Consider the following 57,671-nt stretch of genomic DNA (forward strand, 5'->3'; position numbering starts at 1 on the left):
ATGTCTTCAAAGAATGACATTTGTTCCATATGATACGCTTCCCCTCCATTCAAACTAACTTTCTAATACAATAACTTTTGTTATCTTTTAAGTGCCCTCCCTCCAAAATTGCTGTAAAATCTATTATTGGAAGGAGGTGGAATATATGGTAATTATAAATATGCTTGATGGTGAAAAAATTGAAATTCATGAAGATACTATCTTAGTTGGAATCAACAATGCTTCAAGAACTGATAAACTAAACGAACAAATATTTTATCTTCAGCAAATGTACATAGGTAATGTGCAAGGTGATTTTGAAAAAGAAGGTTCTGCATTAGCTACTCTAGATGAAAGATTAGGAATTGGCGGATTCCTGCTTTCACATGATATGTTTTCAATTGGTGACGACAGTGATGCAACTTTATATCTTACATCAGCTGTTAAATCTATCAGCGTAGTCTAATATTGTGCCAGCGTGCTAGCTTATGAGCTAGTACGCTATGCTCTTTTTCTAACTCCCTTAACCAATCAATACATTTATTAGTGAATTCTTGTCTTACCTTTACCTCATCCTCTGGTACAAGTATAGACACATATCCTTCAGAATCACTTTTATATTGAACATTAGAATATAAATTTCTATAATAATCGTTCATTTGCGGAATTTGTCCATCTAATGATTTAGCCCGAAATATTTCAATCATTTTCGTTTTTTCCATTTCTTATCACCCTTTATTTAAATCTAAATTTTGTTACTTCAAGATTCCAGACTTCACAAAAATATTTCTCCATGCCTTTGCAACTTGATAGTTATCTACTGATCTCGCACGTCGGCGGATGGCTTTCTGTATTTTTCGCTTCTTTAAGTTGGCCATAATCTGTGCCCCTCCTTCCTACTCAAATAGCGTTTTTGTATTAAAGCTCGAACATTTACCGAATCCGTTAATTTATAAATTACTGCTAATAACGAACATTCAACGGATCCATTATCAATTCTCATTCCCCTTTGCTACAAAATGAAATTTTTATTCTAATCTTCCTTACTAAATTGAATGTGCATAAAAAAATTCCAAATTTCCTAAAATAATCAAACAAAGAGACACTTAGGAGAAAAATAAATGAAAACAACACTTAAAGTACTTAAATATATATTTTTTACTATCGGTATTATTTTGTTATTGTTAGAAATAATAAATGTTATTTTCCCTGGTTTAATCAAATAGCGTTTTTATTCAAAAACATAAGATTTAAGCTTATCTATTTCTTGTTCAATAAACATAATTACTGTTCCTATTTCTAGTGAAACTGTCTTGTTAACATCTGTATCCAAGGAAAAACCCTCCAGGAATGTTTCCAAATGCGAAATCCGTTTTTCGTTTTCTTTTATTGCTTGTTGACGTAACAGTTCTTTTTCTTCTTTCGTCATAATATCTTCTCCTTTTCTCTCAAATTAACGATTTTGTATTAATCACACTTCTGCATTGTCGTAATCTAAATCAGAGCAATATACAGTAATTTTTTCTCCTTCTAAATCAGGATCATCAGCAGGCTTCCATTCTTCATCATTAAATACAATATCGGTTACAGACGGTTCAAGAACTGGTACACGATAACTTCTTGTTTCTGTGACATATTTTTCAGCTTGTTCTAAGAAGTCTTTTTCATCTTTGAAATTCCTAATATCACTCAGAACCATTTCTCCGTCCCCATCTTCAAAAAAACCTTTAATAACTGTGTCTGTCATTTTATGTTCCCCTTTCTTAACAAAATTCAAATTTGATTATCCACTCAACCCCTGCCGTCTCCCAAAATCAGCCGCTTTTTTGTTGATACTCTTTAATATCCGGCTAACATGTGGTTGACTCACTCCTGTCTGCTTACTAATTTCTTGCTGTGGTCTATTTTTCGAAAGCATATCCCAAACAAAAAATTCTTTGTGTTCTAATGTTTTCATGAAAGAATCCAACACCATTCTGTCTTCAATATCTTCTTCCATACGCTCTGTTTGCTTATCGACAAGTGTTTTCTCTAACGTGATATCCTTATCTTCACCTGAATCATTCATCACTTTATTTAACGACAATGCTCCAGGCTGATACTGTAACGCCACTCCTACATCTTCAACAGATGCCTCTAACTGCGAACTAATTTCTTCCGGACTTTTTTCATGTAAACCATTTATCATAATTTTCCCTTTTAAATTGTAAATCGTTCTCGGTACTTTTACCTTTTGAGACTCCCGTATCCCTCTACCGATTTCACCATGTATTTTATAGCCCGCATAAGTAGAAAATTGATATCCAAGCTTATGGTCAAAAGTCTGTCTTGCTTTAATCAAACCAATCATTCCGAATTGTATTAAATCTTCCAGATCCAAACCTGTATCATTTTTTATAGAACTCATTCTCTTACCGAATTTCTTCCAAACAAAATGATGAACAAGCTTTTCGTATTTCTCCATAAACTCACCATCTGACATGGCTTGTACATCTTCAATGACATCAACCGTTTCTTTTTTCATCGTTCGCCCTCCTGTTCCACGTTTTTGTAGTTCCTTTCCATAATCCTTCCTTCTGCCATTGCTGTTTTAATTTCGAGACATATGAACCGCTACGATCAAACATAATACTGATATCCTTATCCGGAATGCCTTGCTCATTCATTTGACGAACCTTTTCAGGCGTTAGTCCTGCTGGTATATCCTTCTTTGGGCCGCGGTGATCACGCTGACCTGAATCAAAATACCTACCCAACTGGCGTAATTTTTCACCAGTCGGGCAAGCAGAACAAACGCTAATACTAAAACATTCATCAGCTGAACGATTGTAATAACACCGTCTGCATTTCTGTTCAATAATGTCACCAATTTCATATGTGAGTTTTGTGCGTTCTTCTTTTGTCAGTTTCATCGTGGTCACCTATAAGACAGCTTTGAGGGCCATCCCTAACGCTTGTGACTTACCCTGTAGTTCAAGACGATGTGAACGTTCTTTTTCAAGTTCGGTATGTGATATTTGAAGTTGTTCGTGCAGCTTTTTAATCTCAGCACGTTGTTCGAATCCTTTTTCAGTAATGGCGTTAAATTCATTTTTAAGAGTAGAATAATCTTCTTCCATTTCACGGTACTGTTTTTGATAAAACTCCGTGTAATTTTCCAACTTCAGCCGCAATTTCGTCTCAGCAAGTACTTCTTTTTCTAACCGATTCTTTTCTTCCACAAGCTCCTTGATTTGTACTTTCAAAGTTTCTAAGATATCCTCTTGCGCTAATTCTGTTACTTCAATCGCTTGACTTTTCTTTTCTACGACGTTTTCAATCTGCACTAATGGTTTTGTATTCGATTGCTGTTTTGGAGTACCTACACGCTTTACAGGCGGTTGATTTTCATCTCTTCTTTTTGCGATGTGGTAATACAATGAGCTTTCCGTTACTCCTAAATGGTCTGCAATTTTTGCCCAAGACAAATTTTCTTCACGAAGCTTTTCAGCCTTTGCACATAATTTATCCCAATTTCTCTCTTCACCCATATGTTCCGTTCTCCCCTCGTCTAAGCTTTCACCTAAAGTTTTTAGTGATTTACCGATAGGACAATTGGCATAGCACCATGCAATCCGTTCATCTTGACTCACGAGCTTATTATTCTTTTTCTTCGGTACTGACTCGCACCCTTTGCAATACTCATCTTGTGTATCCAATATCTGCAGCCGTATCTTCCGTTTCTCCGCTCTATTCACCCCATCACCTCATGTATGAGATTGAAGATTGGTAGTATGGCACACTGACCACACTACCAACCTGTTTTATTAATCTTCTAATTCTTCATCAAAAGGCTTGTCCTCATCTGTTACCTCAATTTCTTGTTGTTCCGGATCCTGTGATAGTTCTTCTGTTTCTTTTGGCTCATCCGTTTCCTCAACTAGCTTCTCCTCTGCCTTTGGCTGTTCTGATGGCGCTGGTTGGTTCTCTTTCCATTCGTGCCACTTAATTGCTAACGGAGCTACACGTTTACGATATTCATCAATTACCTCAATGATTTGTCCAGAAGACATATTCAATTCATTTGCAAGCTTCAAATAAGATTCACCTTCAAGACGACGTTTCACGATGTCCGGTAGTTTATTTGGCATTCCATCAAAACCTGGTGCTAAACCACTAATGATGAACTCATCAACTATCTCACGATCAGCCTGTTCTTTTTCTTCACGTGTCTGTATTTTTTCTTCTGGAATATCAAAGTCTGCTTCCATTTGCTCATAAGCTGGTTTTACTTCTTCCACAATCCCTTTATCATTTACCTCATATTTCGTAATCGGCTCATTCGTTTTTGTATTAATAGTGACGTTAAAATTAACTTGCATTGATTCAAGAGAAATAAACACTTTCGCATCGATCATTTCAGATAAAGCATCCAACTTGCCTTTTAACGATTGGTCTGTAACTTCCAAAACAATCTCTTTCTTACCGTCCGGTTTAAGATTTACTTTCTTTAAAGTTGGTTTGAATTCGATATATGACATATGATCCGCTCCCTTTAATTTGCTTGTTTTTGTTTTTTTTCTTCACGTTTTATTTTGTTATACTCATCTAGTCCGATGAATCCACCGTACTTTTGTACATGTTTTAGAAGAGTTAAATGTAAATGTGGATATTTGTACTCAAACAATTTCATTTTCACCTTAAAAGTTTCTGTAGCTAGACCTTTTATATCAATGACCTCAACCTCACCGCCAGGAAGGTATACCATGAAGTCCGCCTTGTATGTAATCTTTTTGAATGCCTTCCCGTTCTTTTTAAAAGCTGGCTGCAGCTCGAAAACAGGTTGTAATTCGAATCCTTGTATTTCACCTGCAGCTTGCCGAATTTTCAATCCTTCGTAGTAATCCCTCTCAGCTTTACTATCGAAAACATGGCCATCAAGTTCAACTTTTTTATTCCTGTATTTACTCATTGTTCTTTTTTCGCTTCACTGATTAGTAAAGTGATTTCATAAACGCCATTTTGAAATTCTTTCATACGCGTTTCCCCTTCTTAAAATTTATTTTCGGTATCTCCGTGCCGCCAAGTCGTTTACAATCCATTCCGAGACGACAGGAGCACCGTTTATATAAAGAGCATTTCAACATGCACACCATAACCTGATCTTCTTTCTTCATCCAATCCGGCCGACTGTCAACGATTGTGACGTTCAATCGGATAACACGATTCCTGTGTTTTTCATTACGCTCCTCCTCAATTTGCAACTAATTTATCGAACAAAGCTTTATCTCTCTTATCTAGTGCGTAATCGATGAGCTGGGATTTGCTGAGGCCTTCCAATTCATATATGACTCTTTCGATTTCTTCATGATCTTCATGAGGCAAATCGGTTTCTAAAGATGGTTCAAAATCTTCCAACACTTCCATATACAGTGGATTACTGTATTTACCCTTAAAATTCAGTTGGATGTAGATTGGAGTGTCAAGATTATTAAAATGTTCAAAAGCTGTTCCTACGTCATCCAATTCATCTTTAATTGCATTAGGTTTATAAAACGCAAACGGATCGCCTTCTGAACATACTGCCGATATTTCTATCCCATACGGATACTTCTTCGCATTTTCCACAAAATGCACTCTTTCAGTAAATCTTGTGTATTTTTTAAAAGTGTAAATCAGCGCGAATCCCCTCTGTACTTTATGTGACAAGTGACTTAATACCCATCCCATAAACTCCCGCTTCTTCTCAACCGACACGTTGCTCACGTTGTAGCCCCCTCTCCCATGATTCAAATCGTTTTAACCACGCATTCCAACGTTCTTGATAGGAGGCTTGCTGCTGTTTTGCTACTTCACAAGTGCAACCATCCGTTGTGATTACACCTGAATAAGTTTCTTTTCGGACAATGCCTGTGTTGTTGCATTTTGGACACATACTATTACCCCTTTTCTCGATAATCTTCGCCTTCTACAGCGATTAAGTAATCTTTACTCATACCGAACAAACGGCTCTTTGCTGCATACCCAATTTTTTCAGGTAACGTTTCATCATCTTCATTGGAGCTGTATAAAATCGGTAAGTTATGGCGATATCTATAATCAATGATTTGGTAATACAAATTTTCTTTTGCTTCTGACCATTTGGATTTTCCAAGGTCATCCCAAATGAGAACATCAACTTGCTTTGCATGGTCCAGCAGACGATTGAACTCTTTCTTATCGTCATTCATCATCTTCGCTGCAATGAGATCATCCATGAACGTGCCATCTGAAATGAGAAGCACGCTATATCCCTGTTTCATGAGATACTTTGCAGCCGCTACTTGAAGATGTGTTTTACCGAGACCGAAGCTGTTATGTTCTCTTTTGGCTTGCGCTCGTTTATCTGGTTCCAGCTGCTTGATCCGAAGTTCTCCGAATGTCGCGATGAAGCCTAAACTATTTTGTTTTGACTTTCTGATACTTTCGAAGTTCTTCAAATACTGCACCATCGTATTGTAGAGAAGCTTTTGCTCTTGAGTGTCACGTATATAAGAATCAAACCTTGCATCTACAAACTCTTCTGGAATCATGGCATTTTTTAAGCGTCGTTCTAATACGCGTTGTGTTTTGCAATCGCAATCTTTTTGCATCGATACTCGCATACCAAATTCATTAACTTCTTCATAGAAAACAACTTCTGCATCATGACATTTCAAGCACTTATACTCGCTTGATGAAGCTTGGCATGTTTCTTCCTCTGCTTTCATTTTCTTCTGCATAGCTTCTGCTCGCTGCATTAGCACGACCATAACGTCGCCTATTTGTTGCATTCCCACCACCGCCTTTACGGTTTTTGAAATCCTCATCAAGCTTTACTACATCTGCCATTGTTCTTACGTTGTTCTTTTGCCAATCGATTAGGATCTTACGAATGTACGACCAACGTTTTGCATTTTCATCGATGGCTTTATCAACAGCTGTATTTACAATCTCACTACCAAATACTTCGCAAAATTCTCCAAGTTCTTGCTCGCCTATTGCACTTAAAGAAATTCCGTACTGCAACAAATGGTTATAGCTTGTCTTGAAATTTTCATCTATTAAGAGGGAACCCTTATCATCATCATTATCTATATGTGTAGTAATCTCTGTAGTAATCTCTGTATTTGTCTTTACTTCTAAGTAACCAGGGTCCTTACTTTGAAGTAAAGAGGGTGCTGACTTAGAAGTAAGGAGGGTATTTACTTCTAAGTAACCAGGGTCTTTTTGTTCGCTTTGATACATACTAGAGATTTTTTTTATTTCCGAAGCTATTGGTTCAATAAACATCACATTATTGAGTATTTTTCCTTCAACTTGTATAGTTCGAAATTCGATATTAACGAGCATCATGTCTGTCAAGTGATCACACGCTCTTTTTACTTGCAATTTTGTGAAACCAAAAGTATCTGCTAATTGTTGATAATTCTTTTGTAATTTATCTGCTTTAAATTTTTTCTTGTAAGTAATCTTACCGTTTATTTCATCACGAATTACTGTCGGCCTGTACCAATAAACAACCTCACTTAAAACCATAATCGCTACTATGTGAGGCTTTCCGTTACTAAAAGTGATATAGTTAAACCATTCATGATCTACTACATTCCCTTTTAAATTTAATTCTCCAATTTCAGATACAGCACTACTCATGTCGTCTACCCCCTTGTGCAAATCGCGATGTATGATTCTCCACTCTTAATGACTTTTTCTATCTTGTAATTCGGATAACCGATTTTCATATACCGTGCAATTGACTGTTTCAACTCATCTTTTGACTGTGCTCTCTCCCACAATTTGCGTGAGAGGAGCACATTTGATTTCTTCACTCTTCTATCACGAATTCTTTCTGCCCATCGCCTTCAGATGCTTCTGCCACTTCGATAGAATCCATCTCAATAAATTCTGGTTCTTCTGTAATGTCTTTTCGAACCACTTCATCATGCTGTGCTTGTGACTGCACCTCGATACTAATTGGCAAGTACTTGAACATGTAGCGAACAACTGTCTTTTTTGCCATCTCTTCATAGTCGCTTTTCCAAGGGCTATAACTTGAATTTCCGGAAGCTGAACGACTACGACGTTTTTCAATTTCACTTTTTGGCATGAACTCCATTTGATGGCCACCATCTTTGAAATGAGCAACCGCGTATGCCCCGATGAATTCACCCCGTTCTCCAAAAGATGGTTTGTGAGTTAATTTAGGATGAAGACCTAATTCATAGTCGAACTCATCATTTTCATATACTGCGTGAGCATAGATGCTTTGAATATGGCCAGAACGTCGAGCCAGATCAATCATTCCTTTATAGCCAATAATAAAAGTTGCTTCACTTTTGTACGGTAAGATATAGCAATGACCAAGTAATCCTGGTTCAAGTCCTAGCTGTACTGCTTGCATAACTGCACCCATTAATGAAGGTACGCTGCATTCCAAAAGCTTAGGGTTTGTACGAATTGTTGTAAGAGCAATTCGGCTCATACGATCCATGCTCATATGCTTTGGTAGCACCTCTGCAAATCGTGGTGCCATTGCAGTCATATATGCTTCAACTTTTTGTTCCGGAGTAGCTGGTTTATTTTCCTTACGGTTTGCTAATTGGTTTTTCACATCTTTATTAGTTGCCATTATTTATTTCCTCCCTTATTTCACCGCAAATTTTCGTGATTTGGATATTCTCGCATACTTCTCAAATATTTCAGGCTTTTCTGTTTTCAGCTGTTTGCTATCTAACCGCGTTGAAGAATATGACTTCCAAGTAATCATGTACTTTTCAGTACCACCTACTTCGTTATTTCCGAGCATTGCTTTCAACTTGTTTTCATACTCCGCTTTCTGTTCTTGCATAACTTTGATTTCTCTATCAAGCTGATCTCGTGCTTCGATAAGTAGTTCTGCATCTTTCCCTAAGCTGACAAAACTATCTGCAATAGAATCCGGATAAAGTTGTTTTAATAATTCTGTTGACGCTTCGCTTCCATCGAACATTGGCGGCTCATTCTTCTCAACATGATTGATCCAGAAGTCTTTTTCGATATCGATTAAGTATTGAATAAGCTCTTCATCGCGGTCGATTTTTTTGTAAACAAACTTGTTTCCGCCAATGAGAACCGCAATCCACCATGCTTCATAGCCTGTAACCGCCATATAGTGCTGACATTGAAGTAAGTAAGCTGCTGGGATTTCTTCGCCTTCCCACTCTTTTTTCAAATATTCCGACGCAGTTTTGCATTCAAGACCTACCTTCTCACCGACTATGAGACGGTCAACATTAGCCAACATCCAAGGATATTCAGGATGTTGTAAAATGGCGTTTCTGCGTTGTACTTTTAAATCAGTTCGCTTAGTAAATTCCTTTGCAACAACATCTTCCAAGATGGTCCCGAAATATGCCGCATCACTTTGGATATGTTCTTGCTCAATTGTTTGAGTTTTTTCAAGAAACACTTGAACTGGTGACTTATATTTACTTAGACCAGCAATTGGTGCTACATCAGAACCACCAATCCCCTGCTTACGTGCTTCTAACCATGCGCTACGATCCATATTTAACGTGTGAACCAATACTTTCGCTTGCATGTTCTAATCACTCACTTTCTGTGATATAATAAGTTCAACAATTTTTTCTTAAGGGGCCCATTGCAGTGGGCTCTTTTTTTATTTCCCAGCTGTAAACCGTGTAGCATGACGTTGTAAAAACCCTTCAGAACACTCTTCGCAAATAAGACTTCCTTCATACTTGTAGTACGTCATCCCAAAATAAATTTCACCATCACAATCACTACAGTAATGTTCGAAATCTTGGCGGCAGGAATCATGTTGATTGCCACTTACGATTGGATTTTCTAACACTTAAATCACCTCCTTAAAAAATGCAGGATTTCCCTTTCCTTTGTCGAATTAGTAATGTTTGGAAAGGGGGTGCAACATGGCAGAAATCAAAGTAGGACTTACACAATTTTTAGACTTCACACTGAAAAGTAGTGCAGCTAAAACAAACTTTGTAAAAAACCTAAAATCTCAACCTGAATATCACCCAGCTTTTGATTACTGGAAACAATTGCGGGACACAATTGTTAAATTCCATCAAAACGAGCTATCTTTTGAATGTTTCGAAACACTAGTACAAACTGTTGATCAAAAGAAAAAACAAAACTATATTGATGTAATCAAACAGTACAAAAAATTTATTAGAAACAAAGAAGTTTCTTGGTTCGATCCAGGTAAATCACATTGGGTATCAGAAGATTTAATCGTCCGCTCATCACCTGAACTTGGTTTGTTCATTAATGATGAGCCACATCTTATCAAACTATATTTCAAAGGAAAAAAAGAACGAATAGATAGATACAACATCAACTCAACACTGACATTACTCAACAAATCGACGTTCTCTAATGATCATAAAGACATGAATTATACGGTCCTGAACATTCAAAAAAACAAAGTGTATACAAACAACTCTATTAGCAATGATCATTTAATAGCGCTTGAATCAGAAGCTAATCAGCTTTGTTATATATGGAATAAGATGTAAGGTGTATTAATTATTCATTTCATTACCTAGTTCATGCATAATTTGAGCGCACTTTTCACAAATCCATTCATTTTCGTTTAATTGAAGCTCACCTTCTTGTTTCTCACAAACAATGCAAGGTGGGCGTTTTTTCGAGAACAATCTTTTTATCCATTGCAACATTTTTCAACTTACCTCCTCATCCAGAGTTATGTAGTGAACTCTAGCAACAGCCTCAGCCCTGATCCCCTGCTTTTGCAAATGTCGTACTATGATGCGAATATTTTGTTGTTCGCGGTCATGCTGTTCTTTCGCTCTGTACAGTGCTGCTAATTCTCGACGAGCAAGGCGTGCTTCCTTAATCCAAATACCAAATTTCAGCGGATCACGTTGTTTCAACGCATCTTTTTGCTGATTTTCACAATGTTCAATGAACTTTTTCAGAATTTGCGCTTTTTCAGCGTCTTTCTTTAGAACTAGTGCCATGATTTTTCTCCTTTTCTTTTAATTGATCTATGAATTTAGAATTACACGTGTAGCAAATGTATTTCGATGAATTAAGTGCAACTCGTTATCTACTTTTTTATAAATCAACCAATTGTTAGGGTTTAAATTATATGACTCAATTAGCACCTTTTGTTTTTTGGTTGGATTTTTCCCGTTCTTCACAGTCATCACCTCCCTTCAAGCTTGTCCAATATCATCCTCCACTTCAATGAGCAACGCTCAATGAAGCATAAGGTTTAATTAGCTTTCTTTTGTAATGCTAGTTCTTCAGGTGTTTTGCGAGTGACTTTGACTTTTACACCATAAAAAACTTCATATGCTTCTTTAAAAACATCCTCAATTTTTCTATCACCGTAAACCTCTTCAATGATGAATCCTTTATACTTTACTTCTTTCATTATTCACTCACCTAAATTCCCTCAGGGAAAATTTCTATTAAAAAAAATTGACTTGTTCGTCAAACAACTCTTTAATATCTGATTTTAATTCATGTGAGATTTTGGAAGCTAAACTATAATAAATTTTCTTTTTATATTTTTCATTATTAATAATTTTGTAGCAATAACTACATGAAATCCCTAAATTTTTAGCTAATTCTTCATAAGTATATCCTGATTTTTCGAATGCCATCTTTAATTTTGTTTTATCTACATCGATATCCATTTCTGAACTCCTTTCAGATACTTGTGTATCTAACTATAATGTTCCCTTAGGGAAAATTCAAGTGTTTTTTAAAAAAATATTCCTTTAGGAACATTTTTTCGCGTTTGATTTTCCCAACAGGAAATATTATAATGAACTAAAATTATATATTTTTAATGAGGTGACTGGTATGGAGTTAAAGGATCGTATGCGCTTTTTAAGAAAAGAACGCAATTTAACACAGACTGAATTCGGACAAGCAATAGGTGTAAACGCTGCTAGTGTATCAAAATTTGAAACAGGTGCAAAATCACCTTCTCGTGAAACTCTTGAAAAAGCAGCCGATTTCTTAAATGTGACTGTTGATTACCTATTAGGTAGATCGGAAACACGTGAATTAAATGCGATATTAGATCAAAAATATCATCATTTAAAATCTCGTTTAGATCAATTACCAGAAGAACATCAAGAAATTCTATTGCAAAATATGTTAACAATGATGGAGTCTTTCGAAAAACTGAATAGTTCTAATAAAAAATGGTGATACTAACAAAAGTTATCGCTATTTTTTTATTTTGAACAGCATTTCGATATATGTATCTATTTGTTTTTCATCATTCAAAATTTCCCCTAAGTATTTAATGAAATTTATTAAAACTTCTTCTTTTTCCGATATTTCTTCTTTTTTCACTATTTTTTCCCCTTTCAGATTGATTATGTAAATAATAACATTTCCTCTAGGGAAAATTCAGAAAAGTATATCATCTTTACTTTTTTCGTTTTTGTTTACTAAAAAAGAGGATAGTGAATTTACACTACCCTCTTTTCAGCCACCCGGTTTGATTTCCGCATATTGTATTCCGCCCGGTTTGATTTCTGCATATTGCATTCCGCTATCTTTCATCACATCACTATACGAAAATGCTGCTATTGTTACTGTTAAAAATGTACAAATTGCTAATATTGTCTTCTTCAATTCCAACAACTCCTTTATATTTTACATTCCCAAAATCTACCATGGATTGAGTTAACAAGGAGCTATCCCCTCTATTACATAATTCCCTTGCAACTATACTAGAAAATAAAAAATTAGACTGATAAAAAAATGTTTGAAATTGTTCGTACAAAGCTGTTGGGGATTTACTGGATGCAGCTATAAAAAAATAAAGGAAGTCCTTTTCTCCTTCTTTATCAATTATATCTTGAAGAGAATTGATTGACAATTCACTTTTCGGATCTTTTTGATACAAAGCCAATCTCGGATCAGAATCATCTTCTAATTCTATCCCTAGATATATCTTTGCAACATCTAAATTAAAACGTGCTTCTTTTATAAGTTCATCATCATTTATTGTCTTAGCAATATTATAACTCTTCTTAAGAAACTCTAAACTTTTTTCTTTATCTTTACATAAATATGACATTCCAATAATATAAAAAGCATCCGAAACTGTTTTTAAGCAAGCGTTTGTATTTATTAAAGATTCAGCATATTTTCTAGCCAAATAAGTATTATTGCGTTGTAAAAAGACCGGAGCAAATACCTCTGCTATTCGATACAGATAACATTCCTTTATAAATAATTTCCGATCACCATCTATATCTTTTACTTGTCTTTCAACCTGTTCAATTGTTTCTAACATTAGATTGAATTTTTTTAAGTGATAATATCCATAACACTTCATAATTTCCATCAATATTTCTAGTATCTTATCTTTTGGATGTCCAATAGGTTTTAACTCGTTTATAATCTGATTACCCGGAAGTTCATTAACTATATATTTATATAGGACTGTATATACCTTGACATATTCTAAAATAGTACCTGTTTCTTGTTTATGTTTCTCTAATAGTTGTTTTAAAAGTGGAATATTGCGAGTCAGACAGGCATATTCAAAACTGTGTTTAACAGCTTCTGCTGTATCTAATTCTAAGCACCATTCCACCATTGTTTCAGTAGCCGTTTTTCCTTCATCACATAAAATATATGACAACTTTAAAAGTTGATAAAATCCAATTGTTCCTTTATGTTTAAATTTTGACATATACTGTTTAGATACACCTATTTTATTTGCCACAATCGTTAAATTCAAATCTTCCCTATCCTCAATTAAATCGCATATCTTCGTATGAAATTGCATTTTCTACACCCCTTATAAACGATCACCCAACTATTTTCCGTTATATTCACAGAATATTTTATCATAAAAATACGAACATCAATTCCTTTTGAGATGGAAAACATGTTGAGAAAGTTTTTTCTAAAAAACAGAATAGTACTAATAACTAGTAATGTGTAAATTTCACTAGTTATTAGTACTATTCACAGTTTCCATTGTCAGCCCAATCATTGAATCATAATCTAATAATTTCTTTGATAAACCGTATAATCCAAACGTACATGCTAACGAAATTGCAATCCACGGAATCGATCCATAACGAATTGTCAAAATTGCAACTCCAAATGCAGCTAAACCTACAGCAATGTATTGCCAAAAATTAAGTTTTTCTTTTAACACAAGCGTGCCAAGTAAAATACTAACAAGCGGATTAATATAATAACCTAAACTCGCTTCGATGACGTGGTTATGATTGACTGCCCATATGTACACAAACCAGTTCCCGCTAATTAATATAGACGCTATCGTTAATGACATGAATAATTTAGGCCGTTTAAAAAGTTGTACAAACTCGTTCTTAAATTGACCAAAACGTTTAGAAATGAATAAAATGAATAACATAAAAACGAATGCCCAAACGATGCGATGCGCTAAAATTTCTTCTGCAGGAACGTCGTCAATCAATTTCCAATAAAGCGGCAGGATTCCCCACATCATATATGCACTTGCCGCATATATGATCCCTTTTTTTTGCGCTTCCATTTGACTCCCCTCTTTTCTTTTTTCTTCATTATAAAGTGTCCTTCTATTTGATTACAATTTTCCGCTACATAACTTTTTCATCTAAACCTTTTATAATATCCAAAAGACATATACTCCTAAAGCAGCAAGTAATGGAATACCAAACACAAACTTATTTTTATGCGTCTTGTGATGAAACATATACATGCCAATCCAAGCTCCAACACCTCCCCCTGCTGCTGCAATTAAAAATAACGTACTCTCTGGTGTACGCCACTGTTTCTTCTTTGCTTTCCTTTTATCTAGTCCCATCATTATAAAAGCAAGAATATTAATGAAAACAAAATAACTCCATTTCACCATTTTATGAAAACCTCTTTCATACATTTTTTCAATCCATTATTTATCCCGCACTATTGAGCAGTAACTCCCCACTGATGGGAGTTTTAATTTATTATACACTCATTTTATTTTTTAGTTTTATAAATATGGAACAATGATTTTATCTAATCAAACAAAAATTATTGACTACGATAATCATTTTGTGATAACATATAATATTTTACTTATTATCTTATATATGATAGACTTAGATAGGTTACCATATATGGAGGTGGATTATTTGTTTCAAATTGGCGATAAAATTGTTTATCCAATGCACGGAGCAGGTGTGATTGAAGCAATAGAAGAAAAAGAAATCCTAGGAGAAAAACAAAAATATTATGTAATAAGAATACCAATTAGTAATATGGAAGTAATGATTCCGATGAAAAAAATGATACAAGCACGTATACGATTAATTGCCGATATGCTTACATTAGAAAATGTATTACTTATTTTTCAGTACGGCGAATCAGATCATTCACTCTCATGGAAGCAAAGATATACCCAAAACATGGAGAAAATGAAGACGGGTGAAATACAAGAAGGTGCTGAAGTAGTTCGCGATTTAATACGTAGGAATAAAGTAAGAGCACTTAATACAAGTGAAAAACAAATGTTAGACAACGCACAAAAAATTTTAATTAGTGAATTGAGTTTAATTAAAGGAATTACTGAAAACCAGGCAATTGATTTGTTAAATACGAAAGTCGGCTAGGTAAAGAAATCCGTTTTGAATTTGATTTTAAATTATATAAGATACCTAAAACGACAAAATAGCCTAACATCTATTTTGTTTTTTTTGCTTTATGTACCTCAATATGGTATGATTACAAATACGGTTTGATTATAGGAACATTATCCTCTAAGAAAAAATTCTTTTTCCTCTAAATGAATTATTCTCACCACTTTTTATTCCCATACTTCTAAGTATACGATGAGGTTCATTTATCCAAGCGTTGTTTTTGGATATCCCGATTCATACTGGCACGGTCATCGGAGCCGTAAGGACGAAAGAGAGGTAGGGCTTTCGTTGTTTTGAGGTTTCAAAAACGATAATGAATATTTACTGTTCTTATCTTCCATTTTAACGTAAAAACGAGAACAGATTTAAATACATGTTTATATTTGCTCGGTTCATATAAATAGTAAACACATCTTTAGGAATTTTTTAAAAGTTTTTTATATGAAAACAATCAGGACAGTAAAATGGTTTAATAGTGAAAAAGGATTTGAATGTATGAAGTACCAAATGATAGTAATGTTACAGTAAATTGCATTCAAACAAGTTAACAGAGGTCAAAACCTAAGAATGTTGTAAAACTATAAGAAAACGAGAAGAACATGCAACAGTTTGCTGCATGTTCTTTATTATTCTTCTACAGTTTCATTTTCATCTTTACTACTACCATCACCAATAGATTGCGTATCTTTATTCTCCATACAAACCATTGCGTGATAAATTTCTGCATACAATCCAAATACTTGGTACACACTTCCAAGAAACGGCACGAGAATCCCTCTTTTCAAAGTAATACATTCCAAGATTAAGGATTCCCAATCTTTTCTTAATCATTCGTGATTCTATCTTCCTCTTCTATTTGGATATTAAGAAGGTGTAACCATTTCTTATATGGTGCGCTGTTTGAATCGACAAATTCTTTTGCGTATGAGCGATTCCATAGTTGCTTTACAAATAAAGCTGCTTCTTTTTTGGCCATTGATTCTGCACCAGCTCCGTAATAAGCTTTAAAATACTGTTCAATTTCATCAACGAGTAATCGTAATAACTCATCAGAAGTTTCCCCTAAAGTTGGATCATATTTCGCTTCCTTATCATACATCAATATAATGTCTAAAATATTATGAACTTGTTCTTTCCGAAGCCATTTTATATCTTGGGCACCTAATACAAATGAATGTGTATATAAATGCCCTCCATTTTGCAATGCTTTTTCCTGTTCTTCTTCAAAACGAGAAATGATATTTTCATAAATAAATGGATTATGAAGTAGCGCACGGTGCAATTTATACCCTTCATTCGATACATTTTTTCCCATCGATTGAATAAGAGAACTTCGGCCCACTCCGTTATATTGGTAAACGAACTGACCATCCACAGCAGCAAGGCTAATCCAGCGATATATATATGCATATAGTAAAGCGCGATTACATTTCTCATAATCTAACTTCGTTTGCGTTGCATTTAAATCTGGCATAAAGGCTGGCAAATGCCAATATTTATCGAGATGCGGCGTTAAATTTGATTTACGAATGTTTAATTTATTTACGCGGCGATAATACGCCTGAAAGTAATCTCCCTTCTCGTTTGCATTACCATTTCCAAGATGCCCGGACGAAAACTTTGGAAAATCTGGCAGCGATAACCCGTAATGTGCACGATAACATACAATTTCATACGGTGAAAAATCTGTATCAACGGTTTCTTTTTCTTGAAACATCTCTTGAAGCGCTTCTTCATTTAACTCTTTCTGAACAAGTGGATGAATACCCCAATATTGCAATTCCCGGTGATGAGAAACTTTCGGTATAAATGGACTTGCAAGGTGTAATAAATCTTCTATTTTTTCACTGACATACTCTGTTATATCACGTCTTTGAATAGCAGCTTCTTTTCGAAGTGCTTCAATAATATTTAATTCTAGTTTATCTCTGTACCGTTCTTGCAGTTCTTTTTCACAATACGTTAAAATATGTTTTCGATAAAAATCTTCTACTTTTTGCGATTGCCCTTCCTCCGCCCCTACTTCCCGACAATATTCTCGATATAAACTCATATAAATTTCAGTAGATATCTCTTTTGGCAGCACACCATTGTTTACATGGTGATGAATGTCTTTCCATATTTCTTCCTGCATTCGTTCATCTGCTAATACGTAAACATTTGTTGGATTGGTTTTCCCCTCAAATTCCTTACTACGCTTTTGAATGTCTAATAATAAGTTTTCACGAGTTTCTTGTAAATTATCAAAGAAACGTTCCCAATATTGAATCATTTTATCTACAGCTTGATATAATGATTGATACACAAGTTCTAGCAACATTTCTTTTCGGTACTCATTTAACTTGTGTACATATTGGGTGGCGATATCTTGGAATTCTTTACGGAATAAGCGCTGCTCATTATGGAATATCTTTCCAATCCACCCTTGTTGCTGTGCGAGTTCAACACGCCTGACGGCTGTTACCGTTCCTTCAATATTACCCACATTAAACTTCTTATCATAATTTTGAATGAGATTACGCTTTTGCTCATTATTTTCGTGTAAACGATTCATTTTCTCAGTTAACAATTTACGAATTTCATATAACATATACCTTGCAGCTACAGGATGAACAGGATCTGTTTTCTTCAAAAACCACGTATTTAATTGATAGGACTGTCCTTCTGAACCACTTGGCGTAAAACGATCTGCTTCAATTATGTCATAAACTAATGTTGTGACATGCTCATGTACACGGCTTGGAATTGCATACGCATATAACCGCACCGCATGATCAACTCGCGCTACTTCCCCTTTCATTTGCTCCGTAATTTTCAACTTTGCAGCCGAAATTTTACACTCTCGCTGCAACCGGTTTAACTCTTCATCTTTTTGCACTGTACGCTGCACATAACTTTCTACCGAATCAAGAAACAATTTTGCCTTTGATATACCAATTTTTCCACCTTCTGCTCCTTCACGTGCTTCATAATACATTTGTTTATAAAATACATGCGCTTGTTCTGGACGAGTCGCTAAATGTTCTAAATCCTCTAGGAAACTTTTCCCCCGCTCTAGTTTTTCACGTTGCATACCGCGGCGAACATCTTGCTCATACCGACTTTTCTTCTCTAAAAAGAGTCGATCTAAATGAAGCCACGATTCCTCTAGCCCTTGCACAGCCCATTTCAAAGCACAATAACGAAGAACATTTTCATATGGATAAATAAGTTTCGCGACTCCTGCTCCGCAATAACGGGCTCTACCATTTGAATCAGCAAGTTGCTGAATTTGATTATCTTCCTGCGCGAAATGACTTGTTGACATTGGACTAAATAGTTGTAAATAAATCGTATTTGTCATTTGTTCCATATAGTCAGACAAACTATTTAAATGATGCCCATGTAAATTTTCATAATCATATAAAAAGCAATAATTAAATGGTAAGTGATGTTGCATAATTGTATGATTTGTACGACCATCTTCATCGACTTGATCAGGCCTATATTCTAACTCAATTGTAACACCTCCGCGCCGTGATAATTCTCCAGTAGATCCTAATGTAATAGCGTGTAATTCTTTTAATGATGCGTAACCGTTTGCCTGCACTGCTTCAAATTCTTTCCCGCTTATTGTGCGCGTCTTTACGAGAGCGTCAGGAAGCAAGAAAGCGCCGCGAATTAAAATGTTGTGATGTTGCAACTTTTTCCGAAGCATTTCTCGTAAATAAAGGGCAATTTGCAAAAACATCCCTGAACCTGTACCACCAGCTAATGATGTAATAATAATAACCCGTATACCGTACTCTGTTTTATCACTAGTGACCGGAAAAATTTTCTCGATTTCCTGCCAAAACGCTGTTAATTTATCTTCCTTCATTGCTGCGCGAAGTGCTAAGCGGGAAATAACCCGAAGCTGGCCTGCGCCTTCTGTTAACGGTTTATCTAGTATCGTTGGATCAATCGGAAACCAGTCTGGAATTGTTGGATCTTCTGCAATATATTCGCGCGGTGTTTTACTCGAACTCGTTTGCGTCACAAATTTACGAATATGTTGAAAGTGACTTAACGTATTAATATCTGTATCAAAGACGTGCATCGCTACTTTTTTGCGCCGTTCTAGTGGAAGCTTTCGGTAAATATCATGCGTAATCGTGCTGCCAATTCCTCCAAGTCCAATTAATATTGTCGGCACTTGAAAATCCATGTGAATCACCTTCCTATTTATCCCGCTATTCGTGAGCAGCAAGACCCCAAGAGACCAAAGAAGATAGGTGGAGATAACTGCCCATAAAAGCCCGATTGGTGAGAGCTTTCCATGAGTGGGATGAAGAATCCGCCACTCATGGAAGTTTCACTTTATTCACATTCATACTTATATAACTCTTTTCCATACCCACGATCAATGACAACCATTTCGTTCGGATATAACGTTTTATGCTCACGCCCTGCTTCTTCGTCTGTTATAAACATACCATCAATTACCATACCTTGTACTTGAGAATCTTTCGTCACAAATATAGATTTTGAAGCTTTCTTTGCTACAAATGTAACGGACTGTACCGTTTTTCGTTCTGCTCGAAATGGAATGCCAAAATAATGATTCCACCATTTGGTTCGCAACGGTTCTGGTTCAGATTTATATAACCAATCTTCTGCAATTGATTGGTCCCATTCATAATATATAAGCGCCTTTCTATGAAAACGCGGACGAACTACCCATCCAATTATAAGAATTACAACGATAAGTAAGATGATACTAAACGGTAGAACGAACTGAAAAATAATTGCATAACGCTCGAAAAAAGGGACATCACGAATAGAAAACGAAAATTGTTTGCTTACTTTTTGTAATTGTGAATCTTGTAATGTGATGGTAGCCTCAACGGTGCCAGTTTCTGTGAAATTAAATGTGTTGGAGTAATAAGGACGAGGATAGACGTACAGTTGATTTTTATGTTGCTTTATCTCATAGTTGATAGATTTATGAAATGTAACAGTAGCTGTTTTCATTAATTCCTTTACTTCCGCTTCTGACATCGCTTTATCATTTAATAGCGGCTGTATGATGAATGGTGCGCTATGTTTTAAATTCGTTACTTTTTCCGTATAATTTGTTGTTATAACTTGTAATGATAGTTTTGGTATTGAAACAGATTGAATATAAAATTCTTTTGTTTGGCGATAAAATCCTTTTATATTCAAGTGCACATTTCCACGTATCGATTCTTTTTCTACCTTTGTTTCATAGTAAAAGGCTTTCTTTTCACCATTCCACTTCATCTCGTACATTTGGCCGTTTATTTCTATTTGTGCGGTAAAATATGAAGGATCTACTGGAACATTGCTTGGTTTTGCTTCTATAATTGCTGTTTGCCCTTCATAAAATTGTTCTGTTGTTTTTTTCTGTTCTTTTTCATAGGCGGAAATCGTATAATCTAGTGCTGGTTCGACAAGCACTTTCATATTTTCCTTTGAAACTACTTGATCAATATCTACTATATATGCACCAGGTTCTATTACAGCATTATTTTTAGACATAATGTGTGTAATACCACCATATAATCCCATTCCTGCCGGTGCTTGAATCGAAAATTTTGATTGTAAATGGAGTGGTCCTTTTATATTTTGAATACGATACGGTACGTTCTGAGAAAATTGATTAACGAGCGTAATTCGTTTTAATGGAAATGGTGTTGAGATTTCAATTTTATTTCCTACAATATTTGTTTTCACGGCTTCCTCTACTGATGAAAATGGATCACGATTTGCGATGAATGCAGCCGCTTGGTTCACACTGTGAATAACACCATCTTCTCCGCTTGTTGGTAGTACGACTCCATTTATTTGTTGTTTCCAAATTTCTTTAAAGATGTTCATTTGTATTTGCTCTTGCGCTCCTAAATTCTCTTCCATCGTAATTAATACCGCATGTAAAGAAACTTTTTTTGCTTCCATTTCTTTTTTAAACTTACTTAACGTTTCTGAAATTCGTTTTTTCTCACCTTCATCTTGCTTTTCTAACTCATTAAAAGCACCATCAGTTAGAATAATAAACCAGAATTCACGATTGGCATTCACCTGTGCTTCCCTCTTAATCGCTTGAATTGCGGTTTCTACCGATTGAAAAGGTGTATTCGCTTGCTCATTCCATGTTTGAATTTTTTCAATCTCACCCTGTCGCTTACTATTTTCCAAAGAAACTGATTTCTCCCCTGCTGGATGACTCATTGGTACATAAGAAAACGTATCCTTTTCATCTAACATGGCAATCAAGCTTTGCAGTGCATAATTAGCGTATTTCCACCGATCGTTATTACGCATACTTCCAGAATCATCATACACAAGTGAAACGACACGCTGCCTCCCCTCTTCTCCTTTCGCTAAACTAGAAAAAGGGGCCATACAAATGAGTAGTAGAAACAGAATAGATGTGGCTATAATTCGAGTATACATGTTGAAGCTTCGCCACCTTTGTAGACAAATTCCTATGTTTAAACTTATGAAAAGAAATACAAGATATGACTTGTATTTCGAAAAACGAATAGAAATATAATATTATTATGTAAACTATATTTTAAAAATACTGCATATAATCTTTTTATTCTCTTCTAAATTCCATCATAATTTTCTTTCTCATCCTATATTTCTACCACTTCGCATTGACGTACACTTCAAGTTCCTATGCTATATACAATATGTTACTTTCCAATTTAATTTTATATTCGTTTCTATATATTAATGAAAAAACTGACATTTATGCTTTGGAGTTTATATGTAATAGTAATAACTAAAGATCTGCTCTATAATTCAATTTAATTTACATAACTAAATTACTTTAAACTTTATCGCATTTCCGAAAGAAGCACCATCTACATAACGCTGAACAGCAGCTAATTTTTCTGATTCAGAGAATTTATGCATATAAAAAGCACCTCCAATTGTTTTCCCAAAGCCATTTATAACATATGAACTAGCAAATACTTTTTCTTGAAATAAATTTCCATCGTGCGGTAAAATCGCTGTAACACCAGTACGAATATGCATATCTTCTTTCAAAGTAACGTGACCAACTAAAACACCTGTCACATCAGTAATTGCATTCCATTTACCAACATTATATTTTCCAATTTTCATTCCGAGCTCACTCAGTCGTACCCGTTTCATCCTCTCACCTTTTTCTCGATTTTCTTTCTTTTCATTATAACAAAAATGAGAGTGCCATCGATAAGCACTCTCATTGTTTCACATATACTTCTACAACCGGATTTTCTTTTCGGTCTGCATGAAGGCGAATATTACTTTCTTTCGTATCATATATAGTTGATAATAATAAGATGGTTAGTAGGTTAGGAATTTTGCTATCTGTTCCGTATTTTCGTTCAAGCGCTTCTTTATACTCAAACGCAAGATCTCCCTGTATATACGTATACACTTCAAACCCATCTTTTAAATCACAAACAATACTATCAATAATATCGGATCCAACTTGACGCGTCATTTCTTTTCGCAGTGCGTCTATCAATTCCTCCCATGACATTTCATACGTTTGGAACGTATCTGACCGATTCATTTTTATCTCTCCTTTTTATTTCATCTAACAGGAAATCGGATTTTTCATTTCTAGAAAACACTCATTTCCTATCATTCCCGTTTTCATCGTAATTATGAAGGATTAGACAAACGTACAAGCCGCTCTTGTCCTTTTATCATATCGTAATACTGGAAAGAGAAAGGGGCAAAATTATATGAGTTCTCATAAACATTTCGATACATGTCGGCGTTATTATGGGCGAGTCGTACGTATTGAAGACCATAAAGGCAGGATCCATATTGGAAGAATTGTTGATATAACGGATGAATCAGTTTGGATTGAACCCGTTCATCGTAAGCGATTTGACCACGGGTTTGGCTTTGGCGGTAGCTTCGGCTGTGATTTCTGCGGTGGTTTAGGTAATTGTAACCATTGTGGATTTGATGACTGTAGATCTGGTAGATCTCGTAGATGCGGTAGATGTGGATTTGATGACTGTAGATGCGGATTTGGTGGAGGATTTGGTGGATTTGGAGCCGTTGAACTTGGTTTTGGATTCATTTTCGGTATTGCATTAGCCGCTTTATTTTTTATATAAAGAAAGGCCAACATGTCGTTGGCTTTTTCATTTTTGACACATAAAAATTCGGTGCCCTAATCTATGCTTATATTGCTGTATAATATGTTCATGCGCACTCCAGGCATCATACAAATCTTGTGAAATAAAATCCGATATATCCATCTCTAGTTGTTCTACGTGTGAAGATATCGTTTCGGCAATCGTTCCGCCTCCTACCGCACGCACTGTAGTAAATTGTGCTTCTTGGAAGAGTGCAATCCATTCGTGCTCTGTTAATAGTTGTTCCATTCCATATAAAGTCATAATCTGCGCTTCCTCATGTATTGATAGATGTTGCTCAGCTACCAATTCAATAACAAGTAGGACCCCGCCGCGTTGTAAGACACGATAACATTCATCGATCGTTTTCCTTTTATTCGTAAAAGCAAGAACAGATTCTCCTAACACAATATGAAACACTTCATCACGAAAAGGTAGTGTCTCTGCACTCCCCTTTATGAGCTCAATATTGACTCCATCTTTATTCCATCTCTTTTTTGCTTTTTCAATCATTGTTTCATTCATTTCAACTGCACTTACAACCGATCCATATTGTTTCACAATATAAGATGCTGTCCTGCCCGTTCCGCATCCAATTTCCAATAACTTTGTATATGGTCCTAATGAAAGCTGTGCTAATATCTGCTTTGTTAATATAAACCCTCCTGGATGTGCACTGCCAATGCCAAATGCTGCAAGGAAATCTAAATAAGAATATTGTTTCATACAGTATCTCCTTCTATCTCATACTTATCGATGGAATGAAACAAATATCATATTGATGAGAGTTTCGTTTTATTGTAGTACTGCATATGTATTCATCGAGCTTCAAAATGTGCACAGAGAAAAGAGGATACGATATCGCATCCTCTTTTCGAATCATTATTTACCTTCTTTTTCAGTGATATATGCCCATTTGTAGCTGTATTGAGAACCAACATTGTGCTTATAAATGTTGTGTACAGTAGGACGTTGTAAAAATGATTTTCCACTTTGGAACATCGGTACGAGTGCTGCTTCATCATCAAGTAAGATTTTTTCAGCTTTACTCATTTCTTCCCAACGTTTTTTCGGATCTGTTAGCAATTCACCCTGAGATTTCTTAATAATTTCATCATATTTTGCGTTTGAATAGCCCATTTCATTTTGAGGATTTCCTGTTTGGAACATATCTAAGAATGTCATTGGATCCGCATAATCTGGGTTCCAGCCTGCGTAAGAGAAATCATAATCTTGCGCTGTTTCTAATTTTAATTTTTGCTTGAACGGCTGCAGTTTCATATTCACTTTTAAACCTGGTAAGTTTTTCTCAAGCTGTTCTTTTAAGTACTCACCAATTTTCTTTGCACTATCTGTATCATAGTTTAAGAACTCAACTGTTACTTCTTCTTTACCCAATTCTTTTTTCGCATCTTCCCAAACTTGTTTCGCTTTCTTTACATCCGTTTTGATGCCTGTAGATTTAAATGTTTCACGGTAATCTTTCCCATCCGGACCAGCAGCAAACTTTTCTGGAATAAGGGCATCTACTGGTTTAGAACCATCATTTAATATGACATTTGTTAATGCTTTTTTATCAAATGCCATCGCAATTGCTTGGCGAACTTTCTTATTCTTAAATACTGTATCTTGGCCATTACGTTTTTGGTTTAAACGTAAGAAGAACGTTGACGGTTCTAACAGCGTGCCAAATTCATCTTTATTTGCCTTATATTTATCAACGTATTCAGCTGTTAAACCAACGCGATCAAGTTGTCCACTTTCATATAAGTTCACACGTGTAGATTGTTCTTTTACAACACTCCAATTGATTTCATCTAACTTAACTGTGGATTTATCCCAGTACTGATCGTTTTTCACTACTTTCCAGCCTTGTTCATGCTTCCATTCTGACATTTTAAATGGTCCATTATACACCATCTTATCAGCTTCTAAACCGTATTTATCTCCATGTTCTTTTACAACTTTTTCATTTAGCGGTAAGAAAGATGTAAATGCTGTTAAGCCTAGGAAATATGGAACCGGATTATCTAATTCTACTTCTAATGTATAATCATCTACCGCTTTTGCACCTAAAGAATCAACTGGTGATTTCCCTTCGTTAATCGCTTTTGCATTTTTTATATCGTATGCAATAAATGCATATTCAGCTGCTGTTTTCGGATCTAGAAGACGTTGCCATGCAAAAACGAAATCTTTTGCTGTTACAGGGTCTCCATTTGACCATTTTGCATCTTTACGTAGTTTAAATGTATACTTTTTACCATCATCGCTCTTTTTATGAGATTCTGCGATCCCTGGAATCGGCTTATTATCTTTATCAAGACGATATAACCCTTCCATCGTATTCCCCAAAATAAGGGAAGAAACTGTATCGGTTGATTTTGAAACATCCATTGAAGGAATTTCATTTGCTTCTACTAAGTTTAACACTTGTTTTGCTGCTAACTTAGCTTCAGTTTTGTTGTCTCCACTTTTCGGCTCTGTACTTGCTTTTTTGTCCCCAGCCCCAGAACATGCTGTTAAAGCCACGCTCATCGCTAACACTGGTGCTACTACAGCTGTGATTTTTTTCATCTTTTTCATTTTGTACCCTCCCTAATTTATATGTACGCTATTAACTATGATAATTTTTCTAATAACTTTATGTTTCTATATAGTTATCAGAAAATTCCTATTAGTTAATATTCTACAAATTTTTTATTTTTTGTAAAGTGTTATTATTAAAAAAATTATAAAAATTATTTTAATACATCAATTTTTATAATTATTCTATAAAATAAAGTGAAACTTCGATTTCATGTAACTGCATATGTATTCATCGCTTGTCAAAATGTGCACAGTAAAAAGAGAATACGCTATCGCATCCTCTTTTTAAATGACTATTTACTTTCTTTTTCAGTGATATATGTCCATTTGAAGCTGAGTGGGCTACCAACGTTATGCTTGTATACTTTTTGTACAGTCGGACGTTGTAAAAATGATCCTCCGCTTTGGTACATCGGTACGAGTGCTGCTTCATCCTCAAGTAGGATTTTTTCAGCTTTACTCATTTCTTCCCAACGTTTTTTCTGATCTGTTAACCATTCACCTTGAGATTTCGTAACAATTTCATCATATTTCGCATTTGAATAACTCATTTCATTTTGTGGATTTCCTGTTTTGAACATATCTAAGAATGTCATTGGATCCGCATAATCTGGGTTCCAGCCCGCATAAGTCAGATCATAATCTTGTGCAGTTTCTAATTTTAATTTTTGCTTAAACGGCTGCAGCTTCATATTCACTTTTAAACCTGGTAAGTTTTTCTCAAGCTGTTCTTTTAAGTACTCTCCAACTTTCTTTGCATTATCTGAATCATAGTTTAAAAACTCAATTGTCACTTCTTCTTTGCCCAATTCTTTTTTCGCTTCTTCCCAAACTTGTTTCGCTTTCTTTAAATCCGTTTTGATGCCTGCAGATTTAAATGTTTCTCGGAAATCTTTTCCATCTGGGCCATTAGCTAATTTTTCTGGAATAAGAAAATCGACTGGCTTAGAACCATTATTTAAGATTACATTTGTTAATGCTTTTTTATCAAATGCCATTGCAATTGCTTGACGAACCTTCTTATTCTTAAGCACTGTATCTTGACCGTTACGCTTTTGGTTTAAACGCAAGAAGTACGTTGATGGATCTAACGTTGTTCCAAATTCATCTTTATTCGCTTTATATTTATCCACGTATTCAGCTGTTAAACTAACACGATCAAGTTGGCCGCTTTCATATAAGTTCACACGAGTAGATTGTTCTTTTACAACACTGAAGTTAATTTCCTCTAACTTAACAGTTGCCTTATCCCAGTACTGGTCGTTCTTCACTAATTTCCAGCCTTGTTCATGCTTCCATTCTGACATTTTAAATGGTCCATTGTACACCATCTTATCAGCTTCTAAACCGTATTTATCTCCATGTTCTTTTACAACTTTCTCATTTAACGGCAAGAAAGACGTAAATGCAGTTAAGTTAAGGAAATATGGAACAGGATTATCTAATTCTACTTCTAATGTATAATCATCTACTGCTTTTATCCCTAAAGAATCGACTGGCGATTTACTTTCGTTAATTGCCTTTGCATTTTTTAAATCATACATAATGAATGCATATTCAGCTGCCGTTTTTGGATCTAACAGACGTTTCCATGCAAATACAAAGTCTTTTGCTGTTACAGGATCGCCATTTGACCATTTTGCATCTTTACGTAGTTTAAATGTATACTTTTTACCATCATCACTCTTTTTATGAGATTCTGCAATCCCTGGAATCGGCTTATTTTCTTTATCAAGTCGATACAACCCTTCCATCGTATTCCCTAAGATAAGAGAAGAAGTTGTATCTGTTGATTTAGAAACATCCATAGAAGGAATTTCTGCTGTTTCTGCTAAATTTAATACTTGTTTTTCCGCTAACTTACCTTCTGTCTTTTTGTCTCCATTTTTCGGCTCTGTACTTGCTTTTTTGTCCCCTGCCCCAGAACATGCTGTTAAAGCCACGCTCATCGCTAATACTGGCGCTACTACAGCTGTGATTTTCTTCATCCTTTTCATTTTGTACCCTCCCTAATTTATATGTACGATACTAACTATAAGAAACCTTTTGTTTCTACATACTTATTAGAAAATTCCTACTAATTAATATTTTACTAATTTTCAGAATTTTGTAAAGTCTTATTGTTAAAAATTATTTTAATACAGTACTATTCATAATTATTCTATGAAACAAAGTGAAATCTCCATTTCATGTAACTGCATATGTATTCATCACATAGCAAAATGCGTATAGTAAAAGGAGGATACGATATCGCACCCTCTTTTCTCATAATTATTTACCTTCTTTTTCAGTAATATATGCCCATTTGTAGCTGTATTGGCAACCAACGTTATGCTTGTATATATTGTGTACAGTAGGACGTTGTAAGAATGCTCGTCCCGGTTGATACATCGGTACGAGTGCTACTTCATCCTCAAGTAGGATTTTTTCAGCTTTTGCCATTTCTCCCCAACGTTTTTTCGGATCTGTTAGCAATTCACCCTGAGATTTCTTAATAATTTCATCATAGTTCGCATTTGAATAGCTCATTTCATTTTGCGGATTTCCTGTTTGGAACATATCTAAGAATGTCATTGGATCCGCATAATCTGGGGTCCAGCCCGCATAAGACATATCATAATCTTGCCCTGTTTCTAATTTTAATTTTTGCTTAAACGGTTGCAGTTTAATATTAATCTTTAAACCTGGTAAATTTTTCTCAAGCTGTTCTTTTAAGTATTCACCAATTTTCTTTGCACTATCCGTATCATAGTTTAAGAACTCAATTGTCACCTCTTCTTTACCTAATTCTTTTTCCGCATCTTCCCAAACTTGTTTCGCTTTCTTTAAATCCGTTTTAATGCCAGTAGATTTATATGTTTCATGGTAGTCCTTTCCATCCGGGCCAGCAGTAAACTTTTCTGGAATAAGAGCGTCTACTGGTTTAGATCCATCATTTAATATGACATTTGCTAATGCTTTTTTATCAAATGCCATTGCAATTGCTTGACGAACTTTCTTATTCTTAAGTACTGTATCTTGACCGTTACGTTTTTGATTTAAACGTAAGAAGTACGTTGACGGTTCTAATAGCGTTCCAAATTCATCTTTATTCGCTTTGTATTTATCAACATATTCAGCCGTTAAGCCGACGCGATCTAGTTGACCGCTTTCATATAAGTTCACACGAGTAGATTGTTCTTTTACAACGCTCCAATTGATTTCATCTAACTTAACATTTGCTTTATCCCAATACTGGTCGTTTTTCACTACTTTCCAACCTTGTTCATGCTTCCATTCTGTCATTTTAAATGGTCCATTATACACCATCTTATCAGCTTCTAAGCCGTATTTATCTCCATTTTCTTTTACAACTTTTTCATTTAGCGGTAAGAAAGACGTAAATGCTGTTAAGCCTAGGAAATATGGAACCGGATTATCTAATTCTACCTCTAATGTATAATCATCGACTGCTTTTACACCTAAAGAATCGACTGGCGATTTTCCTTCGTTGATCGCTTTTGCATTTTTCATATCATACATAATGAATGCATATTCAGCTGCCGTTTTTGGATCTAATAAACGTTGCCATGCAAATACAAAGTCTTTTGCTGTTACTGAATCACCATTTGACCATTTTGCATCTTTCCGAAGTTTAAATGTATATTTTTTACCATCATCGCTCTTTTTATAAGATTCTGCGATACCTGGAATTGGTTTATTATCTTTATCAAGGCGATATAGTCCTTCCATCGTATTCCCTAACATAACAGAAGAAACCGTATCTGTTGATTTAGAAACATCCATTGAAGGAATTTCATTTGCTTCTACTAAGTTTAGCACTTGTTTTGCCGCTAACTTACCTCCTGGTTGTTTTTCTCCAGTTTTTGGTTCAGTACTTGCTTTTTTATCCCCCGCCCCAGAACATGCTGTTAGCGCAACACTCATCGCTAATACTGGTGCTACTACAGCTGTGATTTTTTTCATCTTTTTCATTTTGTACCCTCCCTAATTTTATGTTTCTACAAATTTGTCAGAAAATTTCTATTAATTAATATTCTACTGTTTTTTTCTTTTTTGTAAAGTTATATTGTTTAAAAATTCAAAAAACTATTTTATTACAGTAATATTTATTAACATTCTATAAAATAAAGTGAAACTTCCATTTTGCATAACACTGCATATGTATTCATCACCCGTCAAAACGTCCACTGATTAAAGTTTCACTTTATGCCACTATCCCTTGAAGGAGTACAACCATTTATGCATAAAAAAAGTGATAGCTTCCTCAAATGCATCGAGAAAGCTATCACTCTTTTATATTATAAGGATTTTTCCACAGACTACTATATTATATCCTCATTTGACTCATTCTTATTTTTTGTTTTCTTTTTCAGTAATGTATGCCCATTTATAACTGAAATCGCCGCCAAAAGTGTGAGAAGCGATGTCATGTACGTACGGACGTACTAAGAAAGAGTTACCACGTTGATATATTGGCGCAATTGCTGCATCTTTAAGTAAGATTTTCTCAGCCTTTCCAAGCTGTTCCCAACGAGTCTTTACATCAGTTAATAGTTCTTTTTTACCTTTTTTCACGATTTCATCATACTCTTTATTTGAATAACTCATTTGGTTATGAGAGTTTGTTGTTTCAAACATATCGATGAATGTCATTGGATCTGGATAGTCTGGGCCCCAACCACCGTAAGAGAAATCAAAATCTTGACCTGTTTCTAATTTTAATTTTTGTTTAAATGGTTGATTTTTCAAGTTAACTTTTAAGCCTGGTAAGTTTTTCTCTAATTGTTCTTTTAAGTACTCGCCAATTTTTTTCGCATTGTCAGTATCATAGTTTAACAATTCAAGTGTAACTTCTTCTTTTCCTAATTCTTTCTTCGCTTCTCCCCAAAGCTTTTTCGCTTCTTTTGCATCAAACGCTACGTCTTTAATAGAACCACTGAATGTATCACGGAAATCTTTTTTATCCGGACCAGTTGCAAGCGTTGATGGCACAAGGAAGTCAGCTGGCTTTGAACCGTCATTTAAGATAACGTTCGCTAATGCCTTTTTATCAAATCCTTTTGCAATCGCTTGACGAAGCTTCATGTTTTTCAGCGGTGTATCTTGACCGCCACGTTTTTGGTTTAGGCGCAAGAAAAATGTTGATGGATCTAACTCTGTTTTGAACTCATCTTTGTTTCCTTTATATCTATCAACATATTCTGCTGTTAATCCAACACGGTCAGCTTGGCCACTTTCATATAAGTTAACACGAGTAGATAATTCTTTAACTACGCTAACATTAATTTCCTCTAGCTTTACAGTTTGCTTATCCCAGTATTGATCATTTTTCGTATATTTCCAGCCTTGTTCATGCTTCCATTCTGTCATTTTAAATGGTCCATTGTAAACTAATGTGTCTGCTTCTAAGCTATATTTATCGCCTTTTTCTTTTACAACTTTCTCATTCAACGGATAGAATGAAGCAAATGATGTTAAATTAACAAAATATGGAATTGGATTTTCTAACTCTACCTCTAATGTATAATCATCAATTGCTTTTGCTCCTAATGAGTCAGCCGGTGCTTTTCCTTCATTAATTGTCTTTGCATTTTTCAAATCATACATAATGAATGCATATTCAGCTGCCGTTTTTGGATCTAACAGACGTTGCCATGCAAAAACGAAATCTTTTGCTGTTACAGGGTCTCCGTTTGACCATTTTGCATCTTTACGTAGTTTAAATGTATATTTTTTACCATCATCGCTCTTTTTATGAGATTCTGCCACACCTGGAATTGGCTTATTATCTTTATCAAGGCGGTATAAACCTTCCATTACGTTGTTCAATACGATAAACGAAACTTGATCTGTTGCTTTAGAAGAATCCATTGAAGGAATTTCTTGTGTTTCTAATAAATTCAATACTTGCTTGTCTGCTAACTTACCTTCTGTTTGTTTGTCTCCATTTTTCGGCTCTGTACTTGCTTTTTTGTCCCCTGCCCCAGAACATGCTGTTAGCGCCACACTCATCGCTAATACTGGTGCTACTACAGCTGTGATTTTTTTCATCTTTTTTTTCATTTTTTACCCTCCCTAATTATTATGTGTGATACTAACTTTGAGGTATTTTTGACAACTTTATATTTCTGTATAGTTGCCAGAAAATTTCTTCTAATTAACATTCTACTATTTTTCTCTATTTTGTAAAGTTTTATTATTAAAAAAAATCAAAAAATTATTTTTTTACAGTAATATTTATAATTATTTCATGAAATATAGTGAACCTTCCATTTCATGTTGCATATGTATTCATCACACCTCAAAATGTGCACTGAGAAAAGAGGATGCGATATCGCATCCTCTTTTTACATGATTATTTACCTTCTTTTTCAGTGATATATGTCCATTTATAACTGAAATCGCCGCCAACATTATGCTTGTAAATATTGTGTACAGTTGGGCGTTGTACGAAGGAAGCGCCACGTTGGTAAATTGGGGCAATTGCAGCCTCATCAAGCAATATCTTCTCTGCCTTTGCAAGTTGTTCCCAACGAGTTTTCGGTTGAGTTAATAAGTCTGTTTTTCCTTTTTTAACAATCCCATCATACTCTTTATTTGAATAACTCATTTCATTATGAGAGTTTGTTGTTTCAAACATATCGATAAATGTCATTGGATCTGCATAGTCAGGACCCCAACCACCAAAAGAAATATCATAGTCTTGTGCGGTTTCTAATTTTAATTTTTGTTTAAAAGGTTGATTTTTTAAGTTAATTTTCAAACCTGGTAAGTTTTTCTCTAACTGCTCTTTTAAGTACTCACCAAGTTTTTTCGAATTGTCGTCATCAAAGTTTAATAATTCTAGCGTAAGTTCATCCTTTCCTAATTCTTTTTTCGCTTCATCCCAAAGTTTTTTTGCTTCTTTCGCATCAAATGTTACGGATTTTATATCACCGTTCTCTTTACGGAAGTCTTTCTCATCTGGACCTTTTACAAAGTCAGATGGTACAAGGGAATTTGCTGGTATAGAACCGTTATTTAAAATTACATTTGCCAATGCCTTCTTATCAAACCCTTTTGCAATCGCTTGACGAATCTTTTTATTTTTTAAAGGTGTATCTTGTTCTTTCATTCGTTTTTGATTTAATCGTAGAAAGAAAGTAGATGCCTCTACATAAGATCCAAATTCATCTTTTCTCGATTTAAATTTATCTACATATTCAGCACTTAAACCTACGCGATCAATCTCACCGCTTTCGTATAAGTTAACACGGGTTGATAATTCTTTTACAACGCTGAAGTTAATTTCTTCTAACTTAACTGTTTTCTTATCCCAATATTGATCATTTTTCTTCAGCTTCCAGCCTTGTTCATGCTTCCATTCTGTCATAGCGAATGGACCGTTGTACACTAACGTGTCTGCTTCTAAACCGTATTTACCACCTTTTTCTTTTACAAATTTTTCATTTAACGGATAGAAAGAGCCAAATGTTGTTAATTGAATGAAATACGGAACAGGATTGTCTAACTCGACTTCTAATGTATTGTCATCAACAGCTTTTACACCTAAAGAATCAGCTGGTTGTTTCCCTTCGTTTATTGCTTGAGCATTTTTCAAATCATACATAATGAATGCATATTCAGCTGCCGTTTTTGGATCTAATAGACGTTGCCATGCAAAAACGAAATCTTTTGCTGTTACAGGGTCTCCATTTGACCATTTTGCATCTTTACGTAGTTTAAATGTATATTTTTTACCATCATCGCTCTTTTTATATGATTCTGCCACACCTGGAGTTGGTTTTTGGTCTTTATCAAGACGATATAACCCTTCCATTACGTTATTTAAAGCAAGGAAAGACACTGCGTCAGTCGCTTTAGAAGAGTCCATAGTTGGAATCTCTTGTGTTTCTACTAAACTTAACACTTGTTTTGCTGCCAGCTTACCCTCTGTTTGTTTTTTTTCATTTTTTGGCTCTGTACTTCCTCTTTTGTCCCCCGACCCAGAACATGCTGTTAGTGCCACACTCACCGCTAATACTGGTGCTACTACAGCTGTGATTTTTTTTATCTTTTTCATTTTTTATCCCCCTAATTTTTATGTACGCTACTAACTAGTAGGAAATTTTCTGATAGCTTTATATTCCTGTTAAATTATCAGAAAATTTATATTAATTAACATTCTACTATTTTATTTCCTTTTGTAAAGTATTATTATCTGAAAAGTCAAAAAATATTTTATTACAGTAATTAATCATTCTATGAGATCCCCCAAGAAAAAGCCCCCTCACTATATGAATGCTATAATTCTTTTATTTATTACTACTTTGTTAAACTCGTATAAAACAATCATTTGGATGATATTAAATTCTTTTGCATTTAAAAACCCGGCAAATGCCGGGTTTTTCCATTATTTACTTACCTCTCCTTTTTGCTTCCCTGGATATTTCGCACCTTCATACTTATAAATGTAAACTTTAGCAAATTTGTTATCACCTTTCTCATCGAAAGCAACTTTCGTAATAACACCATCATATTCTTTTATAGCCCGAACCGCATCGCGTACTTGTTCACGTGTTGGATACTTGCCATCATTTTTCTTAATAGCATCTTTAATTCCTTGTAAAATTACGCCAGCTGAATCATATCCATATGCAGAGTATGCTTCCACATCTTTTTTGAATTTCTCTTTATATTCTGTTACAAATGTTTTCCCTTTCTCTGTTGCTGTTGGTGCTGTCGCTACTGTTGTATAATACGTATCTTTTAATCCGTCTTTTGCAACTTCTGCCATTGTTGGAGAGTCAATACCGTCACCGCCCATAATTGGCGCTGTAACTCCTTTTTCACGTGCTTGTTTTACTAAAACAGATCCTTCTGAATACATACCACCAAAATACACAATGTCTGGCTTTTTCGCGACAACTTGGTTCAACACACCACTAAAATCTTTCTCACCTACCGTTATCCCTTCATAGCCGACAATCTTTGCACCTAGCTTTTCTGCTTCTTTTTTAAATGCATCGGCTAACCCTGTACCGTACGCCGTTTTATCTTGAATTACAAAAATATTCTTTGCTTTTACTGTTTCAAGTGCAAATTTCGCCGCTGCTGGACCTTGGAAATCATCTCTTGCAACAAGGCGTGCAACAGTCTTTAATCCACGCTCTGTTAAGTCAACTGCCGTACTTGATGGCGATACCATAACAAGATTTGCCTTCTCATATGTTTCAGAAGCTGCAATAGATACACCTGACATTAAATGTCCGACAACGCCTAATACTTCTTTATCAGCTGCGACAGACTGAGCATTGGCAACCCCTTTTTTCGAGTCACCTTGATCATCTTGCGGCACAAATTGCAATTCAAAACCTAGTTTTTTAAACTCAGCTTTTTGTTTATCTACTGCAAGCTGCGTTCCAAGCTTAATGGATTCTCCAAACGCAGCTGACCCACCAGAAAGAGGAGATTCTGAAGCAATTTTAATTACTTTACTTGTCTTTTCTTCATTTTTCGTAGTAGCTGAATTATCATTTCCTTTACTCGTACACCCTGCCAGCATTCCCGCTAATAAAACACTTGATAACAAATACGATATCTTTTTCTTCACAGTACTCCCCCTAATATTTCATAATATTTTTAATATTTAAAATACTAATCTATACATAAAGGGTGTACAATAAAAATCGTTAGTGTTTTCTCGTATAATTCCGACATGATTTGCTAACACACAAAAAGAGTCAGTACATACACTGACTCTACCATTTCACTTTAATTCCTTGCTGATTACTTTGTAAACAAGCTGTAATAACACGAATGACATTTAGAGCTTCCTCAGCAGTAACAGGTGGCATTTCTTGTTTCATTATCGCATCTCGCACACCTTTATAATAGGTCTCATAACACCCTATTTCTGTTGGAATGCGAATTTCTTGTTCCTCTGTAGAAAGAACAGTATACATATGTATAGCATCTACTCCATAGTCCACGTCACCAGGTTTCATTCCTACCTTTAGTTGCCCTTCTTGGGAATCCATTCCATATTTTACAATCGAGCCTTTTTCTCCGTGAATGCTAAAATGAGGACCTGCATATTTAACATGACTACTGCTATGAAGGATAACACGCATTTCTTCATAATGAAGAATAATATGAAAATAATCATCTATTTGCGATCCAGGACGCTGATTGATAACATCTGCATAAACTGCTCTCGGCATTCCAAATAGATGTAATGCTTGATCAATGAGATGTGAACCTAAATCAAACAAAATTCCTGATCCTGGCAAATCATGTTCCCGCCAACGATCGCGAACATTCGGACGAAATCTATCAAAATGAGCTTCATATGTATAAACTTTACCAATTGTATCATCTTGTAATAGTTTTTGAACCGTTCTGAAATCGTTATCCAAGCGGCGGTTATGATAGACACTTAACACAACGTCATGCCGCTTTGCCAGCTTTATCAATTCTTCTCCTTCTTCAACAGATACGACAAAAGGCTTTTCAACGACAACATGTTTACCGCAGAGAATTGCTTTTTTTGCATATTCAAAGTGCGTTGTGTTAGGAGATGTAATGATAATAAGATCAATGTTCTCTTGCATAATAAGCTCGTCAATTGTTGTCACAACTTCAACATGTGGTAATGATGCTTTTACTTTCTCTTCTTGTGAAGAAACAATCGCACGAATTTCGTAGTCTTCGATTGTTTGTAGCAGCGGAATATGGAAGGTTGTACTAGAAAAACCATAACCTACAATACCAACACCTATTTTGTTCATAAAACCCCTCCAAATTATGTATGGAATATAATGAAATTTTATTATATCAACTTATCTTTTTTCTACATAATGTTTTGCTTTTTATAATGGTAATATATAAGCACAAATTTAAAAATCGACATAAAAAACCTCTTTCTTTTTAGACGGGCCAGAGCATCTGCCATGCCTTGGAAGAAGAGCTAGACAAAGATGTCGAAACATTATAATGAATTTATATAGATTAACATACAAAAAAGCTGCCCTACTTAGGACAGCCCTCATCCTATGCTAAATACGCTTCTTTCACAAATTCATTATGCATCAATGATTTTCCTTCTCCTACCATTTTAATTTCTCCGGTCTGAATCACATATCCCCGATGCGCAATTTGCAACGCTTGAAACGCATTTTGTTCAACAAGTAGAATTGTCATTCCTTCTTTATTGAGCTCTGAAATAATTTCAAAGATTTGCTCAACAATAATTGGCGCCAGTCCCATTGAAGGTTCATCTAGCATAAGTAAATGAGGCCCACTCATTAGCGCACGTCCAATTGCAAGCATTTGCTGTTCACCACCACTCATCGTGCCGCCCTTTTGCTCTAGCCGCTCTTTCAGCTTTGGAAAATAGTGAAAAGTACGCTCCATCCGTTCATTCACTATTCTTTTATCCTTTACTGAAAATGCTCCCATCTCCAAATTTTCTTTGACGGTGAGGCGTGAAAAAATACGTCTTCCCTCTGGTACATGAGCAATTCCGGATAAAGCTGTTACGTGCGGAGATTGTTTCGTAATTTGTTTCCCCTCAAACGAAATTTCTCCTGACTTCGGTATAACAAGGCCACTAATCGTCTTTAATGTCGTTGATTTCCCTGCCCCGTTACATCCAATAAGCGTAACAATTTCACCTTTTCCTACAGAAATATTAATGCCTTTTAACGCGTGAATGCCACCATAATACGCATTTATATTTGTAAGCTCTAGCAAATTACTCCCCTCCCTTTTATTCCGCATTACTTCTCTAACACTGCGCTTTTTCCTAAATACGCTTCGATAACTTTTGGATTGCTTCGAATATCTTCTGGTCTTCCTTCTGCAATTTTTCCCCCGTGATCTAATACAATGATATGCTCAGAAATCTCCATGACAAGTTTCATATCATGTTCAATCAATACAATTGTTATATCTAGCTCTTCACGCATACGATAAATAAGAGCTGTTAATTCCTTTGTTTCTTTTGGATTCATTCCGGCTGCTGGCTCATCGAGTAGCAATACTTGCGGTTTCGCTGCAAGCGCCCTTGCAATTTCAAGGCGCCGCTGTGCCCCGTACGGTAAATTTTGCGCTTCCTCATTTAACAAGTGAGCTAATCCAACATAATCTAGAAGCTCATATGCTTTTTGCTGCGCTCGTTCTTCTTCTCTCTTTACTCCTGGCAAATGTAACAGAATCCCAAAAAGATTACTTTCCAAATGATTGTGTAGTCCAACCATTACATTTTCAAGCACCGTCATATTGTTAAAAAGACGAATATTTTGAAACGTACGAGCAATACCATGTTTTGAAATATCATGCGGTTTCAAACCAGCTATCTTCTCTTCTCCAAGTAGAATGTCACCTTCATCTGGTTTATACACGCCTGTTACCATATTAAAGAACGTCGTTTTCCCTGCTCCATTCGGTCCAATTACAGCTGTAATGGATCCTTTTTTCACTTTCATATCAACACTTTTTACTGCAACGAGCCCACCAAAACGTTTTGTAATATTTCGCACTGTTAAAATCGTCATATTCTCACCCCTAGGCTCCAAATACATTATCTTTTTGTGTTTTCGATTCGACTTGTTTTATCCTATCTATTTTCAATTGCTCTTCGTTAAATTTCCGATTTTTCGCAGGTATAAGTCCTTGCGGTCGATACAAAGCAAATAAAATTAAGATTCCACCAAAGATGAAACGTTGCATTTTAGCTGGAGATAGTGCATCCGGAATTGTAACCGCTCCACTTAAGTTTAATTGGTTTAGCCAGTTTGTTAATTCAGTAAGTACTTGTAAATTTAAAATTGTCATAACAGCTGCTCCTAAAATAACACCAGGTACACTCCCCATACCACCAAGCAATACCATAACAAGAATGGTAATCGACTCTAGTAATGTAAAACTTGTTGGATCGACAAAAGTTTGTTTCGCAGCAAAAACAACACCCATCATTCCTGAAAATGATGCACCGATTGCGAATGCTAACAACTTTGTTTTCACAAGTGGAATTCCCATCGCTTGAGCGGCAATTTCATTTTCACGAACCGCCTTCCAAGAACGGCCTACTCTCGAGAACTCTAGCCGTTTTACAATAAAAATTACGAGTAATAAAATACCGAGTACAATGTAGTACACTTGACTTGATTGTAAAAATGTAAACCCAAATAAGGAAGGTGGTTTTACGGAAGATAAGCCCATTGCACCGTTTGTAATATTAACCGGTTTATCTAAATTATTAAAGATAATCCGGATAATCTCCCCAAACCCAAGTGTCACAATCGCTAAGTAATCACCTTTCACACGTAAAACCGGGATACCAAGTAAGACTCCAAATACTGCTGCAATAAAACCGCCTAGCAAAATGAAAATCCAAAAACTTTCTCCTGACAGTGGATATTGACCAAATGGCATAAAGTTATTTGCTTGAGCTGTCGCAAAAATACCGTATGTGTAGGCTCCTATTGCAAAAAAAGCAACAAATCCTAAATCTAGTAATCCCGCAAAGCCAACAACAATATTTAACCCGAGCGCCATTGCAATATAAATTCCAACTAATGTTGCCACTTCCATATAAGATTGATAAGCAGGACCGCCACTTGCTGTAAATGGAAGCAATATTACTAATACAAATAGCCCTATTAACCATTTCCATTTACTATGAAAATTTGTAAAATACAATAATAAAAGAGACAATAGTAGTAGTAGAAATGCTGTTACTGACTTTTGGGCAAAATATAAACTTGCAGCAGTAATCCCTATATAAAGGACTAATAGTATAAGTTGCATCTTCGTATTTTCCCTTATCGTTTCGAACCAGTTTTTCATGATCATCACCTACACTTTCTCGGCAACTGCTTTGCCGAAAATTCCTTCTGGTTTAAAAATCAATACGAGAATAAGAATTCCAAACGCAAATACATCTTTATATTCAGCTCCCAATATTCCAGAAGATATAATGGATAAATTTGCAGCCGCAAACATTTCTAGCAGTCCAAGCAATATACCGCCTACCATTGCACCTCGAATATTACCAATGCCCCCTAATACAGCTGCCGTAAAAGCTTTTAGGCCTAAAATAAAGCCAATGTACGGATCTATTGTTCCATATTGGACAGCAAACAGGACACCTGTTGCTCCGCCGAGTGCGGAACCGATAAAAAACGTAAGAGAAATTACTTTATTCACATTTACCGACATTAATGAAGCAGTTTCACGATCTTGCGCAACAGCACGCATCGCCATTCCCCACTTTGTTTTATTGACGAAAAAGTCTAAAGAGAGCATCATTATAACCGCAAGTACGAGGAGAATAAGTGAAGAGCTTTTAAGCTTGGCGTTATTAAAAATAGACAGAATTGCTGAAGCCTGTAGTGTAATTTGATCATTAAATAAAGTGGGACCTGTTATAATGTAATTTCCTTTTTTTAATTCAGCGATAAAGCGAACGATATCTTGCAGTAGAAAAGATACACCAATTGCTGTGATTAACGTAATAAGTTTCGGTGCTTTTCGAAGCGGTCGATACGCAACCCTTTCTATCCCCATCCCAAGAAAACCCGTGATAAGAGATGTTGCAACTAAAACAAGTAACAACGCTAGCAAAGCTGGCATAACCGTCATTAGGCCAAACCCCATAAAGATAAGGAAAATTGTTGTGCCAATAAAAGCACCCATCATAAAAATTTCTCCATGAGCAAAATTGATAAGTTCTAATATCCCATATACCATCGTATATCCTAACGCAATAACTGCGTACACTGCACCAAGTGTTAATCCGTCAATTAGCACTTGAGGAAGTGTATGCATTATTTCTCCAAACATTAAAATTCCTCCCTTTTATTTTTCTCTAAAAAAGGTACGGAACATAAGTACCGTACCCATATCACTTTACTTCTTCTCTACTTCTCCTTCTTGTCTTCCTGGATATTTTTGCTCTGCAAATTTATAAATATATACTTTTGCAAACTTATTATCACCTTTGCTATCAAACCCTACTTTTGTTACCGCTCCTTCAAAATTATTTGTTTTTCGAACAACATCGCGTACTTGTTCCCTTGTTGGCATTTTATTGTTATTTGTTTTAATCGCATCTTTCATCCCTTGCAATAGTACACCCGCAGCATCATACCCATAAGCTGAATATCCTTCTACCTCTTTATTAAATTTACTCTTATAATTATCTGCAAATTTCTTTCCTTTTTCCGTTGTTTTCGGATCAGCAGCGATAGACGTGTAATATGTGTTTTCAATAGAGGTACCCGCAATTTCTACCATCGTTGCTGAATCCATACCATCACCGCCCATAAACGGAATCGTAAGACCTTTTTCACGCGCTTGCTTCACTAACAGTCCACCTTCTGCATATAGACCACCAAAGAAAATTAAATCTGGTTTTTTTGCGAGTACTTTATTTAATACACCGTTAAAATCTTTTTCTCCTACCGTAATGGATTCATAACCTGCAATCGTTCCACCTAATTTTTCAACTTCTGTTTTAAACGCTTTTGCTAAACCTGTTCCATAAGCTGTTTTATCATCAATAATAAAAACGCTCTTCGCCTTCAGTGTTTGTAGCGCAAACGCCGCCCCAGCAGGACCTTGAAAATCATCTCTTGTACATATACGATTTACTGCTTTCAAATTACGATCCGTTACTTCAACAGCAGTATTTGTAGGCGATACCATAACAACATTGTTTTTCTCATACACTTCAGACGATGGAATTGCAACGCCTGAATTCATATGTCCAACGACACCGAGTATTTCTTTATCAGCACCAATAATTTGTGCGTTCGCAACACCTTTTTTCGGATCAGCTTGATCATCATATGGCACAAGCTGTAGTTCATAACCTAACTTTTTAAACTCTTCTTTTTGTTCTTCTATTTTCAATTGTGCACCAAGTTTAATTGCTTCTCCCTGCGTTGCAGACCCACCAGAGAGCGGTGATTGCGTCGCAATTTTTATGACCTTTCCATTCCCAGATCCCGTACTTGTTGTATCAGTATTACCATTTGTTTTATTGCCGCATCCTGTCAATAAACCAAACATACATACCGCCGAAAGAACCAAAGCAAAGTTCTTCTTTTTTATCATCATATACCTCCGTCATTTTTTCTGAAGATTTAAAATATTTAGTTAAATAATAATAGAAGTGTCTAATTTGTACAACACCATTCCTCAGACAAATTCAGACAAAAAAACCCGACTCCTATAGAGAATCGGGGTTTTTCTTACTATTCTTTTTTCTGCGGCCACGTTTCCACAACATGACCAACATCGCTTACATCTATTAACAAACTTCCGTTACTATAACGATCTTTATTCCGAAGTGTTTGCGGATCTATTTGTTCTATTACTTGTTTTTCTGTCCGCATACAAACTACTTCATCATTTCGAACAATTTCCACACCGACAATTCGATATGGATTCTTTTTCAATTCTTTAAAGATAACAAGACCACGCTTTGCTCTTGTTGATTTTTCAATTTCTGCTGCTTTTAATCGTTTTACTGCCCCCCGCTGTGTAATGAGAACGAGCGCGTCTTTTTCAGAATTAACGGGAAGACCGCATACAACGTAGTCATCTTCCTTCACATTCATTCCTTTCACACCAGCTGCCCTCACACCAACTGGGCTTACTTCTTCTTCATTGAAAATAAGTGCATAGGCACCATGTGTTGTAAGTAGAATATCTTTCGTTCCATCTGTAACAAAAATATCGACGACTTCATCATTTTTCTTTAAATTAACCGCGACAAATGCACGTGAATAACGCTGCACTTTATATTGATTCAATTCTGTTTTCTTAATCATGCCATTTCTAGTGACAAACATAATAAATCGCTTTTCTTCCTCAAAATTCGGAACAACAGTTGCAAAGACGAGCGTTTCATCACGGTCTAACGAAACGATATTCGCAACGTGCTGTCCTAAATCTTTCCATCGAATATCTGGCATTTCGTATACTGGAAGATAAATATAATTCCCTTTGTTTGTAAATAAAAGAATGGTTTCCGTCGTATTCGTATCAAAGCGATCTAATAATAAGTCGCCTTCTTTCATACCGAAGTCTTTTCCATTGGAAGCATTATGAGATCGCCAACTTGTACGCTTTACATAACCTTCCTTCGTTACTGTCACAATCACATCTTCTTGTGGAATCATGACTTCCACATCAATCTTAATTTCTTCAATTTCTTCTTCAATCACAGAACGACGATCGTTACTAAACGTTTTCTTAACCCTCTTCAAATCTGTTTTAATGACCTGAAGAAGCTTCTTCTCACTTTGAAGAATAGCTTGTAACTCTGAAATTTTCTGCTGTAATTCTTCAGCCTCTTTTTCAAGAGCTGTAATATCTGTGTTTGTTAAACGATACAATTGAAGCGACACAATTGCTTCTGCTTGTACTTCTGTAAATGAGAATTTTGCAATTAAGTTATCTTTTGCATCACGCTTATCCTTTGAAGTACGAATTGTCGCAATGACTTCATCTAAAATAGAGAGGGCCTTCATTAAACCTTCAACAACGTGTTGACGTTTCTCTGCCTTGTTTAGTTCGTACTGTGAGCGCCTTGTTACGACTTCCTTCTGATGCCCAATATAAGAATCTAAAATTTTCGGAAGTGTCATCAAGGTTGGACGGCGATTATAAATCGCTACCATATTGAAATTGTATGGTATTTGTAGTTCTGTATTTTTATATAAATAATTTAAAATACCTTCTGCATTTGCATCTTTTTTCAATTCAATAACAATTCGCAGACCTGTACGATCTGTTTCGTCACGCACTTCAGCAATTCCATCTAATTTCTTATCTAAACGAAGTTCATCCATTTTCTTAACAAGATTCGCTTTGTTTACTTCATAAGGAATTTCTGTAATAACAATTTGCTGCTTTCCACCGCGAATTGTTTCCACTTCAGCTTTTCCGCGAATGATGATTTTTCCTTTTCCTGTTTCATACGCCTTCTTAATACCATCAAGGCCTTGAATAATTCCGCCTGTTGGGAAATCTGGTCCTTTAATGACCGTTAATAATTCATCCACATTACAGTTTGGTTTATCAATGCGCATCATCGTCGCATCAATAACTTCGCCAAGATGATGCGGTGGAATTTCAGTTGCATAACCAGCTGAAATTCCCGTAGATCCGTTCACTAAAAGGTTGGGAAACATAGCTGGTAATACAACTGGCTCTTCACTTGTATCATCAAAGTTTGAAACAAATTCCACTGTTTCTTTATCAATATCACGCAATAACTCAGACGCAATCGGTGATAAACGAGCTTCTGTATAACGCATTGCTGCCGCCGGATCACCATCGACACTACCATTATTTCCATGCATTTCAACTAATACGTTTCGTACTTTCCAATCTTGACTTAAACGCACCATTGCTTCATACACGGAAGAATCACCGTGGGGATGATAGTTACCAATTACGTTACCAACTGTTTTTGCGGATTTACGAAATGGTTTATCGTGAACATTTCCTTCCACATACATGGAATATAAAATGCGGCGTTGCACTGGTTTTAAACCGTCGCGCGCATCTGGAAGCGCACGATCTTGAATAATATATTTACTATAACGTGCAAAGCGATCGCCGAGCACATCTTCAAGCGGGAGGTCATGAAACTTCTCTGCCTGCATGTTATTCCACCTCCGTTGCCATAATCATTTCATTTTCTAGAATATTGCCTTCTTCTTGCATACCAAACTGAACATTGCGTTCAATCCATTTACGACGAGGCTCTACTTTATCACCCATCAATGTTGTCACGCGTCGTTCTGCTCTTGCAGCATCATCAATTTTCACGCGAATTAATGTGCGTGTCTCTGGATTCATCGTTGTTTCCCATAATTGATCTGCATTCATTTCACCAAGACCTTTATAACGCTGAATTGTATAACCTTTACCAACCTTTTTTATCGTGCCATCTAACTCTTCATCTGACCAAGCATATTCAATGACTTCTTTCTTTCCTGTCCCTTTACTTACTTTATATAAAGGAGGAAGGGCAATGAATATTTTCCCCGATTCAATAAGTGGCTTCATATAACGATAGAAGAAAGTTAATAGCAGAACTTGAATGTGCGCTCCATCTGTATCCGCATCGGTCATAATAACAATTTTGTCATAATTGATATCTTCAACTGAAAATTCTGTTCCAACACCGCCGCCAATCGCATAAATAATCGTGTTAATCTCTTCATTTTTGAAAATATCCGCTAGTTTCGCTTTCTCTGTATTAATTACTTTTCCGCGAAGTGGTAGAACAGCTTGGAAACGACGATCACGTCCTTGCTTTGCTGAACCACCTGCAGAATCGCCCTCCACTAAATAAAGCTCGTTCTTTTGCGGATTACGTGATTGTGCTGGTGTCAGCTTACCACTTAATGTTCCTTCTGAGCGTTTTTTCTTCTTACCGCTTCGTGCTTCTTCACGCGCTTTTCTTGCTGCCTCACGCGCCTGCGCTGCTTTGACTGCTTTTTTCACAAGAAGCGTTGCCACGTCTGGATTTTCTTCTAAAAAATACGCTAAATGCTCTGATACAACAGCATCAACGGCTGAACGTCCTTCACTTGTTCCAAGCTTCCCTTTCGTTTGCCCTTCAAATTGAAGCAACTCTTCAGGAACACGAATGGAAACAATTGCAGCTAATCCTTCACGAATATCCGTTCCTTCTAAATTTTTATCTTTCTCTTTTAACAAAGAAACTTTGCGCGCATACTCATTAAAAACACGAGTCATCGCTGTTTTAAACCCTGCTTCGTGCGTACCGCCATCTTTCGTACGTACATTATTTACAAAGGAAAGAATGTTCTCCGAATACCCATCATTAAATTGAAAAGCTAATTCTGCTTCAATACCATTTTGTTCTCCAGTAAAATATACAACCGGATGTAAAGAATCTTTCTCTTCATTTAGATATGAAACAAACGCTTCAATTCCTGTTTCATAATGAAAAACGTCTTCCAAATCGTTACGTTTATCTTGAAGAACAATTTTCATACCTTTTAATAAAAATGCTGATTCACGTAATCTTTCGCATAACGTTTCATAGTTATAATTCGTTGTGCTAAAAATTGTTCGATCTGGTTTAAAATGAATAGTTGTCCCAGTATCTTTCGCTTTCCCAATCTTCTCAAGTGTCGTAGCCGGAACACCACCATTTTCAAAGCGCTGTTCATATACATAACCATCTCGTTTAATTGTAACAACAAGCCATTCAGACAGTGCATTTACAACGGAGGCACCAACACCGTGTAATCCACCACTTGTTTTATAACCGCCTTGTCCAAATTTACCACCAGCATGAAGTACAGTTAAAATAACTTCTGGTGTAGGCTTTCCAAGCTTATGCATTCCTGTCGGCATACCCCGCCCTTTATCTACTACACTTATACTATTATCTTTATGTATGATCACTTTAATTTCATCGCCAAATCCCGCTAACGCTTCATCAACTGAATTATCTACGATCTCATATACTAAATGATGTAATCCACGGCTATCCGTACTCCCGATATACATACCCGGTCGTTTTCGAACGGCTTCAAGCCCCTCTAGCACTTGAATTGCATCTTCATCATATTGAAACTGACGCTTAGCCAAACTCCTTGCCCCTTCCTATCCAAAAATCAGAACGTATGTTTCTTATTATAGAATAACGCCTTTTCCTTACTTTTGGCAAGTCACGTTATGTCTTTTATATACTATTTTCATAAGAAAAATCCTTGTTTGTCACAAGGATTCCTCTACGCTACTATTTCAGAAAAGTAATTGTTTGTCAAACGAAACATGGATATGTATTCCAAAACAACTACATCTTCCACCATTTTATAATCAACAAAATGATAATCATCCAAAATGGAGTGACAAGCAGCAATCCCCATAAACAACCTTTAAAAACTTCATGATGAACACCTCGTCCATCTTCTTTTCCTTATTATATGAATAGGAACCTAATAAATTTCACAAATAAGACTTATCCCGCTATTCGCGGGCAGTAATACCCCCACCTCAAGATTAGACGAAAGCATTGTCCAGTTCCACATTTCTTTGTTGTCCAGCTCTAGCAGCTAGAATCTCCGGTCATTTCGCCCCCTCAGACGAGGTAAAAGCGCCTCTCTGCCTTGTGCGTAGGCATCCTGCGATTCTGAGCAAGCCGCTTCCACTTTTCTTAAAAAGTTAGATGGGGGATAAAGCCCGATTGGTGTGGGCTGATAATCAGCGGGAGATAAAGCTTTCCACTGATTAAAGTTTCACTTTACCTTGTCATTGCATGCTCAACTTTAATGCAGCGATTCATAATGACAGTATAGCCTTTTTCTTCCAAAAAATGATATGTTTCTTCGTCTTGTAAACCTAATTGTGTCCAAAATGTACCCGCTTCAATCTGAACAAACTCTTTTGCAACATCCATTAAAAACTCTGAACGACGAAATACATTGACTATATCAACAGGCTCATTTATTTCAGTTAGCGATTTTACCGCTTTTTCTCCCAATACAGTATCTACCGTTGGGTTAACAGGAATAATACGGTATCCCGCATCTTGCATCGCTTTTGACACCATATAAGAAGTACGCTCTGGATTATCAGATAATCCAACAACTGCAATCGTCTTACTATTTTTCAAAATCTCTCCAATTTCCGTACGAGTTGGATTTTCAATTGTCATATGTAATCCCTCCTGTTCATTTAGTATAGCCGATAAAGAAAGTCTCTTTCAACATGAAAGAGACTTTCTTTATTAATTCGAGTTAGTAGTAGCAGCTAACGTAACTGTTTTCTTTATTTTCTCACCATTACGATACGCTGTTACTTCGATTTTATCGCCAACTTTTTTCTTCTCGTATAAGTACTTACGGAATTGCACTGCATTTTCTATTTTTTGGTCATCAAAGCCAACAACAATATCATATTTTTGCAATCCTGCTTTTTCTGCTGGTGATGCTGGTTCAACCTGCGCTAACAGAACCCCACCTGTAATATCTTTCGGTAATTTTAATTGACTTAATGCATAGCTTGGAATTTCTTCAAGACCCCTTACTCCAACACCCATAACAGGGCGTTTTACTTCACCGTATTTTTCAAGTGCATCAATGACTGGTTTTGCGACATTAACCGGAATTGCAAAGCCAATTCCTTCTACTTCTTGCTGTGCAATTTTACTAGAGTTAATACCGATTACTTCACCATTTTGGTTAAATAGTGCACCGCCGCTATTCCCTGGGTTAATTGCTGCATCCGTTTGAATTACTTGTGCTTGCCAATCAGGGCGTTTATCCCCATTAATATCAACTGGAATTTCGCGGTCTTTACTGCTGATAATCCCTTCTGTTACACTGCCATCAAAGCCAAGTGGGTTACCAATTGCAATTGCAGATTCTCCCGCACGGATTTTATCTGAATTTCCTAGAGTGGCAACTTTATTAATATTTTTCCCATCAATCTCAACGACAGCTAGATCTAGCCATGGATCTTTTCCTACTAATTTTGCTTCAACCTTTGTTCCATTACTTAACTTTACTTCTAATTTATTTGCACCGTCAACAACGTGGTTATTCGTTACAACCAGCGCCTTATTTCCAACTTTTTTATAAATCACACCTGATCCTGATCCTGCCTCAGATTCTTGCCCTTGTGGATCGGCAGAAAATGGATCTACACTTTTTTGAAAGTTAATTACACCGACAACTACTTCTTTCGCTCCCTCAATCATACCAGGAAGATCTGTTTCACCTTTTGTCTTATTTACAACCGGAACGACCGTTCCCTGTACTTTTGATTGTGAAACGACACTGTTATTTACCCAAGGCATATACGGAGCCGCAACGCTAATTGTCACAGCACCGATCACAGCACCGACAACCCCTGTGAAAAAATATCCTTTTTTGCTTTTTGATTTTACAATCTCCGTCCGAGTTTCATTTGTCTCTGGTTGATCATAGTATCCCATAATTTACTTATCCCCTCTCTGCTGAAATCGTATTTTCAGTATATACACGATGTGTGTCCTTTCTGTGAACTCATCGTGAAATCCAAACAAAAAAATACTACCATATTCATTGTAAAAACATATACAAAAGATTGTACATGCAATCAATATAAAGGTGGATAAATAGCTCAAACTTCTACTCTTCGAATTTATATCCTACACGAATGACTGTACCTATATGCTTCGCTTTATCTCCTAATTTATTTCGAAGTTTCTTAATATGCGTGTCTACTGTGCGATCATCTCCGAAGTAATCATATCCCCAAAGCTGATCTAATAAATGTTGGCGAGATAATACAATTCCTTTATTCTCCATCAAATAAACAAGTAGTTCAAATTCTTTATGTGTTAATATTACTTCTTCCCCTTCAACTGTTACCGTACGGGATAAACGATTCACATCAATACCAGCAAGTGATAGCATATTTTCCTCCACTTGCCCTACTGCACCGTCAGCACGCTTTAGTAATGTCTTGGCACGAGCAACTAAAATCTTCGGACTAAACGGTTTTGTTACATATTCATCCGCCCCTAATTCAAAACCAAGTAAAGTATCATCTTCATCGGAGCGAGCTGTTAGCATAATAATCGGTACGGCTGATTCTTTCCTTACACGTCTACATACAGACCAACCATCAATTTCTGGTAGCATTATATCTAATATAATTAAATCCACGGAATGTTCCGCAAACAGTTCTAATGCTTGCTTTCCATCTTCCGCTTCAATCACTTCAAAACCTTCATTACGAAAATAATCACTAACAATTTCTCGTAATCTTCTTTCATCTTCAACAAGTAAAACTGTTTTATTCAATCCTATCCCGTCCTTTTACTCTTTCAATCGAATAATACGTTGATTCGAACTCCCTCGAAACGGCAAGGTGAGATCTCGACTCTCTAGCTCAAATCTTCCATCTACTAGTACATCAGCATAGTCCAACAGCTCTATCATATCATTATTTTGCGAATTCTGTATCTCTTCAAACGTATAACCTGTGTAAATCCATAAATTTTTTTGTAAATTTTTCACGTTTTTTGCCAATTCTTTTATTTCAGCGGCTTGAAAAAATGGATCTCCGCCCGAAAATGTTACATCAGTAAGGGGATTTTTTTCAATCTCATTTATGATTTCTTCTTTTGTCATCTCAGTCCCATTACAAATATTCCAAGACTGTGGATTATGACAGCCAAAACAACGATGCGGACAGCCCGCAAAAAATACGACTGTCCGCAATCCTTCCCCATCTACCACACTATCATGAATGATGCTCATTACTCTCATGAGTGTTTCACCCGCTCCTTTTCTTCACTACGCTTCGCGCTGTTCCACTTTGACATGTCTCCTACAAGATATCCAGTAATGCGGCGAATTCTTTCAAAGTCATGTTCATTTGCATTCTCACAGCTTGGACATTCATTTCCAATTATCCCATGATAACCACAACACTTACAGCGATCGACCGGGTGATTAATGGATCCATATCCTACACCATATTGGGCCATTGCCTTTACAATTTGCTGTAAAGCCTTTTGATTATGAATAGCTGCTCCGTCAAGCTCAATATACGTAATATGACCACCATTACAAAGTGCGTGAAACGGTCCTTCTAAACGAATTTTATCAATGGCATGAATAGAATAATAAACAGGAATATGGAATGAATTTGTATAATAATTATGATCTGTTACACCTGTAATTGTTCCAAATTCAGCTCGATCTTTTTTAATAAATTTTCCTGATAATCCTTCTGCCGGAGTTGCAATTAAAGAGAAATTCAATTGATGTTCCTCTGTTGCTTGGTCCATTTTCTTTCTCATATATTCGATAATTTCATAACCAAGCTTCCAAGATTCTACGTCTTCCCCATGATGTTTTCCCGTCAAAGCAACTAAACATTCTGCAAGACCTATAAAACCTATACTTAATGTACCTTGTTTTAAAATTTCAGCTACAGAATCTTCTGGTTGCAGTTTTTCGCCACCGCGCCATACTCCTTGGGAATATAAAAATTGAAAATCTCTTGCTTTTTTCGTCGATTGATAAGCAAGCCTTTCCAACAATTGACAAACACCTAGATCAAGATAATAATTTAATGCTTCAAAAAATGCTTCTTTAGAACCACTAATACACGCTAATTTCACTAAGTTAATAGAGGTAAACGATAAATTCCCTCTTCCAATCGCAGTTTCTTCTCCATGAATATTAGACATGACACGCGTACGACATCCCATATAACACACTTCACTTTCAGGACGCCCATCATAATATGCTGCATTAAATGGTGCATCTAAAAATGAAAAATTAGGGAATAATCGTTTCGCCGTCGTTTCTATAGCTAATTCAAACAAATCATAATTTGGATCTTTCTCTTCAAAATTTACTCCCTTTTTTAATTTGAAGATTTGAATCGGAAAAATTGGTGTTTCTCCTTTTCCTAATCCAGCTTGAGTCGCTCGTAATAATTGTTTAATTAATAATCTTCCTTCTTTTGATGTATCTGTTCCGTAATTAATAGAAATAAACGGAACTTGCCCCCCGCCTCTGCTATGCATGCTATTGGAATTATGAATAAATGCCTCACACGCTTGATACGTATCATTTTCTGTTTCTTTCCACGCAAACTCTTCTATTTGCTCAGCTGTTAATGGATATGTTGCTAAACGTTTTTTATTTCGTTCAAACGTTTTTCTCACATATGGCGCCAAATCCACGTCAAAAAGCGCAAAAGATTGTCCACCATGTTGCATATTTTGATTCGCTTGAAAAATAATAGAAGAAAGCGCCAACGCACTTTTAATATCTTGTGGCTGTCTCATATGTCCATGCCCTGTATGAAACCCGTTTTGAAGCATCTCTGCTAACGGAATTTGTGAACAAGTTGTCGTACCTGTTGCATAAAAGTCTAAATCATGTGGATATAAAACATTTTGATCAATTGCTTGTTTCACTTTCTCAGAAAGCAGTTGCTCTATCGCATAATACCTTGCGCTCTCAGAAGCAAATTTCCCCATCATTCCCATTGGAGATCGACCGTCAACATTCGCATTTTCTTGTATTAAATCTTGTTCATTTGCATGAATAATTTTCGCAAAAATCTCCTTTAGATTTTCATCATATTCATTTTTTTTGTTCATTTCTCGATTCATTCCTTAACCCCCAACAACATCTTGTTCATTTACTACAGAAATGATACTACATATAGTAAGAGTGGATCTGTGATAAATGTAACATTCTTGTGAAAGTTTTTTTAAGATCTATTGAACTTTCCCCTTATATTTCCAAGTTAAATTTTATCTTACAAAAAAGAAATGTGATCTGTACAAATGTATGGTACAATATACGGGAAAAACTCTTTTTACCCTTTATCAACACATTTGAATAAAGGAGACTGAACTTATGCTTACATATCTTTTATTTATCGTTGCCTATTTACTTGGCTCGATTCCATTTGCACTTGTTGTTGGAAAAATTGGTTATGGAATCGATATTCGCGAACATGGCAGCGGAAATTTAGGAGGAACGAATACATTTCGTACGTTAGGGAAAAAAGCGGGTTTTATTGTTACAATTGCTGATGTTTTAAAAGGGACATTAGCTACAGCGCTACCGATCATTTTTGGATTAAACGTTCATCCGCTTTGGTTTGGATTAGCTGCGGTACTTGGTCATGTTTACCCAATTTTCGCAAAGTTCCGCGGCGGAAAAGCAGTTGCTACTTCTGCTGGTGTACTATTATGCTACGCACCACTTACCTTTTTAGTATTGGCTGTAGTCTTTTTTACCCTACTCTTTACGACGAGATACGTTTCACTTTCTTCTATGATAGCAGCTGTCGTTGCTGTTATCGCAGCAATTATAAACGGGGATAAAATCTTCATTGTTGCCATGTGTTTATTAGCTGGTATGGTTATTTATAGACACCGTGCAAATATTGGACGAATTATAAATAAAACAGAACCAAAAGCAAAATTAACAAAAAAACACAAATAAGATTGTGACCCACATAACGCAAAAAGAGAACGCAAAGCATATAAATGGCTTCTTTTTGCGTTATTTTTTATACTAAAAGAAAAGCGATTATGTTGGAGGAATACTAGATGAACATTTCAGTATCAAAAGAAGCACTAAACTGGTATAAAAACGAGCTTGGTTTACAAACAGGCGATTGTCTTCGCTTTTTCGTACAATACGGTGGATGTAGCACTGTTCAAAAAGGTCTTTCATTAGGGATTCGTAAAGATGATCCAGCTACTCCTGTTGTACAATTTCAAGAAGATGGTATTACTTTCTTTATCGAAGGCGATGATGAATGGTTCTTTGACGGGCATGACTTATCTGTTACATTTAACGCTGATGATGAGTTCCCGCAATTTCATTATATAAAATAAAAAAACGTGGCCTACGCCACGTTTTTTCATTGCTTTTTAATCTTCTCGTATGTCTCATACCACTCTGGGTACAACTTTTTAAATGACACTGGACGAAAACCTTCTTTTTTAGCACAAATATTCGTTGTAAATGCTGTAATACAACGTTCACCATTTCCATTATAAATTTCATAGCCATATACAACACGTAGTGGGCTCACAGACTCCACCCATGTTTTCACAATAGCTTTTTCTCCGTAACGCATTGCTTTTCGATATGTAATTTGCAAATCAAGTACAGGAGATACAATCCCATCATTCTCCATTTCAACATACGAAAACCCTAAATCTTGAATTAATTTCGTACGGCCAAGTTCTAACCATACTAAATAATTTGCGTGGTACACGACACCCATTTGATCTGTCTCTGCATAACGGATGTCAACCTCCTGTTCTGCTATAAACATTGTTTTAACTCCTTCTCACTTGCATTTCTTTCTACACCTTTAATCATAATACAGAGAATATGAAAATAAAATAGAAGCGGCGGATCTTTTCCTTAAAGGAGTGAGCATATGCTACAAATCATAACTGTACGAAGTGGCGATAATGTGTATAAATTAGCTAAGCAGTACGGAACAACAGCAGAAACCATCGTGAAAGATAATGGGTTAAATCCAGCTGAAACACTCGTCATCGGGCAAGCATTAATTGTGAATACACAAGGAAATACCTACTTTGTACAACCTGGCGATAGCTTATATAAAATTGCCTTAACCTACAACGTCCCTCTCGCTAGCCTAGCAAAAGTAAATCATTTATCATTAAAATCCGCACTTCAAGTCGGACAGCAGCTTTACGTACCAAAAGGGACAAAGAAAATTATTGAATCGATTGCCTACTTACAGCCCTCTACAATTCCGATTAAGGAAAGCTTAATTGCTTCCACCAAAGCGGTCAATGCATATTTAACCTATTTGGCCTACTTTAGCTTTGAAGCAAAACGTGACGGAACACTGAAAGAACCTACACAAACATCTGAAATCGTTTCAATTGCCAAACAAGGACAGACAATCCCAATGCTCGTGATTACAAATCTTGAAAATGGAAGTTTTAGTCCCGAATTAACAAGCGTTATTTTACGCAATGAAACAATTCAAAATACGTTTATTACAAACATTTTACAAACTGCACAGAAATACGGAATGCGTGATATTCACTTTGATTTTGAGAATTTTGCACCAGCAGACCGCGAAGCATATAATCAATTTTTACGCAAAGTAAAAACACGTCTTCCAAAAGGATATACGCTCAGTACAACCCTCGTCCCAAAAACAAGTTCAACTCAAAAGGGACCTGCTGCAGCTCATGACTATAAAGCACAAGGTGAAATTGTTGATTTCGTTGTCATTATGACATACGACTGGGGATGGCAAGGTGGACCCCCTCTTGCAGTATCTCCAATTGGTCCTGTCAAACAAGTCATTCAATATGCAAAATCACAAATGTCGCCTCGTAAAATTATGATGGGGCAAAACTTATACGGATTTGATTGGATTCTTCCATTCAAACCAGGAAATCCTCCTGCAAAAGCAGTTAGTTCAATTGCTGCTGTTTCACTAGCCCGGAAACATAATGTCCCAATTCAATATGATTTCATTTCCCAAGCTCCTCATTTCAATTATTACGATGCAAATGGAGTGAAACATGAAGTATGGTTTGAAGACGCTAGGTCCGTTCAAAGTAAGTTTAATTTAATTAAAGAACAAGGAATTCGCGGCATTAGTTATTGGAAAATCGGCTTACCTTTCCCGCAAAATTGGCGTCTCCTGTCCGAAAACTTTTCCATTACAAAAAAAGGCTGACAATTGTCAGCCTTCTCCTAATCATTGCGATATGCCGCTTCCTCTTTAATTTCTTTTCGCATTCCTTCAATACTTTCCATGCGGCGCTCATTTTTCGCCTCGATCGCTGCACGGTCTTTCTCATTTGAAAACTCTGCAGCTTCTCTTGCTTCGTTCATATTTTCAATTGTGTTATATACCGCCTCTTGCAATTTCTCAACGTTATCACTGCGATCATCTGGGTTGGGACTTGTTTTATATTGTTCTGGCATCCTGTCTTCCTCCTTTATTGAAATTACATACAACATTAGTTTGTAAAAAAATTCTTTAATTATGTATACAAAAAGGATCCTACATTATGGATTAAGAATATAAGTGCCTTTTCGAACCGGACGTTCTGCTGTATTATGGAAGATGTGTACCTTTCTGTTTTTAATTGGAAGTTTTTTTACTTCCAACCTACTAAAAAGAATGATGTTATATGTCAATAAGGAAATGTTTCAACAGAGAATATGACACAGACAAAGATGAAAAATGATTTTCAAGGTGCGAAAAATGATTAGATTAGCTTAGTTTACATAACCTTTTCAACAAATTTCTAATTTAAGGGGTACTTGGAATGAGAGAACGCATTATAAGAGCTTTTATTGAAGAGATTCATGATAAAGGCCTAAAGTTTACAATGGATGATTTAGCAAACCGGATTGGTGTAAACAAACGATACCTTTATCAACATTTTTCTTCAAAAGTTGAAATTTTAGAGTTAATTATTGATCAATCGTTATCAGAGTTCGATGAAGAAACAGAACAAATTATGAATAATGCCTCTTTAAGCTTGATTGAAAAAATAAAACAGATTTGTACTGTATTACCTAATTTCGAATTTTACGACTTCAATGTGTTGGAACAAATGAAACGCTATTATCCGGAACAATGGAAAAGAGTAAATGATGCTTTGAATGAGTGGGAAGCTCTACGTTTGTTACTCGAAGAAGGTATACAGAAAGGTGAAATCATTGAAATCAATCCAACACTTGCTGTAAAGCTGATTATAGATGCCACAAATTCTGTCTTTGATCGACGTTTTTATATGGAAAATAATATTACTTTACCGGAAGCACTCTCTTCTATTGTAGACGTATTATTATTCGGCCTAGTCAAAAATAAATCATAATAATAATTAAACTAAAAACCGAGCATGGAACATTCATTCCGTGCTCGGTTTTGTTTTTATAAAAGATCTTTATACATCCTGAATCACCTTGAAGTTTATTTGTTTAAATATTCTGAATTTAATAATCGAAGTAAGGAAGCAATTGACATATGCCACAAATATTTAGACAAAGTATTTAACTGTGCTGATTGATTACACGCCTAATTATACATTATTTCAAATTGATCTCATAGTTCATTTTATAGTTCTTTTTCAAAAATTCTGGGCAATCCCATTCGCAAACAAGATCTTTAGCCAAAGAAACGATCCAGCCCTTTGTAATATGATGTCTTTCACCATCAACAGCAATAAACACTTCACCGTCTGTCACATAGAAAACTTCCTGCTCTTCTACATGCCAAGTTCCTTTATTAGGTTCACCTACCCACGCTTCCCAAGTGTCAACACCTAATTGTTTCGCTTCTTCTGCTGTAAGTTTTTTCGCAAAAAACATGATAATCCTCTCTCTTTCTTATAGGTAATGTTCAAGGAATAGATTCTATAAACGTGCTGTCTTAACATTCGTATCTTTTAAACGTTTGAACTCTTTTGTTATAAAGTATATGGCAATGAGAACGCCTGGAATTTCTGCAGCAGGACCTGCGTACCATACACCTTCTACACCCCAGAATTTCGGGAAAATAAACATGAATGGGAATGAGAAAAACAACATTTTGCTAACGTTAATAAACGTTGCGATCCAGTTTCTCTCTTGGGATTCGAAATAACCAGATATAAGCAAGCTAACTGCATTAAACATAAACAAAGAGTTGAATACAACTGTCGTCCAAATGCCCAATTTCTGTAATTCAGGATTACCGCCGGAAAAAAATGATACAATCGGGTCTGCAAAAATAATTAATAATGCTGTTGCAA

Annotated in this window: 64 protein-coding genes and 1 pseudogene (2 of these 65 cut by a window edge); 9 read left to right on the top strand and 56 right to left on the bottom strand. The window is 35.9% G+C overall.

What is annotated here, in order from left to right; all coding sequences use genetic code 11:
* Positions 1–29: the start of an ArpU family phage packaging/lysis transcriptional regulator gene (locus tag BR72_RS06000; RefSeq protein WP_035430882.1), read on the bottom strand. 346 nt of this gene lie to the left of the window's left edge; 29 of the gene's 375 nt are visible here — the first part of the coding sequence; it begins with the start codon at positions 27–29; its stop codon lies beyond the left edge, outside the window.
* Between the two features lie 116 nt (positions 30–145).
* Here BR72_RS06000 and BR72_RS06005 point away from each other — a divergent pair, with 116 nt between their 5' ends.
* Positions 146–445 (top strand): hypothetical protein, encoded by a 300-nt coding sequence (locus BR72_RS06005; RefSeq protein ID WP_051957232.1) that lies wholly within the window; start codon positions 146–148, stop codon positions 443–445.
* Here the strand turns inward: BR72_RS06005 and BR72_RS06010 are convergent.
* From BR72_RS06010 to BR72_RS06085, 16 genes are all read right to left on the bottom strand, one after another.
* The gene (locus BR72_RS06010) at positions 432–701 is read right to left on the bottom strand and encodes a hypothetical protein (RefSeq protein ID WP_035430884.1); all 270 of its coding nucleotides are present in this window, start codon (positions 699–701) and stop codon (positions 432–434) included. The two genes, BR72_RS06005 and BR72_RS06010, sit on opposite strands and share 14 nt — an antisense overlap.
* Before the next feature lie 33 nt (positions 702–734).
* Entirely contained in the window at positions 735–857 is a 123-nt protein-coding gene (locus tag BR72_RS25340; RefSeq protein ID WP_081904798.1) for a DUF3983 domain-containing protein, read from the bottom strand.
* 353 nt (positions 858–1,210) lie between these two features.
* Positions 1,211–1,408 (bottom strand): hypothetical protein, encoded by a 198-nt coding sequence (locus BR72_RS06015; RefSeq protein ID WP_035431053.1) that lies wholly within the window; start codon positions 1,406–1,408, stop codon positions 1,211–1,213.
* A gap of 42 nt (positions 1,409–1,450) precedes the next feature.
* Positions 1,451–1,726, bottom strand: coding sequence for a hypothetical protein (locus BR72_RS06020; RefSeq protein WP_051957233.1), 276 nt, complete (start codon positions 1,724–1,726; stop codon positions 1,451–1,453).
* Between the two features lie 36 nt (positions 1,727–1,762).
* Entirely contained in the window at positions 1,763–2,503 is a 741-nt protein-coding gene (locus BR72_RS06025; protein WP_231559675.1) for a sigma-70 family RNA polymerase sigma factor, read from the bottom strand.
* Complete coding sequence (locus tag BR72_RS06030; RefSeq protein ID WP_035430887.1) at positions 2,484–2,891, bottom strand: hypothetical protein; 408 nt, start codon at positions 2,889–2,891, stop codon at positions 2,484–2,486. The genes BR72_RS06025 and BR72_RS06030 overlap by 20 nt, the downstream gene beginning before the upstream one ends.
* Positions 2,892–2,900: 9 nt before the next feature.
* The gene (locus BR72_RS06035) at positions 2,901–3,716 is read right to left on the bottom strand and encodes a zinc-finger domain-containing protein (RefSeq protein WP_081904799.1); all 816 of its coding nucleotides are present in this window, start codon (positions 3,714–3,716) and stop codon (positions 2,901–2,903) included.
* Positions 3,717–3,785: 69 nt separating this feature from the next.
* Entirely contained in the window at positions 3,786–4,499 is a 714-nt protein-coding gene (locus BR72_RS06040; RefSeq protein WP_035430893.1) for a 2-methylcitrate dehydratase, read from the bottom strand.
* Positions 4,500–4,513: 14 nt separating this feature from the next.
* Entirely contained in the window at positions 4,514–4,930 is a 417-nt protein-coding gene (locus tag BR72_RS06045) for a DUF1064 domain-containing protein (protein ID WP_035430896.1), read from the bottom strand.
* A 281-nt stretch (positions 4,931–5,211) separates the two neighbouring features.
* Complete coding sequence (locus BR72_RS06055; protein ID WP_035430900.1) at positions 5,212–5,724, bottom strand: YpiB family protein; 513 nt, start codon at positions 5,722–5,724, stop codon at positions 5,212–5,214.
* Positions 5,705–5,893: a hypothetical protein gene (locus BR72_RS06060; protein ID WP_035430903.1), complete on the bottom strand. Its 189-nt coding sequence runs from the start codon at positions 5,891–5,893 to the stop codon at positions 5,705–5,707. Before BR72_RS06060 ends, BR72_RS06055 begins: the two co-directional genes overlap by 20 nt.
* 4 nt (positions 5,894–5,897) lie before the next feature.
* Complete coding sequence (locus BR72_RS06065) at positions 5,898–6,707, bottom strand: ATP-binding protein (protein WP_231559676.1); 810 nt, start codon at positions 6,705–6,707, stop codon at positions 5,898–5,900.
* Positions 6,661–7,629, bottom strand: a complete 969-nt coding sequence (locus tag BR72_RS06070) for a DnaD domain-containing protein (protein ID WP_035430907.1) — start codon at positions 7,627–7,629, stop codon at positions 6,661–6,663. The genes BR72_RS06065 and BR72_RS06070 overlap by 47 nt, the downstream gene beginning before the upstream one ends.
* Before the next feature lie 172 nt (positions 7,630–7,801).
* Entirely contained in the window at positions 7,802–8,605 is an 804-nt protein-coding gene (gene recT / locus BR72_RS06075) for a recombination protein RecT (RefSeq protein ID WP_035430909.1), read from the bottom strand.
* 15 nt (positions 8,606–8,620) lie between these two features.
* Complete coding sequence (locus BR72_RS06080) at positions 8,621–9,556, bottom strand: YqaJ viral recombinase family nuclease (protein ID WP_035430911.1); 936 nt, start codon at positions 9,554–9,556, stop codon at positions 8,621–8,623.
* Between the two features lie 78 nt (positions 9,557–9,634).
* On the bottom strand, positions 9,635–9,829 hold the full coding sequence (locus BR72_RS06085; RefSeq protein WP_035430912.1) for a hypothetical protein: 195 nt from the start codon (positions 9,827–9,829) through the stop codon (positions 9,635–9,637).
* A 76-nt stretch (positions 9,830–9,905) separates the two neighbouring features.
* Between BR72_RS06085 and BR72_RS06090 the strand changes: the two genes are divergently transcribed.
* Complete coding sequence (locus BR72_RS06090; protein WP_035430914.1) at positions 9,906–10,514, top strand: hypothetical protein; 609 nt, start codon at positions 9,906–9,908, stop codon at positions 10,512–10,514.
* Between the two features lie 6 nt (positions 10,515–10,520).
* Here the strand turns inward: BR72_RS06090 and BR72_RS26655 are convergent, their stop codons facing one another.
* From BR72_RS26655 to BR72_RS06100, 5 genes are all read right to left on the bottom strand, one after another.
* Complete coding sequence (locus BR72_RS26655; RefSeq protein WP_197059921.1) at positions 10,521–10,676, bottom strand: hypothetical protein; 156 nt, start codon at positions 10,674–10,676, stop codon at positions 10,521–10,523.
* Between the two features lie 3 nt (positions 10,677–10,679).
* Entirely contained in the window at positions 10,680–10,979 is a 300-nt protein-coding gene (locus BR72_RS06095; RefSeq protein ID WP_035430916.1) for a hypothetical protein, read from the bottom strand.
* Between the two features lie 27 nt (positions 10,980–11,006).
* Positions 11,007–11,162: a DUF6906 family protein gene (locus tag BR72_RS26660; RefSeq protein ID WP_197059922.1), complete on the bottom strand. Its 156-nt coding sequence runs from the start codon at positions 11,160–11,162 to the stop codon at positions 11,007–11,009.
* A gap of 74 nt (positions 11,163–11,236) precedes the next feature.
* The gene (locus BR72_RS26665) at positions 11,237–11,398 is read right to left on the bottom strand and encodes a hypothetical protein (protein ID WP_197059923.1); all 162 of its coding nucleotides are present in this window, start codon (positions 11,396–11,398) and stop codon (positions 11,237–11,239) included.
* 37 nt (positions 11,399–11,435) lie between these two features.
* Positions 11,436–11,663 (bottom strand): helix-turn-helix domain-containing protein, encoded by a 228-nt coding sequence (locus tag BR72_RS06100; RefSeq protein ID WP_035430918.1) that lies wholly within the window; start codon positions 11,661–11,663, stop codon positions 11,436–11,438.
* A gap of 169 nt (positions 11,664–11,832) precedes the next feature.
* Here BR72_RS06100 and BR72_RS06105 point away from each other — a divergent pair, with 169 nt between their 5' ends.
* Positions 11,833–12,186, top strand: coding sequence for a helix-turn-helix domain-containing protein (locus BR72_RS06105; RefSeq protein WP_035430920.1), 354 nt, complete (start codon positions 11,833–11,835; stop codon positions 12,184–12,186).
* A gap of 18 nt (positions 12,187–12,204) precedes the next feature.
* Here the strand turns inward: BR72_RS06105 and BR72_RS27320 are convergent, their stop codons facing one another.
* The 5 genes and pseudogenes from BR72_RS27320 to BR72_RS06120 all read right to left on the bottom strand — a co-directional run bounded on the left by BR72_RS27320 (position 12,205) and on the right by BR72_RS06120 (position 14,863).
* A complete protein-coding gene (locus BR72_RS27320) occupies positions 12,205–12,333 on the bottom strand; it encodes a hypothetical protein (RefSeq protein WP_269320421.1) in 129 nt (42 codons plus the stop codon).
* A 135-nt stretch (positions 12,334–12,468) separates the two neighbouring features.
* Positions 12,469–12,618 (bottom strand): hypothetical protein, encoded by a 150-nt coding sequence (locus BR72_RS26275; RefSeq protein ID WP_156107904.1) that lies wholly within the window; start codon positions 12,616–12,618, stop codon positions 12,469–12,471.
* A complete protein-coding gene (locus BR72_RS06110; RefSeq protein WP_035430922.1) occupies positions 12,554–13,783 on the bottom strand; it encodes an AimR family lysis-lysogeny pheromone receptor in 1,230 nt (409 codons plus the stop codon). Before BR72_RS06110 ends, BR72_RS26275 begins: the two co-directional genes overlap by 65 nt.
* Positions 13,784–13,966: 183 nt before the next feature.
* Positions 13,967–14,524, bottom strand: a pseudogene (gene rarD / locus BR72_RS06115) (EamA family transporter RarD); the annotation flags it as partial.
* Positions 14,525–14,614: 90 nt separating this feature from the next.
* Positions 14,615–14,863, bottom strand: coding sequence for a DUF1294 domain-containing protein (locus tag BR72_RS06120; protein WP_035431063.1), 249 nt, complete (start codon positions 14,861–14,863; stop codon positions 14,615–14,617).
* A 247-nt stretch (positions 14,864–15,110) separates the two neighbouring features.
* Here BR72_RS06120 and BR72_RS06125 point away from each other — a divergent pair, with 247 nt between their 5' ends.
* The gene (locus BR72_RS06125) at positions 15,111–15,602 is read left to right on the top strand and encodes a CarD family transcriptional regulator (protein ID WP_081904803.1); all 492 of its coding nucleotides are present in this window, start codon (positions 15,111–15,113) and stop codon (positions 15,600–15,602) included.
* A gap of 653 nt (positions 15,603–16,255) precedes the next feature.
* Here the strand turns inward: BR72_RS06125 and BR72_RS06130 are convergent.
* From BR72_RS06130 to BR72_RS06150, 5 genes are all read right to left on the bottom strand, one after another.
* On the bottom strand, positions 16,256–16,396 hold the full coding sequence (locus tag BR72_RS06130; RefSeq protein WP_035430926.1) for a hypothetical protein: 141 nt from the start codon (positions 16,394–16,396) through the stop codon (positions 16,256–16,258).
* 56 nt (positions 16,397–16,452) lie between these two features.
* The gene (locus tag BR72_RS06135) at positions 16,453–19,815 is read right to left on the bottom strand and encodes a tubulin-like doman-containing protein (RefSeq protein WP_035430929.1); all 3,363 of its coding nucleotides are present in this window, start codon (positions 19,813–19,815) and stop codon (positions 16,453–16,455) included.
* Positions 19,816–19,967: 152 nt separating this feature from the next.
* A complete protein-coding gene (locus BR72_RS06140; protein WP_035430932.1) occupies positions 19,968–22,064 on the bottom strand; it encodes a vWA domain-containing protein in 2,097 nt (698 codons plus the stop codon).
* Positions 22,065–22,436: 372 nt separating this feature from the next.
* Positions 22,437–22,775, bottom strand: coding sequence for a P1 family peptidase (locus BR72_RS06145; RefSeq protein ID WP_035430934.1), 339 nt, complete (start codon positions 22,773–22,775; stop codon positions 22,437–22,439).
* 70 nt (positions 22,776–22,845) lie between these two features.
* Positions 22,846–23,181: a hypothetical protein gene (locus BR72_RS06150; protein WP_035430937.1), complete on the bottom strand. Its 336-nt coding sequence runs from the start codon at positions 23,179–23,181 to the stop codon at positions 22,846–22,848.
* 175 nt (positions 23,182–23,356) lie between these two features.
* On the opposite strand from BR72_RS06150, the gene BR72_RS06155 reads away from it, so the two are divergent.
* Complete coding sequence (locus BR72_RS06155) at positions 23,357–23,740, top strand: hypothetical protein (RefSeq protein WP_035430939.1); 384 nt, start codon at positions 23,357–23,359, stop codon at positions 23,738–23,740.
* A 27-nt stretch (positions 23,741–23,767) separates the two neighbouring features.
* Here the strand turns inward: BR72_RS06155 and BR72_RS06160 are convergent, their stop codons facing one another.
* The 20 genes from BR72_RS06160 to BR72_RS06255 all read right to left on the bottom strand — a co-directional run bounded on the left by BR72_RS06160 (position 23,768) and on the right by BR72_RS06255 (position 52,505).
* Entirely contained in the window at positions 23,768–24,487 is a 720-nt protein-coding gene (locus BR72_RS06160; protein ID WP_035430943.1) for a class I SAM-dependent methyltransferase, read from the bottom strand.
* A 156-nt stretch (positions 24,488–24,643) separates the two neighbouring features.
* Positions 24,644–26,347: a peptide ABC transporter substrate-binding protein gene (locus BR72_RS06165; protein ID WP_035430946.1), complete on the bottom strand. Its 1,704-nt coding sequence runs from the start codon at positions 26,345–26,347 to the stop codon at positions 24,644–24,646.
* A 296-nt stretch (positions 26,348–26,643) separates the two neighbouring features.
* The gene (locus tag BR72_RS06170; RefSeq protein ID WP_035430949.1) at positions 26,644–28,347 is read right to left on the bottom strand and encodes a peptide ABC transporter substrate-binding protein; all 1,704 of its coding nucleotides are present in this window, start codon (positions 28,345–28,347) and stop codon (positions 26,644–26,646) included.
* Between the two features lie 274 nt (positions 28,348–28,621).
* Positions 28,622–30,325: a peptide ABC transporter substrate-binding protein gene (locus tag BR72_RS06175; RefSeq protein WP_035430951.1), complete on the bottom strand. Its 1,704-nt coding sequence runs from the start codon at positions 30,323–30,325 to the stop codon at positions 28,622–28,624.
* A 378-nt stretch (positions 30,326–30,703) separates the two neighbouring features.
* The gene (locus BR72_RS06180) at positions 30,704–32,416 is read right to left on the bottom strand and encodes a peptide ABC transporter substrate-binding protein (RefSeq protein WP_035430954.1); all 1,713 of its coding nucleotides are present in this window, start codon (positions 32,414–32,416) and stop codon (positions 30,704–30,706) included.
* A 292-nt stretch (positions 32,417–32,708) separates the two neighbouring features.
* Positions 32,709–34,415: a peptide ABC transporter substrate-binding protein gene (locus BR72_RS06185; RefSeq protein ID WP_035430957.1), complete on the bottom strand. Its 1,707-nt coding sequence runs from the start codon at positions 34,413–34,415 to the stop codon at positions 32,709–32,711.
* Between the two features lie 330 nt (positions 34,416–34,745).
* Positions 34,746–35,897 (bottom strand): branched-chain amino acid ABC transporter substrate-binding protein, encoded by a 1,152-nt coding sequence (locus BR72_RS06190; protein WP_051957239.1) that lies wholly within the window; start codon positions 35,895–35,897, stop codon positions 34,746–34,748.
* Between the two features lie 196 nt (positions 35,898–36,093).
* Positions 36,094–37,122 (bottom strand): oxidoreductase, encoded by a 1,029-nt coding sequence (locus BR72_RS06195; protein ID WP_035430964.1) that lies wholly within the window; start codon positions 37,120–37,122, stop codon positions 36,094–36,096.
* A 262-nt stretch (positions 37,123–37,384) separates the two neighbouring features.
* Positions 37,385–38,113, bottom strand: a complete 729-nt coding sequence (locus BR72_RS06200) for an ABC transporter ATP-binding protein (RefSeq protein ID WP_035430965.1) — start codon at positions 38,111–38,113, stop codon at positions 37,385–37,387.
* Positions 38,113–38,889, bottom strand: a complete 777-nt coding sequence (locus BR72_RS06205; RefSeq protein ID WP_035430968.1) for an ABC transporter ATP-binding protein — start codon at positions 38,887–38,889, stop codon at positions 38,113–38,115. The genes BR72_RS06200 and BR72_RS06205 overlap by 1 nt, the downstream gene beginning before the upstream one ends.
* Positions 38,890–38,899: 10 nt before the next feature.
* Entirely contained in the window at positions 38,900–40,183 is a 1,284-nt protein-coding gene (locus tag BR72_RS06210) for a branched-chain amino acid ABC transporter permease (protein WP_035430970.1), read from the bottom strand.
* A 9-nt stretch (positions 40,184–40,192) separates the two neighbouring features.
* Positions 40,193–41,179, bottom strand: a complete 987-nt coding sequence (locus tag BR72_RS06215) for a branched-chain amino acid ABC transporter permease (RefSeq protein WP_035430973.1) — start codon at positions 41,177–41,179, stop codon at positions 40,193–40,195.
* Between the two features lie 66 nt (positions 41,180–41,245).
* Positions 41,246–42,454 carry a branched-chain amino acid ABC transporter substrate-binding protein gene (locus BR72_RS06220; protein WP_035430975.1) on the bottom strand — a complete coding sequence of 403 codons (1,209 nt, stop codon included), beginning with the start codon at positions 42,452–42,454 and terminating at the stop codon, positions 41,246–41,248.
* Between the two features lie 140 nt (positions 42,455–42,594).
* Complete coding sequence (parC, locus tag BR72_RS06225) at positions 42,595–45,015, bottom strand: DNA topoisomerase IV subunit A (RefSeq protein ID WP_035430977.1); 2,421 nt, start codon at positions 45,013–45,015, stop codon at positions 42,595–42,597.
* A gap of 1 nt (position 45,016) precedes the next feature.
* Positions 45,017–46,981, bottom strand: coding sequence for a DNA topoisomerase IV subunit B (gene parE / locus BR72_RS06230; RefSeq protein ID WP_035430979.1), 1,965 nt, complete (start codon positions 46,979–46,981; stop codon positions 45,017–45,019).
* A gap of 655 nt (positions 46,982–47,636) precedes the next feature.
* Positions 47,637–48,050, bottom strand: a complete 414-nt coding sequence (locus BR72_RS06235; RefSeq protein WP_035430981.1) for a CoA-binding protein — start codon at positions 48,048–48,050, stop codon at positions 47,637–47,639.
* 72 nt (positions 48,051–48,122) lie between these two features.
* Positions 48,123–49,331 (bottom strand): S1C family serine protease, encoded by a 1,209-nt coding sequence (locus BR72_RS06240; RefSeq protein ID WP_035430983.1) that lies wholly within the window; start codon positions 49,329–49,331, stop codon positions 48,123–48,125.
* Between the two features lie 175 nt (positions 49,332–49,506).
* Positions 49,507–50,184, bottom strand: coding sequence for a response regulator transcription factor (locus BR72_RS06245; protein ID WP_035430985.1), 678 nt, complete (start codon positions 50,182–50,184; stop codon positions 49,507–49,509).
* Positions 50,185–50,199: 15 nt separating this feature from the next.
* Positions 50,200–50,652 (bottom strand): anaerobic ribonucleoside-triphosphate reductase activating protein, encoded by a 453-nt coding sequence (gene nrdG, locus BR72_RS06250; protein WP_035430987.1) that lies wholly within the window; start codon positions 50,650–50,652, stop codon positions 50,200–50,202.
* Entirely contained in the window at positions 50,649–52,505 is a 1,857-nt protein-coding gene (locus BR72_RS06255) for an anaerobic ribonucleoside triphosphate reductase (protein WP_035431066.1), read from the bottom strand. The genes nrdG and BR72_RS06255 overlap by 4 nt, the downstream gene beginning before the upstream one ends.
* Positions 52,506–52,767: 262 nt before the next feature.
* On the opposite strand from BR72_RS06255, the gene plsY reads away from it, so the two are divergent.
* A complete protein-coding gene (gene plsY / locus BR72_RS06260; protein WP_035430989.1) occupies positions 52,768–53,361 on the top strand; it encodes a glycerol-3-phosphate 1-O-acyltransferase PlsY in 594 nt (197 codons plus the stop codon).
* Positions 53,362–53,468: 107 nt separating this feature from the next.
* Entirely contained in the window at positions 53,469–53,759 is a 291-nt protein-coding gene (locus BR72_RS06265; RefSeq protein WP_035430991.1) for a HesB/YadR/YfhF family protein, read from the top strand.
* A gap of 26 nt (positions 53,760–53,785) precedes the next feature.
* Here the strand turns inward: BR72_RS06265 and BR72_RS06270 are convergent, their stop codons facing one another.
* Positions 53,786–54,205, bottom strand: a complete 420-nt coding sequence (locus tag BR72_RS06270; protein ID WP_035430994.1) for an acyl-CoA thioesterase — start codon at positions 54,203–54,205, stop codon at positions 53,786–53,788.
* A 108-nt stretch (positions 54,206–54,313) separates the two neighbouring features.
* Between BR72_RS06270 and BR72_RS06275 the strand changes: the two genes are divergently transcribed.
* Entirely contained in the window at positions 54,314–55,603 is a 1,290-nt protein-coding gene (locus BR72_RS06275; RefSeq protein WP_035430997.1) for a glycoside hydrolase family 18 protein, read from the top strand.
* A gap of 17 nt (positions 55,604–55,620) precedes the next feature.
* Here BR72_RS06275 and tlp read toward each other — a convergent pair whose 3' ends face one another.
* On the bottom strand, positions 55,621–55,854 hold the full coding sequence (gene tlp / locus BR72_RS06280) for a small acid-soluble spore protein Tlp (protein WP_035431000.1): 234 nt from the start codon (positions 55,852–55,854) through the stop codon (positions 55,621–55,623).
* Positions 55,855–56,201: 347 nt separating this feature from the next.
* Here tlp and BR72_RS06285 point away from each other — a divergent pair, with 347 nt between their 5' ends.
* Positions 56,202–56,756 carry a TetR/AcrR family transcriptional regulator gene (locus tag BR72_RS06285; protein ID WP_035431003.1) on the top strand — a complete coding sequence of 185 codons (555 nt, stop codon included), beginning with the start codon at positions 56,202–56,204 and terminating at the stop codon, positions 56,754–56,756.
* 211 nt (positions 56,757–56,967) lie between these two features.
* On the opposite strand, the gene BR72_RS06290 is transcribed toward BR72_RS06285, so the two are convergent.
* Both BR72_RS06290 and BR72_RS06295 read right to left on the bottom strand, forming a co-directional pair.
* Positions 56,968–57,249: a cupin domain-containing protein gene (locus tag BR72_RS06290; protein ID WP_035431006.1), complete on the bottom strand. Its 282-nt coding sequence runs from the start codon at positions 57,247–57,249 to the stop codon at positions 56,968–56,970.
* 45 nt (positions 57,250–57,294) lie between these two features.
* Positions 57,295–57,671, bottom strand: partial view of an MATE family efflux transporter gene (locus tag BR72_RS06295; RefSeq protein WP_035431009.1) — the 3' portion only. 1,042 nt of this gene lie beyond the right edge of the window; 377 of the gene's 1,419 nt are visible here — the last part of the coding sequence; its start codon lies off the right edge, out of view; it ends in the stop codon at positions 57,295–57,297.

The organism is Bacillus sp. UNC322MFChir4.1, from assembly GCF_000746135.1.
In the GTDB taxonomy this organism is placed as follows: Bacteria; Bacillota; Bacilli; order Bacillales; family Bacillaceae_G; genus Bacillus_A.

What these genes read in the sequence shown, in the direction of transcription:
- BR72_RS06285 (WP_035431003.1), top strand. Translation starts at nt 56,202, where the DNA reads ATGAGAGAACGCATTATAAGAGCTTTTATTGAAGAGATTCATGATAAA.
- BR72_RS06090 (WP_035430914.1), top strand. Translation starts at nt 9,906, where the DNA reads ATGGCAGAAATCAAAGTAGGACTTACACAATTTTTAGACTTCACACTG.
- BR72_RS06135 (WP_035430929.1), bottom strand. Translation starts at nt 19,815, where the DNA reads ATGGATTTTCAAGTGCCGACAATATTAATTGGACTTGGAGGAATTGGC.
- BR72_RS06185 (WP_035430957.1), bottom strand. Translation starts at nt 34,415, where the DNA reads ATGAAAAAGATAAAAAAAATCACAGCTGTAGTAGCACCAGTATTAGCG.
- BR72_RS06100 (WP_035430918.1), bottom strand. Translation starts at nt 11,663, where the DNA reads ATGGATATCGATGTAGATAAAACAAAATTAAAGATGGCATTCGAAAAA.
- BR72_RS06110 (WP_035430922.1), bottom strand. Translation starts at nt 13,783, where the DNA reads ATGCAATTTCATACGAAGATATGCGATTTAATTGAGGATAGGGAAGAT.
- BR72_RS06265 (WP_035430991.1), top strand. Translation starts at nt 53,469, where the DNA reads ATGAACATTTCAGTATCAAAAGAAGCACTAAACTGGTATAAAAACGAG.
- BR72_RS06150 (WP_035430937.1), bottom strand. Translation starts at nt 23,181, where the DNA reads ATGAATCGGTCAGATACGTTCCAAACGTATGAAATGTCATGGGAGGAA.
- BR72_RS25340 (WP_081904798.1), bottom strand. Translation starts at nt 857, where the DNA reads ATGGCCAACTTAAAGAAGCGAAAAATACAGAAAGCCATCCGCCGACGT.
- BR72_RS06010 (WP_035430884.1), bottom strand. Translation starts at nt 701, where the DNA reads ATGGAAAAAACGAAAATGATTGAAATATTTCGGGCTAAATCATTAGAT.
- parC (WP_035430977.1), bottom strand. Translation starts at nt 45,015, where the DNA reads ATGCAGGCAGAGAAGTTTCATGACCTCCCGCTTGAAGATGTGCTCGGC.
- BR72_RS06215 (WP_035430973.1), bottom strand. Translation starts at nt 41,179, where the DNA reads ATGTTTGGAGAAATAATGCATACACTTCCTCAAGTGCTAATTGACGGA.
- BR72_RS06155 (WP_035430939.1), top strand. Translation starts at nt 23,357, where the DNA reads ATGAGTTCTCATAAACATTTCGATACATGTCGGCGTTATTATGGGCGA.
- BR72_RS06195 (WP_035430964.1), bottom strand. Translation starts at nt 37,122, where the DNA reads ATGAACAAAATAGGTGTTGGTATTGTAGGTTATGGTTTTTCTAGTACA.
- BR72_RS06220 (WP_035430975.1), bottom strand. Translation starts at nt 42,454, where the DNA reads ATGATAAAAAAGAAGAACTTTGCTTTGGTTCTTTCGGCGGTATGTATG.
- BR72_RS06140 (WP_035430932.1), bottom strand. Translation starts at nt 22,064, where the DNA reads ATGTATACTCGAATTATAGCCACATCTATTCTGTTTCTACTACTCATT.
- BR72_RS06180 (WP_035430954.1), bottom strand. Translation starts at nt 32,416, where the DNA reads ATGAAAAAAAAGATGAAAAAAATCACAGCTGTAGTAGCACCAGTATTA.
- BR72_RS06210 (WP_035430970.1), bottom strand. Translation starts at nt 40,183, where the DNA reads ATGAAAAACTGGTTCGAAACGATAAGGGAAAATACGAAGATGCAACTT.
- BR72_RS06065 (WP_231559676.1), bottom strand. Translation starts at nt 6,707, where the DNA reads ATGAAAGCAGAGGAAGAAACATGCCAAGCTTCATCAAGCGAGTATAAG.
- BR72_RS06005 (WP_051957232.1), top strand. Translation starts at nt 146, where the DNA reads ATGGTAATTATAAATATGCTTGATGGTGAAAAAATTGAAATTCATGAA.
- BR72_RS06145 (WP_035430934.1), bottom strand. Translation starts at nt 22,775, where the DNA reads ATGAAACGGGTACGACTGAGTGAGCTCGGAATGAAAATTGGAAAATAT.
- BR72_RS26665 (WP_197059923.1), bottom strand. Translation starts at nt 11,398, where the DNA reads ATGAAAGAAGTAAAGTATAAAGGATTCATCATTGAAGAGGTTTACGGT.
- BR72_RS06255 (WP_035431066.1), bottom strand. Translation starts at nt 52,505, where the DNA reads ATGAACAAAAAAAATGAATATGATGAAAATCTAAAGGAGATTTTTGCG.
- BR72_RS06045 (WP_035430896.1), bottom strand. Translation starts at nt 4,930, where the DNA reads ATGAGTAAATACAGGAATAAAAAAGTTGAACTTGATGGCCATGTTTTC.
- BR72_RS06240 (WP_035430983.1), bottom strand. Translation starts at nt 49,331, where the DNA reads ATGGGATACTATGATCAACCAGAGACAAATGAAACTCGGACGGAGATT.
- recT (WP_035430909.1), bottom strand. Translation starts at nt 8,605, where the DNA reads ATGGCAACTAATAAAGATGTGAAAAACCAATTAGCAAACCGTAAGGAA.
- BR72_RS06275 (WP_035430997.1), top strand. Translation starts at nt 54,314, where the DNA reads ATGCTACAAATCATAACTGTACGAAGTGGCGATAATGTGTATAAATTA.
- BR72_RS06170 (WP_035430949.1), bottom strand. Translation starts at nt 28,347, where the DNA reads ATGAAAAGGATGAAGAAAATCACAGCTGTAGTAGCGCCAGTATTAGCG.
- BR72_RS06080 (WP_035430911.1), bottom strand. Translation starts at nt 9,556, where the DNA reads ATGCAAGCGAAAGTATTGGTTCACACGTTAAATATGGATCGTAGCGCA.
- BR72_RS06200 (WP_035430965.1), bottom strand. Translation starts at nt 38,113, where the DNA reads ATGCGGAATAAAAGGGAGGGGAGTAATTTGCTAGAGCTTACAAATATA.
- nrdG (WP_035430987.1), bottom strand. Translation starts at nt 50,652, where the DNA reads ATGAGAGTAATGAGCATCATTCATGATAGTGTGGTAGATGGGGAAGGA.
- BR72_RS06105 (WP_035430920.1), top strand. Translation starts at nt 11,833, where the DNA reads ATGGAGTTAAAGGATCGTATGCGCTTTTTAAGAAAAGAACGCAATTTA.
- BR72_RS26655 (WP_197059921.1), bottom strand. Translation starts at nt 10,676, where the DNA reads ATGTTGCAATGGATAAAAAGATTGTTCTCGAAAAAACGCCCACCTTGC.
- BR72_RS06125 (WP_081904803.1), top strand. Translation starts at nt 15,111, where the DNA reads ATGGAGGTGGATTATTTGTTTCAAATTGGCGATAAAATTGTTTATCCA.
- BR72_RS06175 (WP_035430951.1), bottom strand. Translation starts at nt 30,325, where the DNA reads ATGAAAAAGATGAAAAAAATCACAGCTGTAGTAGCACCAGTATTAGCG.
- tlp (WP_035431000.1), bottom strand. Translation starts at nt 55,854, where the DNA reads ATGCCAGAACAATATAAAACAAGTCCCAACCCAGATGATCGCAGTGAT.
- BR72_RS06025 (WP_231559675.1), bottom strand. Translation starts at nt 2,503, where the DNA reads ATGAAAAAAGAAACGGTTGATGTCATTGAAGATGTACAAGCCATGTCA.
- BR72_RS06270 (WP_035430994.1), bottom strand. Translation starts at nt 54,205, where the DNA reads ATGTTTATAGCAGAACAGGAGGTTGACATCCGTTATGCAGAGACAGAT.
- BR72_RS06020 (WP_051957233.1), bottom strand. Translation starts at nt 1,726, where the DNA reads ATGACAGACACAGTTATTAAAGGTTTTTTTGAAGATGGGGACGGAGAA.
- BR72_RS06190 (WP_051957239.1), bottom strand. Translation starts at nt 35,897, where the DNA reads ATGCTGGCAGGGTGTACGAGTAAAGGAAATGATAATTCAGCTACTACG.
- BR72_RS06040 (WP_035430893.1), bottom strand. Translation starts at nt 4,499, where the DNA reads ATGTCATATATCGAATTCAAACCAACTTTAAAGAAAGTAAATCTTAAA.
- BR72_RS06095 (WP_035430916.1), bottom strand. Translation starts at nt 10,979, where the DNA reads ATGGCACTAGTTCTAAAGAAAGACGCTGAAAAAGCGCAAATTCTGAAA.
- plsY (WP_035430989.1), top strand. Translation starts at nt 52,768, where the DNA reads ATGCTTACATATCTTTTATTTATCGTTGCCTATTTACTTGGCTCGATT.
- BR72_RS06060 (WP_035430903.1), bottom strand. Translation starts at nt 5,893, where the DNA reads ATGTGTCCAAAATGCAACAACACAGGCATTGTCCGAAAAGAAACTTAT.
- BR72_RS06070 (WP_035430907.1), bottom strand. Translation starts at nt 7,629, where the DNA reads ATGAGTAGTGCTGTATCTGAAATTGGAGAATTAAATTTAAAAGGGAAT.
- BR72_RS06160 (WP_035430943.1), bottom strand. Translation starts at nt 24,487, where the DNA reads ATGAAACAATATTCTTATTTAGATTTCCTTGCAGCATTTGGCATTGGC.
- BR72_RS06290 (WP_035431006.1), bottom strand. Translation starts at nt 57,249, where the DNA reads ATGTTTTTTGCGAAAAAACTTACAGCAGAAGAAGCGAAACAATTAGGT.
- BR72_RS06030 (WP_035430887.1), bottom strand. Translation starts at nt 2,891, where the DNA reads ATGAAACTGACAAAAGAAGAACGCACAAAACTCACATATGAAATTGGT.
- BR72_RS06015 (WP_035431053.1), bottom strand. Translation starts at nt 1,408, where the DNA reads ATGACGAAAGAAGAAAAAGAACTGTTACGTCAACAAGCAATAAAAGAA.
- BR72_RS06235 (WP_035430981.1), bottom strand. Translation starts at nt 48,050, where the DNA reads ATGACAATTGAAAATCCAACTCGTACGGAAATTGGAGAGATTTTGAAA.
- BR72_RS06165 (WP_035430946.1), bottom strand. Translation starts at nt 26,347, where the DNA reads ATGAAAAAGATGAAAAAAATCACAGCTGTAGTAGCACCAGTGTTAGCG.
- BR72_RS06205 (WP_035430968.1), bottom strand. Translation starts at nt 38,889, where the DNA reads ATGACGATTTTAACAGTGCGAAATATTACAAAACGTTTTGGTGGGCTC.